Consider the following 55920-nt stretch of genomic DNA (forward strand, 5'->3'; position numbering starts at 1 on the left):
GGCGGGCCCCCGCCGCCCCCCCCCCGCGGCTGAGGGCACAACCCCCCCCGGGGGGGCGCGGGGGGGGTGGGGGGGGGGCCCGCCCCCCCCCACCCCGCCCCCCCCCCCACCGGCGGAGGCACGCGAGAAAACGCGATGCGGATGTGCGGATGTGCGGATGTGCGGATACACCGATGAGTTTTCCCGGCCCGCACGGTCCACCCCCCAAGGACTCGAACCGCACCCAGAGGAGCCACCCCATGACCGTGGATCTGCACTCGCCTGCCGCGACCGTCGCCCGTCTCGCGGCCGACCTGCCGGACGACCGGCTGGACGATCCGACCCCGTGTGCGAACTACGCGGTCCGGGATCTGCTCTCCCATCTGGTCGGCCTGACCATCGCGTTCCGCGACGCGGGCCGCAAGGACCTGGGCCCGACCACCGCCACCGCCCCGCCCGCGAAGATGCCCGACCTCGACCCGGACTGGCGCACGATCCTGCCGCGCGAGCTGGACGAACTCGTCGCCGTCTGGCGGCGCACGCACGCCTGGGAGGGGATGACCCAGGCCGGCGGGGTGACCCTGCCCGCCGAGGTCATGGGGCTCGTCGCGCACAACGAACTCCTGCTGCACGGCTGGGACTTGGCCCGCGCGCTGGGCCGCGAGTACACCGTGGACACGGCGAACCTGGAGGCCTCGCTGGCCTTCCTCACCCCGGCCCAGGAGGCGGTCGACCCGGATCTGCCCGACCCGGACGCCATCTTCGCGCCGCCGGTGGCCGTCCCCGCCGACGCGCCGCTGCTCGACCGGGTGGTCGCCATGGCCGGCCGCAGCCCGTCGTGGCGGGCGGCGTAGGCGCGATGGGGACCAGGGGGCGGGACCGGTTCGCTCAGGAGCCCGTCGCCGCCGCGTCCGCCATCCGCTCGCGCGCCTCGGCCAGGTCCGCCTCGGTCGGCGCGTCGTCCTGGGTCAGCCGCAGGCGCCAGTAGCCCGCGAACTCGACCGCCCCCTTGGCCAGTCCGCGCTCGTCGACCAGGTGCCGGCGCAGCGCCCGGACCGTGCCCGCCTCACCCGCCAACCAGGCCCGCGTCGACCCCTCCGGCAATCGGGCGGCCCGAAGCGCCGCCGGCAGCAGGTCACCGTGCCCGGCCGGCACCGTGCCGCGATGCAGCCAGTGGATGGTGAGCCGGGCCCGGGAGCGGAAACGTTGCTCCTCGGCCGCGTCCACCACCTCCGCGTACACGATCGCGTGCGTGTCCTCGGGCAACGCCGCCAGGATCGAGCCGATGGCGGGCAGCGCGGTCTCGTCGCCGACCAGGAGGTGCGTGTCGGCGGCGCCGAGCGGCCGGGCGTAGGCGGCCGAGGGGCCGTAGCGGGCGAGGATGTCGCCGGGGCGCGCCGACCGGGCCCACCGGGTGGCCGGGCCGGCGTCCGGGTGCAGCACGAAGTCGACGTCGATCGCGGCGCGTTCGCGATGGTGGGCGCGGACCGTGTAGCTGCGCATCCAGGGGCGTTCGGCCTCGGGGATGGCCAGGAACGCCCCGTACCACCGCTGGAGATCGTCCGGATCCTCCTGCGGCAGCAGCGGCGCGCGTTGTCCGGCGCGCGGGAAACACAGCTTGAGCTGCTGGTCGGGCCAGGTCGCGAAGTCGTCGCCCAGCCCCTCCCCGGTGAAGCTCACGCGCGTCATGCGCGGGGTGATCCGGGTGACCTCGGCGACGTGGAGAAGAGAAACGAGCGGTGATCCGCCCATGGCGCAAACCCCCATGAATGCGTTGATTGACGACGGTTGGGTGAACCGGCTTGGGTAGGTCTAGCAAGAAATCCTGCGACTTTGTCAAGGCGATTCCGCGCAGGGATTTCGGCGCCGGGCAAGCGGCCCGGAAGACCGCACACGTGCGTGCCTGCGGGGCGTCGAGGGCCGGGCGATACGGTGCCGAGAGAGATCGTCGGGGTGTACGGACGCCGGGGAGCCGCGAACGGGGCGGGTCGCCGGGGCCGCCGCCGATCGGCTCTTTCCGGACCCCGAAGGGAACGACGCACCATGACGCCGCACGCGCAGCCCCCGCAGCCCGCCCCCGAGGACACCGTGCTGGTCGATCGCATCGGACCGGCGGGCCGGCTCGGTCGGATCACCCTGAACCGGCCGCGCGCGATCAACGCACTGGACCACCCGATGGTGCGCCGGATCACCGCCGCGCTCGCCGAGTGGGCGCGGGACGACTCCGTCGCGGCCGTACTGATCACCGGCGCGGGCGAGCGCGGGCTGTGTGCGGGCGGGGACATCCGGGCGATCCGCGCGGACGCGCTCGAAGGCGGACACGCGGCGCGCGAGTTCTGGCGCGACGAATACCTGCTCAACGCGCGGATCGCGGCGTATCCGAAGCCCTACGTCGCGATCATGGACGGCGTGGTGATGGGCGGCGGCGTCGGCGTCTCGGCACACGGCGACGTACGCATCGTCACCGAGCGCTCGACGGTGGCCATGCCGGAGACCGGGATCGGCTTCGTACCGGATGTCGGCGGCACGTACCTGCTCTCCCGCGCCCCCGGCGAGCTCGGCACCCATCTGGCGCTCACGGCCGGTGCGATCGGCGCCGCCGACACGATCCTGTGCGGGCTCGCCGACCACTTCGTCCCCTCGGACCGGCTGCCCGCCCTGCTCGACGCCCTGGCCGCCGGCGACCCGACCGAGGCGGCGGCCCGCCACGCCGAGCCCGCGCCCGCCGGCGTACTGGCCGAACGGCGCGCCTGGATCGACGCGTGCTACGCGGCGGACACCGTCGAGGAGATCCTGGACCGGCTGCTCGACAGCGGCGAACCGGCGGCCAAGGAGGCGGCCGAGCTGATCGCGGCCAAGTCGCCCACGGCGCTGAAGGTGACGCTGGCGGCGCTGCGTCGGGCCCGGCGGGCCGGGTCGCTGGGGGCGGTGCTGGACCAGGAGTACCGGGTCTCGTGCGCGGCGGTGAGCACGCCCGATCTGGTCGAGGGTGTACGGGCGCAGGTGGTGGACAAGGATCGCCGGCCGCGCTGGTCACCGGCGACGCTCGCGGAGGTCGGGGCGGCCGACGTGGAGGCGTTCTTCGCGCCGCTCGGGGAGCGGGAGTTGGGACTGGGCTGAGCGGGCGGGCGCCGGGCCGGGGGTTCCGGGTCGGCGGGTGGGGATCCCTAGGACGCCTTAGGGGTCTCGGGGCTTGTCCGGCGCGTAGGGATGAGGCATCCGCCCGATGTCCGGGGCCCACCTGGGCCGCGAAGCTGTTACCACGAACCGGGGAGGCCGGGTCGGGGGAAACAGGAGACGGTCGTGATCGAGTACGAGATGTTCAAGGCGCGCGAGCGGGAGATCCTGGCGGACGCGGACCGCGCGGCGCTGCGGCGCACGGCGTGGCGGGAGCGGCGGGCCCAGGCCGGGATGCGCCGGGCCGAGCGGGCGGGAGCGGTGGCGCTCACCACGCTCGCCGTGCTCGAACCGGCCCACGACATGCACCGCGGGCTGCACCTGTTGGCGCGGTGAATCATGCTTCCGATGAGTGGCGCTCGTCCGCCGGGCACAGGGGACTCGGCGGGCGGCGCGGCATCGGGGACACGGGGCCGGCGGGGCGGCTCGGATCGGGGCGGGGCGGGGCGCACGGGGGTCGCCGTTGGTGCGGCGACGCGCCCCGCCCCGACTAGGACGCGGGTTCGGGGGCCCTGGGGTCGCGTCGGTGTCGGGTGACCACGACGTGCGCGGGGGTCGCGGTGGGCGGGGCCGGGGGCCGCTCGGGGGTCTTCGGACGGGGTGCGGCCACACGGTCCGGGCCGAATTCCAGGGCGACCACGTGTTCGCGCAGGGTGCGGTCGAGCAGTACGACGGAGGCGGCCTCGGGGACGACCGCGGCGCCCTGTACGGACAGCGCCAGCAACAACCGGGTCAGGCCGCGCCGATGCCGGTCGAAGACCCGCCCGGGTACCCAGCGTCCGCGTTTCTCCTGCCCGGCCAGCGCGTCGGCGGCGTCCACCGCGAGCAGGACCAGGTGCAGTTCGCGTCGTTGCCGATCGGCGGACCTGGCCAACCATCGACGCATCCACGATCGACTGCCGCAGTCGTGCACGAGGACCGGCCTCCCGCTCCGCACGTGTGCGCGCAGCCGCCTGACGTGTTGCAGCCGCACCCACGGGCGATACACCGCGTACGGCAACCACGAGGGCATCCGGTCCTGATACTCGACATGCGCCGTACGCGGGTCGACCACGACGGCCGATCCGGACCAGCGGTTCAGCAGCGTGCTCTTGCCGCTCCCCGGCAGCCCGGAGACCACCACGACGGCGCCGGCGGGATACCCGAGCACGGCGGGCCCGTGCTCTCGCCCGCGCAGATCGACGAGTCCGCACGGTCGCATCACTCCTCCGGATCCCCCGGCCGACTCCTCCCTCGCACCCATCCGGTCCGCCCCCTGCATCTCGCCCACCGCCGCCTCCCACGCCCGTGCCGCACCCGGCGACATCCGCCTCCGCCGCGTCCCTCGACGCATCGGCACAACTCCCCCGGCGCGACAGGACCCGCGGTCGGGCGCGACACCAGCGGACATCCTCACAGGTCGCGCCGCTCGCCGCCCGCCCGGGCTCGCCAACGATAATCATCGTCACCCGAAATCCCGCTCCCCACGCGAGCGTGTCCGGGCGATCGGCGTACGCCGGGCTCGTTCGGGAACGTCGATGATCCCGTTCGCTTCCGGTGCACACGGCGGAAGCAAACGGGATCGTTCGGTGTCGCGAACGTGTTCAGCCCGCCTCGGGTGTCGGGGCGTCGTGGCGGTCGGATTCGCGGATGAGCACCGTGCACAGGATCGCGGCCACGAAGCCGATGACGGCCATCAGCAGGCATACCTGGGCCAGGCCGGAGGTGAAGGCGTCCCGGGCGTCGGCCAGCGCCGCCGGGTGGTCCTTCAGCGGGGCGAACCGGCCGGAGGCGACGCCGTCGCGAACCCGGTCGGCCGCGCCCGGGGGCACGCCACCGCCGGTGAGCACGTCGTCGCCCAGGTCGTCGGCGATCCGCGCGGTCAGCAGCGCGCCGCCGGCGGCCACGCCGATCGAAGTGCCCAGCGGGAAGAACATGTTGGTGGCGCCGGAGGCCATCCCGGCCCGCTCGGCCGGTACCACGCCCACCGCCACGCCCATCAGCGGCGGGAAGCTCAATCCGCCCGCGATGCCCAGCAGGACGAAGCCCGGCAGCATGACCGTCCACGAACTGCCCGCGTCCACCCGGGCCATGGTCAGCGACCCGACCCCGGCCACCGCGAAGCCCACCCCGATCGCCTGACCCGGCGTCAACACCCGCTGTACCAGCCCGCTCAGCGGTGCGATCAGCAGGAGCGGAACGGTCAGCACCAGCATCTTGACGCCGGTCTGGAACGGCGAGTTGCCGAGCATGCCCTGCAACCACAGGATCAGGAACGGCAACAGCCCGAACGAGGTGATCCGGCCGAACAGACTGGCCAGGATCGCCCCGGTAAAGGACGGGATCCGGAACAGCCGGACATCGAGCAACGCGATCGAGGGCCGGACCACCTCGACCACCACGAAGGCGACGATCAGTATCGTCCCGACGATCAGCGTGGCCAACACGATCGTCGCGGTCCACCCCTCCTCCGGGCCCTTGATCACCGCGTAGTTGAGCGCGAACAGGCCGCCGATCGCGAGCAGTACGCCGGCCAGGTCGAGGCGCCCGCGCCCTGCCGTGTCGGTGGTGTCGTCGGGCAGCTTCAGCCAGGTGCCGACCACGACCAGGACACCCACGGGGAGGTTGATCAGGAAGATCCACCGCCAACCGAGCCCGTCCACCAGGGCACCGCCGACCAGTGGCCCGAGCGCGGCGGCGGCACCGCTGAGGCCGGAGTAGACGCCGATCGCGGTCTGTCGGGTGCGCCCGGAGTAGGCGGACGCGAGCAGTGCCAACGAGGTGGCCATCACCATCGCCGCGCCGACGCCCTGGATGCCGCGAAAGATGATCAGCGTGCCCACGTTCGGCGCGAACGCGCAGGCCGCCGAGGCGACGGTGAACAGGGCCACGCCCGCGCCGAACACCCGCCGCCGGCCGATCCGGTCGGAGACCGAACCGGCCGCGAGCAGCAGCGCGGCGAAGGCGAGCGTGTAGGCGCTGACCACCCACTGCAGGCCGCCGAGCTTGGCGCCGAGATCGTCGGCGATGTCGGGCAGCGCGACGTTGACGATGGTCACGTCGAGGGTCATCAGGATGCCGGCGCCGCTGACCAGTATGGCCGGCCAACGGCCGACCGGTGCCGCCGCGGCCGAGGGTGGTGATGCGTCTGAGGTTGACGGGGTGGGGGATGCGGGCTGAGCCATGGTTGCGGACGACCTCACGCGTCGGGAATGGAACGGCCTACTCACCCAGTGTGCCCGAGTGATTGCGCTGTGGTCCGTGAACCTCGCACCCGTTCACGCTCGGCGCGGAAATCGGGGCGGCGACGGGCCGGCCGGCCAACTCCCCGCGTGCGCCTACCGGTCCTTGACGATCAGGCCCAGGACCTGGGCGAGCGCCGGGGCCAGGTCGAGGAGTTGGGCGCTGTCGACGGTCGCGCCGCGCAGTGCGTCGACGCCGGAGGCGAAGCCGAGCGCGCCCGCCTCACGCAGGTCGACCCTGGTCAGCACGGCGTTGTCCAGGCGGACCCGCTCCAGGGTCGAGCCGGGAAAGCGCAGATCGGTCAGCGTCGCGCCGGCGAAGTCCACGTCGCGCAGCAGGCAGTCCACGAAGGAGACCTCGCGCAGCTTGGCCCCCCGCAGGTTGACCGAGTCGAACTTGCAGTTGTGGAAGACGACTCGGCGCAGCCCGGCGCCGAACACCTCGAGGCCGGCCAGGACGCACGCGGTGAACTCGGCGTCCATCCACGTCGTTTCCGCGAGGTCGGTGCCGACGATGCGGGCGGCGTGCAGCCACACGTCGTCGAACCGGGCACGGCGGTAACGGCCGCCGTTGAAGCTCACCGAGGAGAAGGCCGACGAGGTGAACGCGGTGCCGCCGCCCTCCACGTCCGTGAACACGCCTCCGTCGAAGTGTGCGAACTCGTGGTCGCCTTCCCGGTCGAGTTCGCCGTCGAACGCCACGAGCCGGTGGGCGTACGGCAGTTGGTCGAAGTCACGAGGGGCACGGGCGCGCATCAGGAATCCTCCACGAACGCATCATCGGGACCGGGTCCCGCGGCTTGCCCGCCCACGACCGTCGCCGAACGGGGCGCGGTGGGCGGAGGTCCATGCCTATCGCGCGACGCCGCGATCCACCGAATCGACGCGGCCCCGCGGGCGACGCACGGCGGCATGCGCGACTCCGGGCGAGGCCCCCGCAGAATACGGCGATATTATCCCAAAGCGCTTGCGTGACGCAGGTCACATCGCTTCTGATACGGCCGCGTCGCCCGCTCTCCCGCTCGGCGCCCGGCACCAACTCCGCTGCGTGGCAAGCCTATTGCCGACGGGTGACGACGCTCGGCGACGCGGGCGGCCGACCGAAGCCGAGTTCCGTGAGAACGATCGTGCGACGGAGGACGACTTACGCACCACCTCCCGGCCGACCTCGCCGAACCCCGCCAGGGACACTCCGACCCGTGTCGCGCTCGTGGACCTCGGCCGCGGTGCCCACCAGGACCCGCGCCGGCAGGTGCTGGGCCCGAGGTCCGATCGGCAGCATCCGCAGAAGATCACGCACGAGAGCCGGCGCGACGGGTACCCCGGTTACTCGGACACCTCGACGTATCGCCATACCTCGGACCCGTCCGAGTCGTCCTCCTCCTCGACGTCCTCGAGGCCGAGGACGATGCCGGGCAGTGCCTCCGCCAGTCGGTCGCACATCCGCTTGGTCATGAAGTGGTGGCTCACGATGAGCCGTTCGAGGTGGGTGAGCGGCTGCCCGGTGAGCAGCGCCTCGGCGCCCTCGTCGCCCAGCGTGCCCATGGACAGGTCGAGCGTGCGCAGGAGCGAGACGATCGGGGCCGACGCGACGGCGGCGCAGATCTCGTCCTGGATCTCGCTGTTCATCAGGCCGAGTGTCGTGAGCGCGGGCAGGCCGCGGCCGTCGAGGATGCCGGTCAGGTCGTCGACGGTGGCGTCACCGCCGTACTCCTCGACGCCGAGCCACAGTTCGAGGGACTCCAGGGCGGGGAACGCCGACGCGCCGACGGCGCGCACGACGTCGTCCGGGAGGCCGCCGCTCTGGAACTCCAGGGTCCGCAGCGCCGCGTGCTCGACGGGTTCGAGGGTGAGCATCGAACCGCCCTTGATGATCAGGGACTCCAGGTCGGGGAACACCCGCAGCAGCGGCGTGACGTTGCTCTGCCGGATCCAGGAGATCTCGTTCTCCTCGCTCCAGATGTCGCCGAGGAACAGGTGGCGCAGCGCGGGCAACCGATCGGCGTGGGCGACCAGTTCGTCGACGGCGATGCCGGAGCTGTCGTCGCTCTCCCCCCAACAGCCGATGATCAGCGCGCTCACCTTTGTCGTGTCGACCGTGGCGACGAAGCGCGCGAAGTGCTCGGGGAAGGTCTCGGCCGCCCGGTACGGCGGGATCCGCAGCGACCACGCGGCCTCGTCCGCGGCCGGCAGCGGCTGGGGGCCGCCTGCGCGAGCGTTCTCGAGCCAGGTGGCCCTCGGGTTCGGGATGTCGTTCAGGCGGGCGACGGGCAGGCCGCCGAACGTGTTCGCGTTCCCGTACGTGTCCATGGCGGAGCGACTCCTTTGAGGCGGCGTGGCCCGGGGGTGTGGGGACTTGCATACCAGAGCGGGGCGACGCCTGTTCGCGGGCCTGACGCCCCGGGACCACCCGCACCGTGGGGCAGGATTGCGGGATGGGTGACGTCGGTGGGGATCAGGGTTATCTGTTGGACAACCGGCAGGCCGAGGCCGGGGTTCGGTTCGGGGCGCTCGCGGAGTTGTTCGACCCCGTGACGTTCGGGCACGTGGATCGGCTCGGGGTCGGGTCCGGGATGCGGTGTTGGGAGGTGGGGGCCGGCGGGACCTCGGTGCCGTTGGGGCTGGCCGAGCGGGTCGGGCCGACGGGGACGGTGGTCGCCACCGACATCGACGTGTCCTGGGCGCGGGACGTCGCCGGCGGTGTGATCGAGGTGTTCACGCACGATGTCGCGGTCGATCCGCCGCCGGCCGGTGGCTTCGACCTGGTGCACGCCCGGCTGGTCCTGATCCACGTCGCCGACCGCGCGGAGGCGCTGCGTCGGATGGTCGAGGCGCTGCGCCCCGGCGGCGTACTGCTCGTCGAGGACGCCGACCCGATGTTGCAACCGTTGCCGTGCCCGGACGAGTCGGGCCCGGAGCAGCGGCTCGCCAACCGACTCCGGTCCGACGTCCGCGCCCTGATGGCGGCGCGCGGCGCCGACCTCGCCTACGGCCGGACCCTGCCGCGTCTGCTGCGCGCGGCGGGGCTGGACGACGTACGGGCCGACGCATACTTCCCGATCACCTCGCCGGCGTGTGCCGTACTGGAGGCGGCCACGGTGCGGCAGGTCCGGCACCACCTGGTCGAACAGGGCCTGGCGAGCGACGAGGAGATCGACCGCCACCTGGCCGCCATCGCCGCCGGCCGGCTCGACCTGGCCCTGGCGCCACTGATCTCGGCGTGGGGGCGCCGGAGATAGGCCGACCGCGTGCGGTGCGGGCGGGCGTTGTCGTACTGTGTCGTCGGAGCATAGTGAGTCTCTTATGGAAACCAAGGGGGCGGCATGGACGTGTACGGCAATGTGGTGGCGGTGTCGCGGAGCGACGCACACACGTTCCGCAAAGGAAATGTCGAGACCATCCGCCTCCTCGCCGGCCTCGGCGTGGAGGGCGACGCCCACCTCGGCGTCACCGTAAAGCACCGATCGCGGGTCGCGGTCGACCCCACGCAGCCCAATCTGCGCCAGGTACACCTCATCCACGCCGAGTTGCACCAGGAGCTGGCCGCCGCCGGATTCGCCGTCGCTCCCGGGGAGTTGGGCGAGAACGTCACCACGCGCGGGATCGACCTGCTCGGCCTGCCCACCGGCACGCTGCTGCACCTGGGCGCCGAGGCGGTGGTCGAGGTGACCGGACTGCGCAACCCGTGTCAGCAGATCAACACGTTCCGCGCCGGCCTGCTCAAGGAGGTCGTCGGTCGGGACGAAGCGGGCAACCCGGTGCGCAAGGCGGGCATCATGGGCGTGGTCCGCGCCGGCGGCGAGATCCGACCCGGCGATCCCATCCGGGTCGAGGTGCCCGCGCCGCCGCATCGCGCCCTGGAACGGGTCTGAACCCGCGCCGCCGGCGCGCACTGCTCACTGCTCAGTACACGTCCCGCACATAGCGCCGCTCCCCGACCATCTGCCGTACGTACGCGTCCGCTTCGTCCTCGGACCGCCCACCGTGGGCGATCACGATCTCGCGCAGCGCGCGGTCGACGTCCTTCGCCATGCGACCCGCGTCGCCGCAGACGTACACGTGCGCCCCGCGCGACACCCAGTCCCACAGGCGCGGGCCGTGTTCACGCATGCGGTCCTGGACGTAGATCTTGGCCCGCTGGTCGCGGGAGAACGCCAGGTCGAGCCGATCCAGCAGCCCGACGCGGCGGAACTCGGCGAGTTCGTCCCGGTAGTAGAAGTCGGTGGCCCGCCGCTGCTCGCCGAAGAACAGCCAGTTCGGCCCGGTGTGACCGCGCGCCTGCCGATCGGCCAGAAAACCCGGGAACGGCGCGACGCCCGTACCGGGGCCGATCATCACCGCGGGTGTCGTGGGATCCGTCGGCGGCCGGAAGTGCGGGGAACGGCGCACGAATACCGGCACCGGCCCGTCGGCGCCCAGCGTCGCGAGGTGCCCGGAGCACACCCCCTGCCGCTCGACACCGGCCTCGTTGCGATAGCGCACCACGGAAACGGTGATCCGCACCTCGCCGGGGTGCGCGAGCGGGCTGGAGGAGATCGAGTACAGCCGCGGCTCGAGCCGCTTGAGCACGCCGGCCCACTCGACCGGATCCGCCCGCACCCCGAACCCGCCGATCACGTCCACCGCCTGGCGGCCCCAACTCCACCGCGCGAGTTCGTCCCGACCGCCGGCCCGGAGCAGCCGCTCCAGGTCCCGGTCGTGGGTGCGCTTCGCGACGAACCGGAGCAGTTCGGGGGTGATCCGGGCGATTTCGAACCGGCTCCGCAGCGCCTCGCCGAGCGCGAGTTCGCCCAGGTCCGGCACGGGTATCGGGGTCGCCGGGTCCAGGCCGGTGGCGGCCAGCCATTCGGCCACCGCCTCCGGGCGATTGACCGGCCATACCCCGAGCGCGTCGCCGGGCTCGTAGTCCAGGTCGCCGTGTGCACCGCCGCGTGTATCGAAGGTGAACTGCCGTACCTCCTTGGCGGATTCGGGCAGGCCGAGCAGTCGATCGCCGATCAGCAGGGCGGGGAAGGGCGCCGTCTTCGAGTAGCCGACGGCGGCCGTCGGCGACTGTGCGCCGGACGCCGGTACGGGTTTGCGGGTCGCGGCAACGGCTTTCGGCGTAGCGGTCGTTGCGGTCGTCGTGCGCGCGCCGGGCGTCGGCCCGGTGCCGCCGAGCGCGGCCAGTACCCCGTCCAGCCAGCTCGCGGCGGTTCGGTCGTAGTCGGGTTCGCAGTCGGCGCGTGGGGCGATCCGGGTGCCGCCGAGTTCGGCCAACCGCTCGTCGAGGCGGCGACCGTGCCCGCAGAAGTCGGCATAGCCCGAGTCGCCCAGGGCCAACACGGCGTAGCGCAGCCCGTGCACCTCCGGCCACCCGGCCCCGGTCAGCGCCGCCCAGAACCCGGCCCCGTTGTCGGGTGCCTCGCCGTCGCCGAAGGTGCTGGTGATCAGGAGCACGGGTACGCCGCTGGGCAGCGTGTCCGGACTGTACTCGGTCATCTCGCACACGACGGGCCGCCGCCCGGCCGCGGCCAGTCGGCCGGCGATCGAGCCGGCCAACTCGGCGGCGTTGCCGGTCTGCGAGGCCCACAACACCAACACGTCGCCCTCGTCCGGTGGTTCGGCCGCGGGGTCGGCGACCGCGACGGCTCCGGTGGTGGCGGCGGGCGTCTCGACGGCCCGGGAGAACAGGCCCGCCAGGAGTCCGTTGACCCACGGCACCCGGGCCGGGGCGATCGGGGCCCGGTCGGGCAGCACCGGGACGCCGAGCGCCCGGCTCGTCCCGGATCCGGCCACGCCCGCGAGGAACCCGGCCAGGTAGCGCCGTTCCTCGTCCGTGTACACCGGAGGCGCGAGGTCGCCGAGGCCGAGCAGCGTGGCCGCGGCGCGGATGTCGGGGTCGGTCGGGGCCGACGGCGCTGCGACGGGGTCCGACGCGGGGTCCGACGCGGGGGTCGAGGGCGCGGGCGGGTCGGCGCGGACCGGACCCGCGACCTTGGTCAACGCCACCGCGCACGCCTTGAATTCGGGTTGGAAGGAGATCGGGTCGACCGCGTCGTTCGTGACCGCGTTGATCCCCAGGAACGCGCCGAACCGGTCGTTCCAGTGGAACGGCACGAAGCAGTTGCCCGGCCGGACCCGGTCGGTGGGCCGGGCGGGCAACACCACGCGCCCGCGTCGGGAGGCCACTTCGACCACGTCGCCCGCCTCGATGCCCAACTCCAGTGCGTCCTCGGGGTGGATCTCCACGAACGGCGCCGGGTCGAGGCGGTTGAGCGTGTCGATCCGCCCGGTCTTGGTCATGGTGTGCCACTGGTGCTGCACGCGGCCGGTGTTGAGCACCATCGGGTAGTCCCGATCGGGTGGTTCGGCGGGTGGCAGATGCGGCCGGGCGAAGAACACCGCCCGCCCGCTCGCGGTCGGGAAGCGCGGCCGGCGGCGGGTGTCGCCCGCGTCGCCCGGCTCCACGGCATCGGCCGGCAGGTATCGGATCGGGTTGCGGTCCGGCCCGTCCGGCGCCGAACTCGGCCACTGCACCGGTCCCTCGCGCAGCCGCTCATGGCTCACCCCGCTCAGGTCGTAGCCGGTCGCCGGGTTCCGGGCCCGCGCGAGTTCGTCGAACACCTCCTCGACACCGGCGTAGTCGAAGGCGTCGGCGAAGCCCATCTCGCGCGCGACCCGGGCGATGATCAGCCAGTCGGGCAGCGCCTCGCCGACCGGGTCGACGGCCTGCCGGGACAGCGTGAGATTACGTTCGGAGTTGACCATGACGCCCTCGGTCTCGGCCCACATCGCGGCCGGCAGCACCACATCGGCGTACACGTTGGTCTCGGTGTCCGCGAACACGTCCTGGGTGACCACGAATTCGGCCGCCCGCAGTCCCGCGATCACCGCGTCCCGGTTGGCCACCGAGGCGACCGGGTTGGTGCAGATGATCCAGCACGCCTTGACGTCACCTGCGGCCATCCGGGCGAACAGGTCCACCGTGCCGCCGCCCGCCTCCGCACGCAGCGTCCCGGCGGGCACCTCCCACAGCCGCTCGACGAACTCCCGGTCCTCGGCCACCAGTACCGAACGCTGCCCGGGCAACCCCGGTCCCATGTAGCCCATTTCCCGGCCGCCCATCGCGTTCGGCTGCCCGGTCAGCGAGAACGGGCCGCTGCCCGGTCGGCAGATCGCGCCGGTGGCGAGATGCAGGTTGATCAACGCGTTGGTGTTCCAGGTGCCGTGGGTACTCTGGTTGAGCCCCATCGTCCAGCAGCTGGTCCACTCCCCCGCCGCGCCGATCCACCGCGCGGCCTGCCCGATGTCCTGCTCGGCCAGGCCGGTCAGCTCGGCGACCCGCGCCGGCGGGTAGTCCCGCAGGAACTCCGGCATCTCGTCCCAGCCCTCGGTGCACTCGGCGATGAACGCGGGATCGGTGTCACCGTTCTCCACGAGCAGGTGCAACAGGCCGTTCAGCAGGGCCGGATCGGTGCCGGGACGGATCTGCAGGAACAGGTCGGCCTTGTCGGCGGTGGCGGTGCGGCGCGGGTCGACCACGATCAGCTTGGCGCCCGCCCGGACCCGGTCCATCATGCGCAGGAACAGGATCGGATGGCAGTCGGCCATGTTGGCGCCGATCACCAGGAAGACGTCGGCGTGGTCGAAGTCCTGGTACGAGCCGGGCGGTCCGTCCGCGCCGAGCGAGAGTTTGTAGCCGCTTCCGGCGCTTGCCATGCACAACCGCGAGTTCGACTCGATCCGGTTGGTGCCGACGAAGCCCTTGGCCAGCTTGGTGACCAGATACTGGGCCTCCAGGGTGAGTTGGCCGGAGACGTAGAAGGCCAGCGCATCCGGGCCGTGCGCGTCCAGGATCTCGCGCAACCGCCGGGCGGTCGTGGTGATCGCCGCATCCACTGCGGTCGGCGTCGGCGCCGCGTCGCGCTCGGCGCGGACCAGTGCGGTGGTCGACCGGCCCGGGGCGGTGAGCAGTTCGGCGCTGGTGGCGCCCTTCGTACACAGCCGGCCCCGGTTCGTCGGGTGCGCCCGGTCGCCGCGCGCCTTGAGCACGGTGCGCCGGCCGGTCGCGGAGTCGACGGCGATGTCGAGGAGCATGCCGCAGCCGACCCCGCAGTACGAGCAGACGGTCCGCACGGTGTCGTCGGCCACCTTCGGATCCGATCCCGACACGGGCGACACCCCTTTCCCGGTATTCTCCGGAACTTCCGGCACACACCTGTATATGCCGGTACGCGCCCGGCAGGGCGCCGCGGGTGCGGTCGCCGCCGCCCGAGCCCCATGTCCGGGACGCTAAGGAGCGGCGGTTTCGCGCACATCACGCGCCCCCGCGTCGGGGGTTACGTCGACCGCACAAACGCCCGGTCACCACGGTGAGGCGAGCCGCGTCCGCGGATCGACGCGAGGATGACACCGGAAACGACGGTGCCGGGCGAGTCGGACGCGAACGCCGAAGCGGCGTCGTCCCCGGCGGTGGGCCGGCGACGACGCCGCTCGGGCGGCCGTGGTGTGGACGACACCACCGATCGCGGCGTAGCTCAGTCCTGCGATCCGTCGGCGGCGCCCGCGATGGCCGCCAGCGCCTCGGCCAGATACGCCTCGACGGCCGCCTTGTCGATGCCCAGGCCGCCGAGGACGCCGTCCGAGTCGCCCTCGAACTCCAGGAGGGCGAGCAGGACATGCTCGGTGCCGACGTAGTTGTGGCCCAGCCGCAATGCCTCGCGCAGGGTGAGTTCCAGGACCTTGCGCGCCGCCGCGTCGTAGGGAACGAGGTCGGGCACCGTCTCGGCGGTCGGCGGCAGTTCGGCGCGAGCCGCCTCCCGGAGCGTGTCCAGCGTGACCCCCTGGGCGACCACGGCCGCGGCGGCGAGCGAGGCGGGGTCGGCGATCAGGCCCAGGATCAGGTGTACCGGCCCGATCTCGACGTTGCCCGCCGCATGCGCCTCGTTCTGCGCCGCCACCACCAGGTTGCGGGCCCGGGCGGTGAACCGGCCGAAGCCCTGCCGCGGATCGAGCTCGGACTCGCCGGCCGTCTTCGGGACGAAGCGCTTCTGCGCCGCCTGCTTGGTGACGCCCATGCTCGCGCCGATGTCCTTCCAGGACGCGCCGGAGCGGCGGGCCTGGTCCACGAAGTGACCGATGAGGTGGTCGGCCACCTCGCCGAGGTGATCGGACACGATCACCGCGCCGGACAGTTGTTCCAGGATGTCGGAGTGGGTCTGCTTGATGGTTTCGATGAGATCGTCGAGCCGGACCGGGTTGGTCATGCGCGTGGGATTCTCCATGCGTCAACCGTAGGTTGACCATCATGATTGGTCAACCCTTGGTTGACGCTCGTGTCGGCGCCGACTCTCAGAGTTTCCTCGGCTGCTCCGATGCCTCCGACGGCCCGTCCAGCGTCGAGCGCACCGAACGCACCTCCCTCCGCACGTCGGAGAACACGTCCCGCGGCTCCTCCACCGCCGCCGGTACGACCCCCACCGCGCCCGCGCCCTCGGAGCGCATCGACGCCGCCAACGCCCGCAGTTCGGCCGCGATGTGCGCCGCCGCCTCCGGCGAGGGCGGCGGCGCGCCGTGCGCGGTGTGCACCGCCGCGGCCGTACCCGTGTCGATCACCCGCTCCACCGCCACGATCAGCGGCCACCACGCCGCCGCCCGGGCACCCGCCGGCGGCGGTTCGCCGAGCGCGCGCTGGAACTCGGTCCGTACATCGGACAGATCGCGATAGATCCGCCGCCGGGTCCGGGCCCGGGCAGCCTGGTCGGCGTTCTCGTCGAACGCGCACTCGATGTAGCGCGCGGTGTCCTCGATCGCGGTGGCCAACCGCGCGCCGACCCGGGTGTGCCAGCTCTCCGGCCACAGCGCATAACCCACGACCAGCACGATCGCGCAGCCGATCAGACTGTCCACCAGGCGCGGCGCGAGCAACCCGACGCCCTGGTGCCCCAGCAGATCGGACAGGATCAGGATCAGCGGCGTGATCACCGCGGTCTGATAGCCGTAGCCGCGCCGGGAGAGAATCGGCAGCGCCGCCGCGAGCACGAGCACGACCGGCACCTCCCAACCCCCGCGCGGCACGAACTCCAGGATCACGCCCGCCACCACCAGCCCGGCCGCCGTACCCAGCGCGCGCAGCAGGGCCCGGGAGAACACCGAGCCGAAGTCCGGTTTGAGAACGAAGGTGACGGTCAGCGGCACCCAGTACGAGCGCGGTACGTCCACCACGGACACCAGCGCCTGAGCCACCCCGATGCACAACATCAGCCGCAGCCCGTACCGCCACGACTTTGCCGACACCAGCAGAGCACGCGCGCCGGCCGCCACCCGCTCGGGCAGCGCACCCGGACGGCCGACCCGATCGGGTACCCGGTAGGCACCGGACAACGTCTCCCGGGCATGGGTGATCGCGGCGGCCACCGCACGATCGGCCGGAGCGCAGACGCCCGAACGGTCGGCGGAGCCGACGGGGACCGTGCCGCCGCGCACCGCAGCCGCAATCTCGCGCACGGTGGCCACGTCGACCTCGGCCACGGAGCGCTCCTCGGCGTGCGTCGCGGTGCCCGCCTCGACCAGCGGGCCGACCGCGTTCAGCAGCGCGACCAGCCGCGACATGCCGCGACTGCGGCCCGGTGCCACCGCCCGTCGGCCGAGCAGCAGGTCGTACGCGTGGTTGAGGGTCAGCGTCACCTCGGCCCGGGCCGGCTCCCACTCCTCGGTGCCGGCCGCCGCCAGCAGGTTCGCGGTCGCGTCGTACGCGTCGGCGACCGCGTCCCGTTCGGGGATGCGCGAGCGCGCGGGCCAGGCGAGCAGCGCCATCAGCAGCACCAGCCCGGCCCCGGCCAGGGTCAACATCGGCGCGCGCCACCACGGCGAGGGCATCGGCAGGCCGGCCCCGATCACCGCCATCAGCAGCAGGTTCAGGCCGGACGCCGAGGCCACCGCGCCGATCGTGCTGATCATCCCGGCGACCAGCGCGAGCACGGTGAGCATCGCGACGGCGGACCAGCCGTGTCCGAACTGCGCGCTGCCGAGCGCGAGTCCGATCGCGCCGACGATCTGCGGGACGGCGATGTTGAGGACGCGCAGCCGGTAGGCGTCGGCGGTGTCCCCGAAGACCGCGCCCAGCGCGCCGATGGCCACGAGCGCGCCGGAGGCGGTGTCGTCGACGAGCACGCCCACCGCGAGCGGCGCGCCGATGCCGATCGCGGCACGCACCGCGGCGGCCTTCGGCATCGGGCCCGGGGTGGCACGCAGGGTCAGCGCCAGCCACTCCGGCGGCGCGAGGCGGCCGGACCGGGCGGCGGCGCCGGCGGACCGCCCGTCGTCGCTCGGGTCCGCACGTTCGGTCATCGTCATCACAGGATCCCGAACGAGGCGAGGCGGACGGACAAGGCGCGCGGAGCCGGATGAGTGCGGCATTCCGCTGCGGGGTCAACGGTACCGGCCGGCTGCCGCCGGCCGGCCGGCGCCCCGGCCACGACCGCTCAGCCCGCGACGGACTTGCGCGCGTGTACGAAGAGTTGTTCCTCCGGTCCGGCGGCGTGGTGGTGGGGATGGAACACGCTGACCCGCTGGTGCAGGATCTCCAGCCCGGCGGCACGCAGGCGCACGAGCAGTTCCTCCCGCGCGTGGCTGGTCACCCGGGCCCGGTGGCCCAGCCAGTCGATCTCCACGCCGTCCGCCTCGGCCGGCACCGTCGCGAACGCGAGCAGCCCGCCGGGCACGAGCCGGGCGCCCAGGCGTTCGAGTTGGTGGTCCAGGTCGGCGCGCGGCAGTTGCAGGAACGGGAAGAACGCGCAGACCGCGTCCCAGGCCGCGTCGTCGTCGACCAGGTCGCGGGCGTCGACCTGTTCGAAGACGGCGCCCGGGACCCGGGCCCGGGCCAGTTCGACCATGGTCGCCGAGACGTCGATTCCGGTCACCCGGTGGCCGGCCGCGGTCAGCCGCTCGGCGGTTGGCCGGCCCGTACCGGATCCGATGTCCAGCACCTTCGAGCCGGGCGGGAGTTCGGCGATCAGCCAGTCCAGTGCGGCCAGTTGTTCGGGCAGATCGGCGAACGCGCTCTCGTAGCCCGCCCCGATGGCGTCGAACAACGCGGCGGCGGGAGAGCGTGCGCCGTGTGCCGACGGGGAGGGCGAAACGGGATCGGGGGCCATGGGGACGGCGTCCTTTCCTCCGTGGGAAGGGCGGGGAGCGAGGGCGGGAAGGGCGGTCCTAACGCCGCAGCAGGATGCCCCGGACGAACGCCGCCTGCCCCGCGTGCTGGAGGTCGTCGCCGATCACGCTGACCAGCCGTACACCCAGGGTGACCGCCGGCGTCCATGCCTCGTCCACGACCCGATCCAGGTCGGCGGGCGTCAGATCGCGGACGTACCCGACGGTCTGCTCGTGTACCGCGTCGTAGTAGCCGGTGAGCAGGTCCGCCGAGTCCACCCGCACCGCGGCCACCGCCTTCGTGTCCTGCCCGTAGCCGATCGCCCGGACCGGGAAGGGCAGTTCGAAACGTTTGTGCCAGTCCTGCGCGGTCCACACCTGCTCCAGGCCCGCGACGTCGGCGACGTGGTCGTCCTGGACCCGGGCCAGATGCCAGATCAGCCACGCGATCGAATTCGCGTCGTCGTCCAGTCGCTCGGCCAGTTGGTCGGGCGTCAGATCGGCGACCGCCTGGTGCACGACCTCCTGCACTCGGCCGAATGCGTCGACCAGTAGCTCCGCGCTGTTCATCGAACCCCTCGCTCCACTCGTTCCGCCGATGTGGCGACTGTCTCGCCCGTGTCGTCCGCGTCGTCCCGCTCGTCTGCTACTCCTGCCCCGTCCGCTCCCGGTCGTACACCTGCCGCGCGGCCTCGACGGCGGCGATCGCGGCGCGGGCGGCCCGCTACAGGTCGCGCAGGGTCGGGCCGAGGCGGGCCCACTGCGCGTGCGGCAGGCCGGTGTGACCCGGATCGGTCGGCAGGACCTGGATGCTCACGTGGTCCGCGCCCGCGTCGAAGTGTTCGCGGACCCGGGCCGCGATGGCCTCCTCGTCGCCCCATACGACCAGGGTGTCGATCAGCCGGTCGCTGCCGCCGTCGGCCAGGTCGGCGTCGGTGAAGCCGAGCCGACGCAGGTTGCGGACGTAGTTGTCGAGCCCGAGGTACAGCGCCGCCTCCTTGCGGATCACCGCGCGGGCGACATCCGGGTCACCCGACAGGACCACCTTCTGATGGGGGGCCAAAAGCACCCCCTCACCCAGTGCCTCGCGGGCCTCGCGGGTGTGCGCGGGCGTGGTGAAGTAGGGGTGCGCGCCGTGCGCACGATCGCGCGCCAGGCGCACCATGCGCGGGCCGAGCGCGGCCAGCACGCGCGGCACCCCCGAGTCGCCGGCGGCGTCCAGGGCGTCCAGGTAGGTGTTCATGGTGGCCAGTGGCGGGGTGTACTCGACGCCGAGCCGCTCGGCGAACTCGACGTGGCTCACGCCCAGTCCGAGGACGAAGCGGCCGGGATGGGCCCGCTCCAGCGCGGCCACGCGGGCGGTGGTCTCGGCGGCGGGGAAGACGCGGACGTTGAGGATCCCGGACGCGACCCCGAGCCGGTCGGAGCCGGCGAGCAGTTGCTCGGCGAGCCCGAACAGGCCGTCGGCGGGGGCGCCGCCGAACCAGGCGGCGGTGAAGCCGAGTTCGGCCAGTTCGGCCGCAGCGGCTCCCGGGTCCGGGTCGGCCGCGTAGGTGCCGTAGCGCTCCCAGACGCCGATGCGCCCCAGTCGTGCGGTGACCTGCTGCGCGTGCATGTGGTCGGTCCTCTCGTCTCGTCGCCGTGCCTCGTGGGCGTCCCCGCGTCGTCGGGGCGAGGATCCCTCAGGGGAAAGGCGCCGGTGGGGCCGTGTCTTCCCGGGTGGGGGCGGCAATCGCAATTCGTCGGCTCACTCGGGGTTTCCGTTCGGGTGTTGCGACTGCTGCGATGGGGTGAAGTCGGCGACGAGGGAGCGGAAGGCCGCGCGGTAGACGCTCGGCGTGGTGCCGGTCGCGCGCAGGAAGTGGGCGCGCAGATTCGCGGGGGTGCCCAGGCCGGTCTGCGCCGCGATGCGTTCGACCGGGTCCTCGGTGCGCTCCAGCAGCCACTGGGCGCGCTGGATCCGGATGCGGAGCAGGTATTGGAGCGGGGAGAGCCCGGTCTCGGCGCGAAATCGCCGAGTGAGGCTGCGTACGCCCAATCCCGCGCGGCCGGCGATGTCGGCGAGCGCGATCGGGTGGTGCAGGTTGGCCGCCAGCCACGCGGTGGTCGGTTCGAGGCTGCTGCCGGGTGGTGTGTACGCGCTGTGCGCGGCGTCGTCCGGGCCGTCGGCGTCGACGTCCTCGGCGGGGGCGTGCAGTTGCAGGAACAGTTGCCGCTCGGTCTCGATGGCCACACCCAGGCCGTAGTCGAGCGTGATCAGGTCGAGGTACAGATCGACGCCGCCGAGCACCCCGGCGGCGGAGTGGAAACCGCCGTCGGCGACCACCTCGCCCTCGGGGTCGACCTCGATCCGGGGGTGACGCCGGGCCAGTTCCCGGGTGTACCGCCGGGCGGTGGCGGCGCGCCGGCCGTCCAGGAGGCCGGTGGCCGCGAGGGTGAACGTCCCGGTGCCGACGGCGCCGATCCGGCCGCCGCGCGCGGCCACGCCTCGAAGCGCGGCTACGATCTCCGGCGCGGGTTCGTCGCGAAAGGCCGCGTGCCCCGGGATCAGGACCGTGTCGGCCTCTTCCGGAACGGCCGGGTCCCAGGGCGCCTCCACCCGAAAGCACCCGGGTTCACCGGTCGCCGTGAAGCCCGGGGCGGTACAGATCCGTAGGTCGTAGGCGACCGGTGGGTGATGCCGGGCGGCGGTGCCGAAGACCAGTCCGGGGGCGGTGAGCTGATGCCCGGGGATTCCGTCGAGCGCGAGCACGGCGATCACTGGCATGTCCGGAATCTAACCGAGGACGACATCGAGACGCCTGTTTCGAGCCGGTTGCCGCGCCGAGGATGAACAGCACGAGGTCGGATGCGGGAGACATCCGGCCCCGGGTACGGCCGCCGCACCCCTGTGCGGCCGATACTCCCTCCACGAAAGGTCACCACATGCGCGCAACCACCTCGCGTTCCACCGCCGACGCCGGCGCCGCCCCGCGCCGTAGGCGCGGCCTGGTCGCCAAGGCGCTCACGGCCACGGGAGCGGCACTGGTGCTCGGCACCACGGCCTTCGCCGGCAGCGCCGGGGCGATCGTCAACGGTCAGGACTCGACCGAGAAGTACCAGTTCATGGCCTACGTCCCGATGAAGGCGGCGGGCGTGGACGCCGGATGCGGGGCCACCTTGATCGACAAGCAGTGGGTGCTCACCGCGGCGCACTGTGTCGACCGTGACCTGCCGATCGAACTGGCCGGTACGGTGCGGATCGGCAGCGAGAACCGCACGCAGGGCGGCACTGTTCGCAAGATCGACAAGATCGTGATGCACCCCGGCTACTCGCAGCCCGCCGAAGAGGGTGGCTACAACGTGAACGACCTCGCGTTGATCCGCCTGGACCGGCCGGTCAAGGAGAAGCCGATCAAGCTCGCCAAGCAGGCCGGGCCGGTGGGCACGCCGACTCGACTCCTCGGCTTCGGCACGATCGTCGACCCGGACAGCCTGGACAACGCCGTCTTCCCGAACCGGCTCCAGGAGTTGGACACCCGCCTGGGCACCAGCGCCGAGTGCAACGGCCGCACCGACGGCACGCGCCTGTGCACGGTCAGCCGAAAGCTCAACGCCATGGCCTGCTTCGGCGACTCCGGCGGCCCGCAGATCCAAAAGAACCGCGCCGGCCGGTGGGAGCTGATCGGCACCACGTCCGGCGACGGCGACGGCAAGCCGGGCTGCGCGACGGGCCCGGGCCTGTACACGAACGACACCGCGTACAAGAGCTGGATCCACACCACGCTCCGCAACAACAAGTAGGCCGACCCGCTGCCCCGAGCCCCCGGCTCGCCCGACGTGGACACCTCCGCGTCGGGCGGGCCGGGGGTCGGGTGGCTGGCGAGTCGATGTGGGGTGCGGCTTCGAGGGGCCGCGGGTGGTTGGATTCGGTCATGTCCGTTATTGCCGTGCTCGCCCTCGACGGGGTTCCCGGGCACCAGCTCACCACCCCCGGGCTGGTGTTCGGGGTCGCCGGGCGCGAACATCGCGGCGTCGCATACGAGATCAGGATCTGTTCCGGGCCCGGTCCGCGGGTGACCGGCGGGCCGGCCGGGTTGCGGATCGGCGCGCCGTACGGACTCGATGCCCTCGCGGACGCGGACGTCGTGCTGGTCCCGGGCCACGACGGCTTCCGCGACGCGCCGCCGGCCGGTGTCCTCGCGGCACTGCGCGCCGCGGCGTCGCGCGGCGGCCGGATCGCCGCCGTCGACACCGGGACCTTCACCCTCGCCGCCACCGGACTCCTGAGCGGACGCCGAGCCACCACCAACCGACGCCACACCGACGAACTGGCCGAACTGCACCCCGACATCGACGTCGACCCCCTCGGCGTCGCGATCGAGGACGGCCCCTTCCTCACCGCCGCGGGCGTCTTCGGTGGCATGGACGTATGCCTGCGGCTCCTGGCGCACGACCACGGCCGGCGGGTGGCCGAGGCGACGAGCCGGGAACTCATCACCCCGCTGCACGTGTACGCCGACGACGTCCAGGAGACGATCGCCCGGGAGGTCGCCGAAAGCGTCGGCCTGGACCCGACGCTGCGCTGGATGCGGGAGCACCTCCACGAGCCGCTCACCGTCGCCGGCCTCGCCGCCCACGCCCGGACCAGCGTCAGCAGCCTCACCCGCCGCTTCCACGCGCACACGGGTCTGAGCCCGCTCCAATACCTGCTCCGCATCCGTCTGGAAGAGGCCCAACGCCTGCTCCGGGAAACCGACTTCCCCGTCGAACTGATCGCGGACCGCACGGGCTTCGGCACACCGGCCGCCATGCGCCGACACTTTCGCGCCCTCACCGACACCACCCCGAGCGCCTACCGCCGGGCCCACCGGGCCGCCGAGCACCGATCCCGCCCCCGACCCGACTCCGGCTGAGGCCGACGCGCGTGGGCATCGTGCGCGGCCGGGTGCGCTACTTGGCCTCGGCGTAGGTCCGGGTCGCCGTCGGGACCAGGGGCAGCAGGACGGGCGTGTCGCCGAAGACCAGGGTCCGGGCCTCCTCCGCCGCCTCGGTGATCGCGGCGGATACCGCCTCGGTCAGGTCGGCGGGGCTGTGCACGATGAACTCGTCGTGTTGGAAGAAGACCAGATGCGGGCGACCCGACGGGGACGCGTCGTAGCGGGCGAGCCGGCGGCGCAGCGCGGCGAGCAGGGCCAGCGCCCAGTCGGCGGCACTGGCCTGGATGACGAAGTTGCGGGTGAAGCGGCCCCGGGCACGCGTGGATCGGGCGCCCGCATCGTCGGTGCGGTCGGCGCCCGGCTCGCCGCTCGCGCCGCCCTCGGCGAGGTCGAGCCACGCGGAGGAGGGCGGCGGGCAGGTACGCCCGAGGCGCGACCGGACGATGCCGCCCTCCTCGCCGGTGCGCGCGGCGGCCTCGACGTAGCCCATCGCGTCGGGATATCGCCGCCGCAGCGTGGTCAACAGCGGGCCGATGTCGCCGCTGGTCTGCCCGTACATCGCGCCGAGCAGGCCGAGTTTGGCCTTGGCCCGATCGCCCTGGAAGGCGGCCTTGGCCAACGCCTCGTACAGGTCGCCGGCGGCGGCGGACCGGGCCAGCCCGGCGTCGCCCGACATCGCGGCCAGCACGCGCGGCTCCAACTGCGCCGCGTCGGCGACCACCAGCCGCCACCCGGGGTCGGCCACGACCGCGCCGCGCAGGACGCGCGGGATCTGCAGCGCGCCGCCGCCGCGACCGGCCCAGCGGCCGGTGACGACGCCGCCGACGACGTACTCGGGGCGGAATCGGCCGCCGCGTACCCAGGTGTCCTGCCACGCCCACCCGTGCGCGGCGTGCAGGCGGGCGAGTTCCTTGTACTTGATCAACAGGGCGGCGGCCGGGTGGGCCACGTCGCGCAGGTACCAGGTGCGGGTCGAGGTGAGCCGTACGCCCTGCTCGGCGAACGCCCTCAGCACCTGCGGATGCGAATCGGGGTTGAACGCCCGTCCGCCGAGCGCCGCGCGCAGTTGTTCGGCCAGTTCGGCCAGGTGTTGCGGCGGCGCGCCCGCGACCCGGGGCCGGGCGCCGAGCAGTTCGGTGAGCAGCGCGTCGTGTACGTCGACCCGCCAGGGCAGCCCGTCGGCGGCCATCTCGGCCGCGGCCAGCCCGCCGGCCGACTCGGCGGCGACCAGGAGCCGAAAGCGGGAGCGGCGGGCGGCGTCCTCGATCGCGTCGATGCGGCGCACCTGGTCGGCGTGCACCGCCACCACGGCCTCCAGCGCGTCGACGCCGGCGGGCAGCCGCAGCCGATCGGGGACGAACAGGCTGTCCTGCGCGTCGGCGGCACCGATCGGCAGGTCCTCGGGCACCGGCAGGCCCTTCAGCCGGGCCCAGGCCGCGCCCAGCGAGCGGGGTTCGCCGACCCGCTCCTCGTGCGCGAGCAGCAGCGACTCGACCAGCGCGAGGTCGTGGCAGCGACTCACCCGGGAGGGCAACAACGGCGCGTACGCACTCTCCGCCGACGCCCACACCCACCGCGGCGGTACCGGCGCGGCCTCGAAGTCGGTCACCGCCGCGACCAGATCGGCCACGTGGACGGCCGCCCCGAGCGGCACTCCGTCGTCCCCCAGCGGGCGCAGCCATCCCCCGTGCCCATAGGCGTCGGCCGCCACGGCCACACGAGGCGCTCTCACCCGCGCCACACCCCCGGCCGGACCCGGTCGACCGAGGCACGGCGCACCCCGCACCGAGTCGCATCCACGGCCCACCTCCTCCCGCCGCACCGAATGCGCACGAACCACTCACAACCGACAACATCACCGACCGACGAACACTACCCGCCGCCCCCGACAGAGGCGGCGGCGACGCGAGACGATCAGGGGGAGGTCGTGTAGCGGGTCGCGGCCGCCATGGCGCGCTCGTGCAGGGACGTGCGCAACGACCGGGGCGCCAGCGCCTCGGCGTCCGGGTCGAGTTGCCACAGGGCCCATTCGGCGTGACGGGCGTCCTGGAAGGTCACTTCGAGGCGCAGTCGACCGTCCGCCTCGGGCTCTTCCGCGCGCACGGCCAACGCGGCAGCCAACAGCTCCTCCCGCCGTGCCGGGTTCACCCGTACCAGTACGGCGAATTGTTCGTCGGCCAGGAACTGCGCGCAGCGTTCGCGCCAGACCCGGTCCAGGTCGACCCGGTTCGGCCGCCGGGCCGGTTCGGGAAGTTCCTCGGCGGCCAGCACCCGGGACAGCCGGTAGGTGCGGTCCTCGCCGGACCGGGTGGCCAGCAGATAGCCCCGATCGCGCACGGTGACCAGGCCGATCGGGTCCACCGTGCGCCACTGCGGTTCCCGGCCGACGGCGGCGTAGTGGATCCGGAGCCGGTGTCCGGCCAGCACCGCGCGCCGGACCTCGACCATCGCCGTACGGGGCACCTCCTCGGCCGGCGACCGGCGCGAGAGCAGGTCGGTCTCCGGCTCGACGAGAAACCGCTGCGCGGCGTCGTTCGCGGTGGCCCGATGGCTTTCGGGCAGCGCGTCGACCACCTTGCGCATCGCGGAGGCAAGCGCCGACCCGAGGCCGAAGACCTGCTCGCCGCGCCCCGATCCGGCGGCGAGGAGGGCAAGGGCCTCCTCGTGGTTCAGCCCGGTCAGCTCGGTCCGGAAACCGGGCGACAACACGAACCCGCCGTGCCGGCCGCGCTCGGCGTAGACCGGGACACCGGCCGCGGACAGCGCCTCGATGTCGCGCAGCACGGTGCGCGTGGACACCTCCAGCTCGTCGGCCAGCGTGGCGGCGGTCAGCCGACCGCGCTGACGCAGCAACAACACCAGCGAAACCAACCGATCGGCGCGCACCTCGAGAATTTTATCGGAATACCTGACCAAGGATGTCGTGATTCATTGCGAGGCTCTTCCCACGACGTCAGGGGCGGCCGTCGGGCCGCCGGACGTACGTACTTCCGACACCTGCGAATGGAGCCGACGTGGCGATGGAACGAACGGCAGTCAACCCGGTGACGTGGTCGACGGAGCTGGGGTTCAACCAGGGAGAGGTCGTCTCCGGGCACACCCGGACCCTGTACTGCTCCGGGCAGACCGCGATGAGCGCCGAGGGCAAGCCCGAGCACGACGGCGACATGGCGGCGCAGTTGGCGCTGACCCTCGACAACCTGGAGGCCGTTCTCGGCGAGGCCGGCATGTCCCTGGCGAACCTGATCCGGCTCAACGTCTACACGACCGACGTCGACCTGCTCTTTCGGCACTACGGCGTGCTGGCGTCACGATTGGGCGCCGCGGGGGTGGCGCCGACCACCACGATGCTCGGGGTGACCCGGCTGGCGATCCCGACCCTGATGGTCGAGCTGGAGGGGACCGCGGTCGCCTGACGCGACCTCGGCGCCGGGCGGGGGGCGGCGGCGAATCGCGGGGGGTTAGGTTCGTGGGCGAAGCGGTCGATCGGTCGCCGCCGTGCCTCGGTGGTACCGATCGACCGCGGTTTCGTCGTCGTTGTGAGGAGTACGTTCCATGGCTCGTGTGCCTTCCGCCGCCGTTGCCGCCGCCGGATTGATCGGCGGGTACGCGGTTGCCCGCCATACCAAGCGGCGACCGCTCGGCGGCGTGGTGTTGGCCGCGGCGGGTGCGGTGGCGGCCAAGGGGTGGCGGGAGCGGGCCGGTACGCCGACCGCCGCCGCGCTGACCGGTCTGTACACGGTCGCGTTCGGCGCCTCGCACCCGCTCGCGAAGAAGATCGGCGCCTGGCCCTCGGTATTCGCGGTGGCCGCGACGGTGGCCGCCGCGTCGTACGCACTCGCGGACCGCTAGCGGCAGCCACCCCCGGGCCGCGAGGTCGGCGCCGACCGGGCCGGGACCGGCGCCGGTCCCGGCCGCCTGCGGACGGCCTCACTCGGTGGCGGCCCTCGCGACCAGTTCGCCGATCTCCTCGACCGCGGCGGAGGGGCCGGGGAAGAACCGGTTCTTGGTCAGCGCGAAGGAGATGCCGGTCTCGGTGTCGGCGTACGCCGCGCTGCCTCCCATGCCGGGCATGCCGAAAACGCCGGGCGTCTGCTCCGGGGCGGCGCCCGGCCGGCCGAGGTTGTAGCCCAGCGCGCGCGGCACGGGGAAGCCGACCATCCGGTCGACGTCGGCCGTGGCCAGGGCCGAGATCTCGCGCAGTCGCGCGGCCGAGACCAGCCGCACACCGTCCACTTCGCCGAGCAGCGCGGCGTACATCCTGGCCACCGCGCGGGCGGACATCGTGCCGCCCGAGGGAATCTCCGACGTAAGCACGACGGGGTTGTTGCCGTATTCGGCGCTGGGGGTCACCGCGAGCGGCGTGGCCTTGAACATCGGCATGTCGGCGGGCAGCGCCGCCATCATCGCGGCGGAGCCGGGCGCGTCCTCGAGTCGGGCGAGCCGGCCCAGCTCGGACTCCGGGACGCCGAAGAACAGTTCGTCGGCGATGCCCAGCGGAGCCGCCACCTCCTGCCGCAGCACCTGCGAAATCGGCGCGCCGGCGGCCCGGCGCACGATCTCGCCCATCACGAAACCCCAGGTCATCGCGTGGTAGCCGGTTTTGGTCCCGGGCTCCCACCAGGGCTTTGAGCCGGCGATCAGGGCACACATCCCCTCCCAGTCGGCCAAGTCCCGCACGGTGAGATCGGCCGGCACCGCCGGGACGCCGACGGAGTGGGTCAGCGCATGGCGGATGGTCGCCTCGTCCTTGCCGTGGGCGCCGAACTCCGGCCAGAACTCGACGATCGGCGTGTCGTAGTCGAGGGCACCTCGATCCGCAAGGACGTGCACCACCGTCGCGGTCACCCCCTTGCCCGTGGAGGCGCTGTAGAACGGCATGTCCGAGGTGACCGGACGATCGCCGTCCGGATCGGCGACGCCCGCCACCGCGTCCACGACCAGTTCGCCGTGCCGGTAGACCGCGACCTGGATGCCCAGCTCGGCGCCCGACTCCACCAACCGGTCGATGGCCTGTTGCACAACCTTCTGCATGCTGTTCCCGCCCTCTCGATCCTTGCCAACGGTGTTTGGGGCCACCGTTCGCCCCGAGGTCGGAACCGACGACGCGGTCTCGACATCCGCACGGCGCGAATCCGCGCCGGGGGCGGTGGACCGTCGCGCGCACGGGGCCGGGAAGTGCCGTCCGCCGGGTGAGGGCACGCCACGATCACACGGCGTGCCCTCGGGTGGTGGGTCGGGTCAGCCGGCTTTGCGGTGTGGGGCGGGATGGGGTTCCGGGGAGTCGTAGCCGGCTTCGTCGGCCTCGCGCAGGAGCGCGATCAGGTCGCTTCGGGCTCTGGCGACGCGCGAGCGTACGGTGCCGATCGGGCAGCCGGCGATGACGGCCGCCTCGGCGTAGCCGAAGTCGAGCACCTGGGTCAGTACGAATGCCTCGCGTCGGGCCGGATGCAGCGCGCCGAAAAGGTCGTCGAGGGCCAGGCCCTCGTCGAAGCCGGGACGGGTGATGTCCTGGCGGTGTTCGGCGACTTCCACCCAGTCGTCGACGGCGGCGGTACGGGGCCGCGCGGCCGCCGCACGATACCGGTCGACGACGGTGCGTCGGGCGATGGACAACAACCAGGTCCGGACCGAGGACGCCCCCGTGAAACGCGGCAGCGCCGTCCAGGCTCGCAGGTACGTCTCCTGGGTGAGGTCGTCCGCGCTCTGCACATCGGTCAGGTAGGCGACGAAGCGCCACACGTCGCGATGCGTGCCGCGGACGAAGTCGTCCACGGCCTCCGGGTCACCGGCCGCACCGGCGAGGGCCCGCGCGGTCAGGTCGAGGTCGGGCGTGCAATCCCCCGAGCGACGGGAGTCGAGCGGGGTCACCGAGGCGGTGTGGTCGCCGCGGGAGGCTTCGCACGCGCGGGACGGGTCGGGCGTGGGGTGTGCGGTACGGCGCGCCGGGGGGCGGAGCAGCACGGTGGTCGCGAGGCCCGGCAGTGGGTGCTCGGGCCGGTGCTCGGGCCGGTGTTCCGGTCGGGTGACAGGGTGGAGAGCAGACATGGTCCACGTCCTCGTCATGCGGGCGGCGATCGATCGGCGCCGGGCGGATCGATGCCGAGCGGGTGCAGGGGCGCGCACCGGGAGCCGAGTGCGGCGGTGCCTGCGACTCGGACTCGACGACGGTGCGGTGGAACACCCGAGGACACACCGGGCCGGACGCGAACATTTCGGCGATGGCGTGAAGTACCGCACCGTGGCCGCGAGAACCGGGGAACGTTTCCCGGTCACGACACCGGTGTCACTCGGGTGATCGGTACGCCTGAATCCACCGACCGCGATGCGACGACGACCGGAGGCGCCGCCGCGCCCGGGGCATGCCCGGATCGGGCGAGGTCACCGCGCCGCAGGCACGACGGACCCGGCCGTCCCGCGCGGGCGTGCGTGGGCCGGAGCGGCACATCGGTGGACGTCAGGCGTACAGCGCCGCCGGCGGCCCTCGACCCGGTAGTGGCCGGGCGACCCACTTGGGGACGGCCCGTACCCGACGCCGGCTCGCCCTCGGCATCGCGGGGCGGCCGGTGGTGATCGGCGACGTCCAGGCGCCGACCAGCGCGAGCACCACGGTGCCCGCCATCGTGGCGAGCAGGCGCAGCAGTCGAAAGACCGCCTTCTCGCCGTGCCGCAACCACAGGCCGCATCCGAGCGCGGCGAGCACGTGTGCGGCGAACATCCCGGTACCGCCGTGTCCCAGAAGGGACATCAGCGCACCGTCGTGGTTCATCCCGCCCATCGCGGAACCGGATCCGGATCCCGAACCGGCACCGGCCATGTGGTGCCCACCGGAGCCGGTCGCGGGTCCGCCGAAGCCGGCCGCCGCCGGGGATTGTCGGGCCAGGTCCGGGTCGAGCCGCATCCGGGTCAGCAGTTCGGCCACCGAGTGGGTCGGCGCGTCACCGGGGCGGTCGTCGTTGCACAGCAGCACCTGGAGCCACTGGGATCGAAAGCGGGCCGCGCCGGTCGGCTCGGCGACCGGTTGTCGGGCCAGCGTGAACAATGTGTGCAAACCGGCCTGGGCGGCCAGTACGGCGGCCGTGATCGCGCCCAGTCCACGTTCGCGATCGGCCACGGCCCAGGCCAGTACACCGATCCCGACCCCGGCCCCGACCGGGGCGACCCAGTGCACCGGGGCGTCGGACATCAGTGTGTGCCCGAACAGCGCGAGCAACACACAGACCACCGCGAACATCGCGGCGCGAACGGCTCGAAGCACGGACCGGGCAGGCATGGTGAGCCTCATGTTCCCATCCGTGGGCGCCGATCGGACCCGGGGGTGGCCGCCCACTTCCCGAACTTCTCCCGAACCCCGCCGAAACCCGGACCGAACTCGACCCCGAATCCCGAGCGTCCACCGCAGTTCGCGCGAATCGTGTCGTCCGGGAACCAGGCATGATCGCCGGCCGACTACCGGGATGCCCTCGCCCGCCGACCGATCCCTGGAGCCCGATTCATGCCCGTGTTCGCCGGTGGACCCGACCCCCGGGATCGCCCCTGGCACCTGCGCCTGCGCCCGCCGTTCCGGCTGCGGACCGGCGGGGTCGCCGGAGATGCCGGAAATGCCGAAGTCGCCGGAATCACCCCGGATTCGTTGCCGCGCCCCACGGCGACGTCGCGTCGGGCCGGTTCGGCGCCCGGAACGGTGTTCGCCTTCCTCGGTCTGCTCCTGGTGTTGTTCGTCGTCGCGTTCACGATCGGCCGTCAGGCCGGCCCGGTGGCGCCCGACCTGCGCGAGCCGGGTCCGCCCGGGGCGCCGGTCAAGATGGGCGACGAGGGTGGCGGCCACGGCCGGATGGGCCTGGGCGAACCCGACGGCCGCCTCCGCACCTCGGGCGTTGCCCTGTGACCACCTCCACCCGACCGATCACCACCGACGTGGCCGTCTCCGGCATGACCTGCGGCGCCTGCGTGAATCGGGTCGAGCGTCGGCTGGCCCGGCTCGACGGCGTCACCGCCACGGTCAACCTCGCCACCGGCCGGGCCCGCGTCGTACACCCCGCGTCCCTGCCGGTGATCGACCTCCTCGCGGCCATCACCGCCGCCGGCTACGAGGCGACCGTGGCCGGCCCGAACCCCGCCGGTGCCGCCGCGACCGGCCCGGCCGCCGAGGCGATCGACCCGGGTCGGCGCAACCTCCTGATCGTGGCCGCGCTGGCGCTGCCCGTACTGGCCTTGTCGATGGTGCCCGCGTGGCAGTTCACCAACTGGCAGTGGTTGTGCCTGACGCTGGCCGCGCCGGTGGCCACGTGGGGTGCCTGGCCGTTCCATCGTCGAGCCCTGCACGGACTGCGCTACGCGGGCGCGACCATGGACACGCTGGTCAGCCTCGGCGTGCTCGCCGCGTTCGGCTGGTCGCTGTGGGCCCTGTTCGGCGGCGGCGCCGGCGAGCCGGGGATGCGAATGCCGTTCACCCTGCTGCCGCCCGCCGCCGGCGACGAGGCGCACATGTACCTCGAAGTCGCCGTCGCCGTGCCGCTGTTCGTCCTGCTCGGCCGCCGGTTGGAGGACCGGGCCCGGACCCGGACCGGCTCCGCGCTGCGCGAGTTGGCCGCGCTCGTCCCGGACCGGGTGGCCGTCCTGCACCCGGGACCCGGCGGGAAGACGGTCGAGGTGACCGTGCCGACCGCGTCCCTGACGGTCGGTCAGGTGTTCGTGGTCCGGCCCGGCGACCGGGTGCCCGCCGACGGCGTCGTGGTCGACGGCCGCTCCGCGCTCGACGTGTCCCACCTGACCGGGGAAAGCCGCCCGATGGAGGTCGGCCCCGAGGACCAGGTGCCCGGCGGCAGCGTCAACGAGGGCGGCCGGATCACCGCGCGGGCGACCGCCGTCGGTGCGGACACCCGCCTCGCCCGGATCACCGCCGCGGTGGAGGAGGCCCAGGCCGGCAAGACCGGCGCGCAGCGACTCGCCGACCGCATCGCGGGCGTGTTCGTCCCGTCCGTACTGGCCACCGCCGTGACCGTGCTCGGCTTCTGGCTCGGCGCCGGCGGCGACCCGCAGGCCGCGGCCGGCGCGACCATGGCCGTCCTGGTGGTGGCCTGCCCGTGCGCCCTCGGCCTGGCCACACCCACCGCGATCCTGGCCGCCACCGGGCGCGGCGCGCGGCTCGGCGTACTGATCCGCGAACCCGCCGCACTGGAACGCCTGCGCCGTGTGGGCACCGTCGTGGTCGACAAGACCGGCACGCTGACCACCGGCGGCATGAGTCTGCTGCGCTGCATGGCCGCGCCCGACGTCGACCCGGGCGAACTGCTGGCCCGGGTGGGCGCGGTCGAGTCCGCGTCCGGGCACCCGATCGGCCGGGCCCTCACCCGCGCCGCCACCGAGCGCGCGGGCGCCCTGTCGCCGGTCGCCGATTTCGCCTCGGAGCCCGGAATCGGCGTCCGCGGCCTGGTGGACGGCTCGCGGGTGGCCGTCCTGCGCCCGGGCGTCGAGGACGTCACGGCGCTGCCCGCGGGCCTGCGCGCGGCGCTGTCCGAGGCGGACGCCGCCGGGGACACCGCAGTCGTCGCGACGGTCAACGGCGTGCCGGCGGGGGTGCTGGTGCTGGGCGACTCGGTACGCCCGGAGGCCGCCGCCGCGATCCGGGCGCTCGATCGGCTCGGCGTGACGGTGATCCTGGCCACGGGCGATCGTGCGGGGCCGGCCCGGGCGGTGGCCGACGCGGTCGGGATCGACGAGGTGCTGAGCGAGTTGGACCCGCACGACAAGGCCGAACTCGTCCGCGGCCTGCGGCAGGACCATCCCGGACGGGCCGTCGCGGTGGTCGGCGACGGCATCAACGACACGATCGCGCTCGGCGAGGCGGACCTGGGCATCGGCATGGGCGGCGGCACGGCGGCGGCGATCGGCGTCGCCGACGTGACGCTGGTGCGTGACGACCTGGGCGCGCTGGCCGACGCGATCCGGCTCTCCCGGCGTACGACCGGGACGATCCGGGCCAACCTCGGCTGGGCGTTCGGCTACAACGTGGTGCTGATCCCGATCGCGGTGACCGGGCTGCTCAATCCCATGCTCGCCGCCGCCGCGATGTCGGTCAGTTCGCTCGCGGTGGTCACCAACAGCCTCCGGCTGACCCGATTCCGGGCCGGCCACCCCGACGACGCGAAGCGGGACCGGACATGAAACCCCCGACTGCACCGAAGCCCCCGGCCGTACCGAAGCCCCCGATCGCACCGAGGGCCCTGGCCGCGTCGAAGTCCGTCGCCGGCCCCGTCCTGGCCGCCGCCCTCGCGCTGACCCTGCTCACCGTCTGGACCGCGACCGGCCGCGCCGGTACCGCACCCAGGCTCTCCATCAGCGACGGTCGGGTACACCTGGCCACCAACGCCGACGCCACCTCCGCCTACTTCACCATCCGCAACACCGGCGACGCCAACGACGAACTCGTCTCCGTCAGCACCCCCATCACCACCGACGTCGGCTTCAGCTTCCACACCTACACGGGCTACGCCGGCCGCATGTGGATGACCAAGGCCCTGCCGATCCCGGCCAACGGCCTGCTCGGCATGACCGCGAGCGGCGCGAACATCATGCTCGGCACACCCCCGAAACTCACCCCCGGCCAAACCATCCCCTTCACCCTCCACTTCCGCCACAGCCCCCCGATCCACACCACAGCCGTAGTGATCCGCCCAGGCACCTGGACCCCCGCCCGCACCTCCTGACCCGAGAAAATCGGTCGGTCATCCCCGATGAGATGGTCCAAACTCGCCCAATGACCGACGAAGCCGAAGCCGAAGCCGAAGCCACAACCGCGACCCAAGCCCGAGCCGACCACGAATCCGCGATCCGAGCCGCCGTCACCGGCGAGCTGCGACTGCTCGATCCCGCCGTACGACGCTCCCGAAAAGCCGTGTCCGCACTGCTCGACCCCGACTTCGTGGAGTTCGGACGCTCCGGACGCCGCTGGGACCGCGACAGCACCCTCGACGCCCTGACCACCGAGGAGCCGATCCGAACGACCGTGTCCGCGGTGTCCGGTACCCTCCTGGCCCCGAACCTGGTCCACCTGACCTTCCGAACCGAGTCCACCGACCGGCACACCCTCCGCAGTTCCCTGTGGCGCCACTCCCCGGAGGGGTGGCGAATGTACTTCCACCAGGCCACGCCCACCTCCGCCGACACCCACCACTAGCGCGTGCCGTCAGTCCCCCGTTTCCGGCCCCGAATTCCCCTACTCCACAGCCGAGTTCCACCATCGAGCCGGATTGGCATGGACGTGCGACGTGATTCGCGAGCGGCCCGCCCGAAAGCCGTCGCCGCCCGGGAGCGCAGCGGGGGACGGGTGCGATGCGGGCTGTGGAGGCGGGTGGGTCGCCGGCCCGGCCGGCGCGCGATGCGCGGGCGCGGTGGCGGCGATCGCGGAGCGGCCGGCGCGGGTGTTCCCGGCGTACGAGGACACCGCCCGGGCACCCGTCGACCCGGTACCGCCCGGGCCGCGCGACGGGGCGTTCGATCCGCGCGAGTTCGCCGCCGCCACGCTGCGCGCCGCCCGGCTCGGGTCGATCGAATGACCTACCTCGACCCCGGCCGGTGCGACCTGGTCCGCGCCGACTGGCCCGGGCCCGCGCGGATCACCGGCCCGGCCGGGACCGGCAAGACCGTGGTCGGCCTGCATCGGGCCGCCTACCTGGCCCAACACGGCGCGGGTCGGGTCCTGTACGTGGCCTTCACCGCGAACCTGCCCCGCGTACAACGCACGTTCCCGGCCGACCCGGCGCCGGTCGCGGTGGACCGGGTGGACTTCCACACCATCCACTCCTGGGCTTTGCGCTTCCTCGACGAACACGACGCCCGACCCCCGGCCTCGACGCCGCCCGCGCCGCGGCCGCCTTCGACCGTGCCTGGTCCGAAACCCGAACCGAGACGTCGGCTGTTCATCGCCATGGTCCGCGCCCGGGACACGCTGTGGCTGGGCCACGTCACCCCCGCCTCGAGCCCGAACCCGCCCACTCCACCGAGTCACCCCACCCGCCCCATCCGCTGAACGTCGCCCCCACACGGTCACCGAGGCCGATCGGGGACAATGGACGGATCGCCCCGAGCCGACCGCGCCCCCTCGCCCGCCTCCCCCACCCCGTCAGGAGTCCCCGCACCGTGCCCGAGCAGCGCGAACCCGCAGCACCCGGCCCCGACCCGGTCCTCGTCGACGCGCGTGCCCGGGCCCTGCGCGCCGACTGCGCGAACTGCTTCGCGCTGTGCTGCGTCGCGCCCGCCTTCGCCAAGTCCGCCGACTTCGCCATCGACAAGCCCGCCGGCCGCCCCTGCCCCAACCTGCGCACCGACGACTTCGGCTGCGGCGTACACACCCGCCTGCGCACGATCGGCTTCACGGGCTGCACCGTCTACGACTGCTTCGGCGCGGGCCAGAAGGTCGCCCAGGTCACCTACGCCGGCCAGGACTGGCGCCGGGCGCCGCACACCGCGCAGCAGATGTTCCGGGTCTTCCCGGTCATGCGTGACCTGCACGAACTGCTCCGCTACCTGAACGAGGCGCTGTCCCTGCCGGCCGCACACCCGGTACACGCCGACCTCGGCGCCGCCTACGACGAGACCGAGCAGCTGACCCTGGGCAGCCCCGCCGACCTGCTGCGGGTCGACATCATGGCGCTGCGGCAGCGGTACAACCCGCTGCTCCTGCGCGCGAGCGAACTGGCCCGCGCGGCCGTCCCGGGCCGCAGGAAGGACCGCCGGGGCGCGGACCTGATCGGGGCCCGCCTGGGGGGCGCCGACCTGCGCGGCGCGAACCTGCGCGGGGCGTACCTGATCGGCGCGGACCTGCGCGGAGCCGACCTGCGCCTGGCCGACGTGATCGGCGCCGACTTCCGCGACGCGGACCTGCGCGACGCCGACCTGCGCGACGCCCTCTACCTGACCCAGTCCCAACTCGACGCCGCCAAGGGCAACCCCCGAACCAAACTGCCCGCCGCCTACACCCACCCCGCCCACTGGATGCAGACCCGGTGAAAAACCCTCACCCGCCGGCGTGTGCTCAGAGGTAGGTCCTGCGGATCCGGTAGACGCCCGGCGCCACCCGGTTGGAGTGGGAGCGGGTCAGCGGGGCCAGGGTCTCCGGCCAGACGGTGGTGCGGGACCAGATGACGCCCGCCAGCAGGGGGAGGTCCAGGTGGTCGACGTGGGACAGGTCGGTGTCGGAGGCGTCGATGGGCTCGGCGCGGACCTCCTCCTCCAGGCACGTGGCGAGGCGAGCCGCGGAGCCCGCCGCCGCAAGGGCCGCCGCGGCCGGGATCGTTCGGCCCGGCGCGGCCGATTCGCAAAGGCGTTGCCGGGCGGCGTCCAGGGCTCGGGCGCTGTCGGCCAGTGCGGTGCCCAGGGCCTCGGCGAGTGCGCCCGGCCGCGAGGGGACGAGGGTCGGCAGCCGGGTGAGGCGGCTGCCCAGGCAGCGGGCCTGACCGGCGACCAGCGACAGGGCGATCAACGCCTCCGTCCGGCGATGCCGGCCGTCGCCCCGGCACGACGACTCCAGCACCCGCAACGCCCGGCCCACGGCCGCCCGATGCCCGAGGACCCGCTCGCGGATGTCCCGGGTCCGCGCCCGCAGCACGATCGCGTTTCGCACCGGGCAGCGGTCCGGCGGTACAAGGGACTCCGCGTGCGCGCTCGGCCCGTGCTCGTACCGGTCGCACAGGGCCCGGCCCAACTCGTCGCCCAGGTGCGCCCAGGCCAGGCGTTCGGCGGCCGGGTCGGCATCCGGGTCCGCGGTCGACAACACGCGCAGATCGTGCTCGGTGAAGGCACGTCGTTGCTCGTCGGAAATGTTCATCGAGCCGCCTCCCGCTGTCGCAAGTCGAACCGCCACGCCGAACCGCACGTCGAGCCAGAGGGCCGAACAGAAAGGGGCAGGAGGAAACGAACCGAAGCACGAGCCGGCGGAATCTCGGGGACGAGAAAGGCGCTTTATTAATAAAGCTGCACCTTGTCCGCGTGCTTCAAGGTATCAGCCGACCCCCGGTTTACTCCATGGATGCGACACCCTCGGTTACCCCATGGATCTTCCGCGTCACCGTTTCCCGCCGGGCGCACGCATGGCGCGCGTCGAGCGCACGTCGCGCACGCCCCCGGGTCACGGCGCCCGCAACACCTCCGCCAGCGCGTCCAGCGTGCCCGGCCAGGCGTGTCCGGGCGAGGCCGCGAACCCGACGAGGATGCCCTCCTCGGGAGCCGGTCCGTGCCACAACTCCCGTACGCCGCGCAGCGCCATCCCGCACGCCGCGGCACGCGCGAGCACCAGGTCCTCGTCCGGGCCGCCCGGCGGCAGCGTCATCAGTACATGCAGCCCGGCCGGCACACCGCGGAACTTGGGCCCGGAAGCCGCCCATTCCGTGCCGAAGCGGCGCACGAGCAGCTCCCGTCGACGGCGATAGCTCAGCCGGGCCGCGCGCACGTGCCGCTCGTAGTCGTGCCGGTTCAGCAGATCCGCCAGCACCGACTGGCCCAGCCCCTGGGTGTGCCAGTCGGCCCGGTGCTTGGCCCGCACCACCGGTTCGACCAGGTGTCCGGGCAGGGCCAGCCAGGCCAGCCGCAGCCCCGGCCCCAACGTCTTGGACACCGACCCGCAATAGGCCACATGCTCCGGCGCCATGCCCTGCAACGCGCCGACGGGCTGCCGGTCGTAGCGGAACTCGCCGTCGTAGTCGTCCTCGACGATCAACGCACCGTTCGCCCGCGCCCACGCGCACACCCGGTGTCGGCGTCCGGGGCGCAGCGGCACACCCGTCGGATACTGGTGCGCCGGCGTCAACACCACCGCGCCCAGCGCCGGATCGGCCAGCCGCTCGAAGCGCGCGCCCTCGGCGTCCACGGGCAGTGGCACCACCGCCGGCCCGGCGCGGCGGATCACGTCCCGATACACGTTGTGCCCGGGGTCCTCCATCCCCACCGCACGCACCCCGGCCTCGGCCAGGACGCTCGCGAGGAGCCCGATCGACTGGTAGAAGCCCGTGGTGATCACGATGCGATCGGGCGTGGTGAGCACGCCTCGGGTACGGCCGAGGTGTTCGGCCAGCGCGGTGCGCAGTTCGAGGCGGCCCTGCGGATCGCCGACGCCGTGCACCGCGAGCGGCGCGGCGGTGGTGAGCACCCGGCGGGTGGCGCGCAACCACGCGACGGTCGGGAAGGCCGATACGTCCGGCAGGCCGGGGCGCAGGTCGAACCGGGGCGCGCCGGCCTCCGGCGCGCCGTGTGGGGTCTCCGGTCCGGCCGGCCCGGGCAGGTCGGCGACGCGGGTGGCGGCTCCCTGACGGGCGATCAGGAACCCTTCGGCGACCAGCTGGTCGTAGGCCGCGGTGACCGTCCCGCGCGCGAAGCCCAGGTCGGCGGCGAGCCCGCGCGTGGACGGCAGCGCGGCACCGGGCGCCAGCCGCCCGCCGCGGATCGCCGCCCGCAGGGCCCGCTCCAGACCGACTCGGCGGCCCTCGGCGGTGTCCACGTCGACGTGCAGGTCGATCGCGGCGGCCACACCGCCCGTGCCGGGCCCACCGGCCGCCGCGCCCGCGCCGGCCGCCTCACCCACAGCGTCGCCCGCGCCCACCGCACCCACGAAACTGGACCAATCCTTCGGCATTTCACTGGATCTTAACCCTGGTCCGGTGGCCCGCGTAGCGTCTACGTCATCACGACCGGTTACACCGGAACAACGTTTCCCCTCGCTCTCAAGGACCCGCCCGATGATCGTGTTCGCGCATCTCAGTGACACTCACCTCGACGGCAGCCGGCGGGCCGCCAAGCGCACCCGCGCAACGATGGAGCACCTGAACACGCTCCCCTTCGACCTGGACGCGGTCCTGGTCACCGGCGACATCGTGGACCACGGCCTGCCCGCCGAATACGACGAGGCCCGCGCGGTGTTGGCGTCCCGACACCCGCTGCTGATCCTGCCCGGCAACCACGACGTACGCGGACCCTTCCGGAAGGGGCTGCTCGACGAGCCCGCCGACGACGCCCCGATCAACCGGGTGCATCGCACGGAGCGCGCGGTGTACGCGCTGTGCGACTCGTCGATCCCGGGCCGCGACGACGGCCTGATCGCCGACGAGACGCTGACCTGGTTGACCGGGGTGCTGGACGAAACCCCGTCCTCCGTACCGGTGTTCGTGGCCTTCCACCACCCGCCGGTGGAGTTGGGCATCCCGACCCTCGACGCGATCCGCCAGTTCGGTGCGGATCGCCTCGCCGCCGTGGTCGCCGACCGGCCCAACGTGGCCGGGCTGCTGTGCGGGCATGCGCACACGCCCGCGGCCACCACGTTCGCCGGCAAGCCGTTGATCGTCGCCCCGGGCGTGGTCTCCACCGTCAACCTGCCGTGGGAGCGCGTCGACGAGGACGCGCCGTTCGTCGACGTGGACATCCCGCCCGCGCTCGCGTTCCACGTCCTGGACGACGCCGGCCGGCTCACCACACATTTCCGCACCGTGGTCTGATCGCCCGATAGCGTGCCACGGTACGCCAATCGGAGCGAAGGGGGCCGCTCATGTTCGAACGACGCCGGCAGGACCCGGGGGCCGCGGGCGGGGTCGGTTTCACGGCGGGCCCGGTGCGGGTGCTCGCGGCGGCGGGCAGCGTGGTCGGCACCCGGTATCGGGCCAACTTCGACGTGTTCGGCCTGGACCCGGACCTGCGCCTGGCCGCCGTGGTCGACGGCATGGGCGACGGCCCCGGGAGCACGGCGGCCGGACGGATCACGATGACGGGGTTCACCGAGGCGGTCCGCCGCGCCGTGCACGGGGGCGGCGCGGCGGACCCGGCGGCGTTGCGAGCGGGCGTGGCCGCCGTCCAGGACCGGGTGCTGGCCGCGGCCCGCGACCTGGAGGGGGTCACCGGCTGCACGCTCGCCGCGCTGGTCGCCGACGCGGGCGCGGCGAGCGACCCCGAGGGCGCCGCGTGGCTGGTCCAGATCGGCGATTCGCGCGTGTATCGCCTGCGGGCCGGATACCTCGAGTTGCTGACGGTGGATCACACCGAGGCGTGGTTGGGCGCCGTCTACGGCTGGTACCCGGCCGACTCGCCGCAGGCCGCCGCCGCGCGCTATCGGCTGGGCCGCTATCTCGGGCACCCGGGTCGGCCCGAACCGGACGTGCTGAACGTGACGTTGCGGCCGGGCGACGTATACCTGCTGTGCACCGACGGCGTCGCCGAACAGGTGGACTACCGCACGCTCGGCCGACTGCTCGCCGCGTCGGGGGCGCCCGCGGGCATCGTCGACCGCCTGCTCACCGCGACCCTGGACGCGGGCGGCCACGACAATGCGACCGCGATCGTGCTCCGCGTGGAGGAGTCGGCGGCGGGGTCGACGCACTGACCGCGCGAGGGTCGCCGTCGGCACCGAACACGGCCCACATTCGTGCGAGGATTCCCGGACATGCGGTAGTCGCCCCCCGAGCAAAGGACGAACTCCCATGCGGGACGAGAAGATCGGCGAATACCTGGCCCGGCTCGCCGACCGGGTGCCGGCCCCCGGCGGCGGCGCGGCGGCCGCGCTGCACGTCGCGCAGGCCACCGCGCTGCTCGGGATGGTGGCCCGTTACACCACGGGCGAGCAGTACACCGAGCACGCCACGTCGATCGCCGAGGTGATCTCGCTGACCGACGAACTGCGGGCCATGGCACTGCGGTTGGCCGAGGCGGACGCGGCCGCGTTCACCGCGGTGACGGAGGCGTACAAGCTGCCCCGGGAGACCGCCAGGGAAGTCTCCGACCGGTCGGCGACCGTGGCCGTCGCGCTGGTCGGCGCGGCCAAGCCGCCGGCCGAGGTGATCGTCCTGGCCTCGGCGTGTGTCGAACTGGCCGAGAAACTGCTGCCGATCGCCAATCAGACGGTGATCACCGACGTGGCCGCGGCGGTCGAGGCGGCGCGGGCGGCGGCGACCACGTCCAGGGTGAACATCGAGGTCAACCTCAACAGCATCAGGGACGAGCAGGTCCGCGCCGAACTCGCCGCACAGACCGCCCGCGTGGACGACATCACCACCCGCGCCGACGAGGTCACCAAGGCGGTGCGGGCGGTGGTAACCGGCTGAGCCGGCGCGCGGGGCGGGGCCGGTTCCGGCGCCGCCCCGCGCACCTCACCACCTCGCGACGCGGCGTCCCTCGTGCTCGTGCCAGCGGCCCGGGAGGTCGATGATCTGGGCGCCGGCGGTGATGAACCGGTCCGCGATGGCACGGGCGCGCTCGGGGTCGAGCGAGAAGACCCACAGGCCGGGGATCAGGACGATCCGGACCGCGCCGGCCAGTACATGGGCCAGCAGTTGTTCGAGGGCGGGTCGTTCCTCGCGCGAGGAGACGCCGTTGTCCAGACACACCACCGGCCGACTCAGCCCGATGCCCTGCGCGTACGCCGTCAGCGCGTTGCGGTGGGCGGCCATCTCCCACGGGTCACGCGGGTAGCACCGCAGGTAGGCGACCGGCGCGCCGACGTGCGGAGGGGAGACGGTCGTCATGGCGACTGATTCCTTTCCGGCGATCGGCACGGACCCGCGGTCCCGCCTGAACGCAAGTGAACACCTTCCCCACCCCAGAGGTCTATACCAATATTGTCATTCGTGGGTAACTCCCGGACATCGGCCCACCATGGCGGCCGTCACGGCGTCCCCGTCGTCTTGCCGCGACAAGTCGTACCGTGAAGGCATGAGCACCAACGACCCGGACGGCCCGGGTCCCGGGGGTGCCACCCCCAACGGGCCGGTCCCGTCCCAGCGCCGCCGCCGCAAGCGCTACTTCGTGATGATGGGCGTGTGCCTGGTGCTGTTCCTGCTCGCCGGCACCGTGGTCTACCGCTGGTCGTTCCCGGCCGCCGCCGGCATGACGATCGTCGCGATGGCGATCCCCCCGTTCGCCGTCATCGTGGCCAATCGCCGCGAGCGGGGCGACCGCTGGTGGGACGAGTGACACGCCCCGTCGGTCACGGATCGGTTCCGACGCGGTGACAACCCGGAAGGCGACGAACCATCACCCCCTCCCGGTCCGTCCCTCCCGACGACCCGCGAACGCGCGGGGTGTGGGGGGAAGGGCGGACATGGCCGGCAACGCGGGCATACAGGCGGCACGACGGGGCGCGACGACGCTCCGGGACGACCCGCTCGACCGAACGATCCCCGGCGACCACACGATCCCGGGTGAGCGCATCGACCCGGGCGAGGTGCGCCGAGTCGGCCGGGCCGCCCGGCAGGGGCTGCTCCTGCTGCTCCTCGTCGTGGTCGCGGCGTGCCTCGCCGCCGTGTACCCGGACCAGGCGCAGCAGGCGTTCGACCGATCCCGCCCGGTCCTGGACCTGATGCTCGGCCCGCTCGGCGACGTGCGCTGAACCGGGCGCGCCCGATGGGCGTGGTTCGGCGGGAGAGCGGCAACCGCGCAGTAGGGTCGGTGGCCGAGCGGCCGGGCCGGGCCCGATCGCGCGAGTCGGAAAGGGACGCAGTCATGGCACCAGTCATCGCGGTCACCGGAGCGAGCGGGCAGATCGGCGGCCGGGTCGCCCGGCGGCTCGCCGAGGCCGGCGCGACGCAACGATTGGTGGGACGTGATCCGTCCCGACTGCCCGAACTGAGCGGCGCGACCCCGGCGCCGCCGGCGACCTACGCCGACGGCGAGGCGATGCGCCGGGCGCTGGACGGCGCGAGCGTACTGTTCCTGGTCTCCGCCCGGGAGAGCGCCGATCGGGTCCGCGAGCACATCTCGGTCGTGGACGCCGCGGTCGCGGCCGGGCTCCACCGCATCGTCTACGTGTCCTTCCTGAGCGCCGCCCCCGACGCCACCTTCACCTTCGCCCGCGACCACTGGCACACCGAGCAGCACATCCGCGACTCGGGACTGCGGCACACCTTCCTGCGCGACAGCCTGTACCTGGCCGGGCTGCCCGCCATGGTCGGCCCCGACGGGATCATCCGCGGCCCGGCCGGCGACGGTCGGGTCTCGGCGGTGGCGCACGCGGACATCGCGGACGCCGCGGCGGCGGTCCTGCTCGGCGGCGACGCGCACGACGACCTCACCTACGACCTCACCGGCCCCGAGGCGATCACCCTGACCGAGGCCGCGGCGGTGCTCACCCGCTTCGCCGGCCGACCGATCGGCTACGTGGCCGAAACCCGCGACGAGGCGTACGCCTCACGCGCCCGCTACAACGCGCCGGCGTGGGAGATGGCCGGCTGGGTGAGCTCCTACGAGGCGATCGCGACCGGCGAGATGAGCAAGGTCTCCAACGCGGTACCGATGCTCACCGGCCGCCCGGCGCAGAACCTGGCCGGCTGGCTGACCACCCACCCGCAGTCCTGGAGCCACCTCAAGCCCTGAGCCCGCCCCGGCCGGCGCGTCGGGTCGCTCCCCCGACCGGCCGCGCCCGGGTGCGGGGCGCCGACAGGACGGGTCTGCTGGGGCTATGCACCCCAAACACCCGATCATCGAGCTGACCGAGCTACTGATGCGCGAGACCGATCTGCCCCAGGATCGCGCGAACGCTCTCGTACGCCGCATCTGGGACGCGGGCGTGGCCGAGGGCACCCGGCGGATGATGGACGATCTCGCCGCCGCCAACCGCGAGAGCGAGGAACTGCGCCGCGCCCTGGACGACGAGTGAGCCCGCCGCGTCCGAGGGCGTGGTGTCCCCGCTCGGGGCCGGACCGGGACACCACGCCCGCCCGTGACGCGGACGACGCGCCTACAACGGCAGCGCGCCCGCGAGCTGGTTGACGTGGTTCAGGTTGTTGAGGCCGTCGGGATAGACCGAACTGGGCACCCCGGCGACCTGGCCGGTGTTCGGAGTGGGCTCCTGCGCCGAGGCGGCGGACGCGCCGAAGGTCACGACGAGGGCGGTGCCGGCCAGAGCGGCGGCGGTGATGCGCTTGATCATGTCCCACCCAACGAGGGCCCGCCCGCTTGGTCACCGCGCCGCGCACCGGCAGCCCCCGGTTCACCTGATCGGCGTCGGTAGCCCGTTCCCGAGGGGGAACCGGAGCACCGACACGGAGGAGGAGGGCCGATGCCGGCCACGCACACCACCCACCCGCAACTGGCCGGATGGTGGCAGGACACCATGATCCGCGAGGGCCGGCTGCCGATGGCGCTGGCGTTCGCGTCGCTGCTGCTCACCTTCCTGATCACGCGCACCATCACCCGGCTGATCCGGGCCGGGCGCGGCCCGTTCCACAACCTCGACAGCGGCGGGGTGCACATCCACCACGTGGTCCCGGGCATCGTGCTCGCCCTGATCGGCGGGTTCGTCGGCGTCGGGACCGGCGAATACCTGGTCGGCCGCGCGGTCGCGGGGGTGCTGCTCGGGATCGGCGCGGGGCTGGTCCTGGACGAGTTCGGGATGATCGTGCACCTGGCCGACGTGTACTGGTCCGAGCAGGGCCGGATCTCGATCGAGGCCACCGTGCTGACGATCGCCGCGATCGGCCTGGCGGCGAGCGGATTCGTGCCCTTCGACGCGAAGCCCGAGGGCGGCAGCGTCGGCGATCGGGTGGCGTGGCTGATCGTGCTGCTCCTGGACATCGCCATGGCCGCGATCACCTTCGCCAAGGGCAAGGTCGGTACCGGCGTGATCGGCGTGTTCATCCCGATCGTCAACATCGTCGCGGCGATCCGGCTGGCCCGCCCCGGCTCGCCGTGGGCAACGCGGCGCTACCGCGACCGCCCGCGAAAGTTGCGCCGCGCCCAGGCCCGGGCCGCGCGCCACGAGGCGCGCTGGGGCCCGATCCGCCGCCGCTTCGAGGACACCATCGCGGGCAGCCTGATCCCGACCCCGCCCGCCCCGACGCCGCCCCGAAAAGCCCGCCGGCGGGTCACGGTGACCGGCACCCGGCACACCTGGACCCGCCCGGCCGCCGACCCGAACTGACGCCCGGAGCGCACCGGTTGCGGCGGGCCGGGTCAGCCGCGCCAGGCCGATCCGCCCGGGGCCGCCGGGCGTCGTCGGGCGGCCAGGACCGCGATGTCGTCCTCCGGCTTGTCGGTGATCATCCGGGCGATCACCGTGTCCACCAGCCGCACCAGCGGGGTCTCCGCGGTCAGTCCCACCCGGGTCAGCCGTTGCAACGACTCGCCGATGTCCTCGCCCCGGCGCTCGACCAGACCGTCGGTGTACATCACCAGGACCCGGTCCGGATCGCTGCGGCGCCGTACCGAGCCGTAGCCGCCGAAGCCGGTGCCCAGCGGCGGTCCGACCGGCACGTCGACCAGTTCGGCCGCGTCGCCCGGGCCGACCAGGAGCGGCGGCAGGTGGCCGGCGCTGGCGAAGGTGACCGTGTCCGTCGCCGGGTCGACCAGGACCAGCAGGCAGCTGGCCACCCGTTCGATGCCCGCCTTGGTGCTGGTGCGGTCCACCGCGGCCAGGATCTCGTGCGGTTCCAGGTCGGAGCGGGCCTGTACCCGCAGCAGCGCCCGGAACTGGCTCATCTCCACGGCGGCCTGCACGCCGTGTCCCATCACGTCGCCGACCGCGAGCAGTGTGCGGCCCCCGCTCAGCGCGACCGCGTCGTACCAGTCGCCGCCCACCTCCACGCTGCTGCCCGCGGGCCGATAGCGCGAGGCCAGCTCGATGTCGGGGTGCGGCGCGTCGGGCGCGGCGAGCAGCGCGTGTTGCAGGGCCAGCGCGATGTCGTGCTCGTGCGCGTAGCGGCGGGCGTTGTCCACGCTGATCGCCCCGCGCCGGGCCAGGTCGCGGGCCAGGATCACGTCCTCGGGGGAGAACTCGTCGGCGGCGCCGTGCCGGGACATGGTGACCATGCCGATCGCACTGCCCCGGGCGACCAGCGGCAGCGCCACCACCGAGTGCAGGCCCACCGAGCGGAACACGGCGAGCCGGTCGGGGCTGGACACCTGCCGGGCCATCTCCTCGTCGGCCGCCCGGTTGACCACCACGGGGCTGCGTTCGCTGAGCGCGCGCGGCACCATCGAGCCCTGCTGGTAGTCCACGTTCTCGCCGGGTTGGCGCAGGATCGCGGCCTGTTCGGCCATGCCGGGCCGGTGCGAGAGCGCGGCGCGCCACATCCGGACCAGGTCCAGCGGCTGGTGCGGGGTGCCGTTGGCGCCCTCGACGGCGAACACGTCCACCGTGGCCACGTCGCTCAGCTCGGCGACGAACAGCTCGGCCAACTCCTCGCAGGTCTCGACCAGATCGAGGGTGGTCCCGACCCGGGTGGCGGCGGCGTCCAGGACCGCGAGCCGGCGCCGGGCCGCGTCCAGCTCCAGCTGGGTGCGCCGGGACTCGGACACCTCCAGGAGCACGGCCGCCAGACCGACCACCTCGCCCTCGTGCTCCAGGCGGTGGTAGGCGCCGTGCCACCAGCGGCGGCCGGGCGGGCCCGCGTGCGTGGTCCCGGAGGAGGTGGCCTCGCGGGGCACGCCGTCGCGCAGCACCGCCCGAAGCACGTCCTCCTTCGCGTCCATGTCGGGCAGCACCTCGCCGATGGTGCGGCCCAGGTGCGCCTCGGCTGGCAGGCCGTTCATCCGGGCCAGCGCCGGATTGACATAGAGGTAGCGCATGGTCGGGCTCATCACCCCCACCGCCGCCGGCGTGCCGTCGAGCAGGCCCTGCAACACCGCGTAGGCGCCGACATCGCGCACATCCCCCGCGCGTGTACCCACCAGTCGTGCCACCGCGCCGGTCACGGCGTCGACCTCCGGCACCATCATCGGCGGGTCCGCGTACTCGTCCAGCGCCACGCCTGTCCTCTCCGGCCCCGAGGCCGATCGGGCGCCCGGCCCCCGAAGCCGTCCCATCGGCTTCCAGTCTGGGCCACGGCGACCCGAACGCGCGAGCGGCAGGCCGCACTGCGTTACCTCATCGTGGCCAGGATCTCCTCGACCATCGCCATCGTGGTGCCCGGGTGCAGGAACGCGAAGCGGGCCACGGTCTCCCCCTCCCAACCGGTCGGGGTGACGAAACCGACCTGGCCGGCCAGCAGGCGGCGGGACCAGTCGAGGTAGTCGGCCGGGCCCCAACCGGTGCGCCGGAACAACACCGCGGACAGTTCTGGGTCGCGGATCAGCTCCAGACCGGGGGTGGCCCGGATCAGCTGGGCGGTGTCCCGGGCCAGGGTCAGCGCGGTCTCGATGGCCTCGGTGTACGCGTCGGTGCCATGCACGGCGAGGGAGAACCACAGCGGCAGGCCGCGGGCGCGCCGGGTGAGGTGGTACGCGTAGTCGGTCGGGTTCCACTCCTCGGGCGCGTCGGTGTGCAGGACATCGAGGTAGGACGCGTCCTGGGTGTGCACGCCGCGGGCCGGGCCCGGGTTGCGGTAGATCAGCGCCGCGCAGTCGAACGGCGCGAACAGCCACTTGTGCGGGTCGACGACGAACGAGTCGGCAAGTTCGATCCCGTCGTAGCGGGCCCGCACGCTCGGCGCGAGCAGCCCGGCGCCGCCGTACGCGCCGTCCACGTGGAACCACAGGTCGCGCTCGCGGGCCACCGCGCCGATCCCGGCCAGGTCGTCGATGATGCCCGCGTTGGTGGTGCCGGCGGTGGCCACCACGCCGACCACGTCGTGCGCCTCGGGGTCGGCGGCCAGCGCGGCGCGCAACGCCTCGCCGGTGAGGCGGTGGTCGGTGGTCTGCACCACGAGCGCGTCCATGCCGATGATGCGCAGTGTGTTGCCGATCGAGGAGTGCGCCTGGTCGCTGACCGCGATCCGCAGCCGGTCCCGCGCGCCGGTCCCGGTCCGGCGCCGACCCATGTCCCGGGCCACCACGAGCGCGGACAGGTTGCCCGCCGAGCCGCCGCTGACGAAGCAGCCGCCGGCGCTCGCGGGCAGCCCGGCCAGGTCGGCGATCAGCCGCAACACCTGGTTCTCCGCGGCCACCGCGCCGGCCGCCTCCAGCCACGAGATGCCCTGGAGCGACGCGCACGAGACGACCATGTCGAACAGCAGCGCGGCCTTGGTCGGCGCGGCCGGGATGAAGGAGAGGAAGCGCGGGCTGTCGCAGGAGATGACCGCCGGGGCGAGCTGGTCGGCGTAGATCGCCAGCACCTCGCCGGGGTCGTTGCCCCGCGCGCCGATCAGGCCGTCGAGCGCGTGGTCGAGCTTGTCCTTGCGGCCGGGGTGGTCGAGCGGGACCGGGTCCAGGGCGAGCCGTTCGCGCATGTAGTCGAAGACCAGGTCGGCGAGCGCGGGGTCGTACCGGTGCATGGACATGGGCGTGGGGGTGCTCGGTGTCGGCATGGCGGTGCTCGGCATTCTCTCGGCGCGGTCGCGCGGCGTCCCCGCCCGGGGGCGGCGGGGTCGTGACGACGGAATTCGGGGCGCCGGGGGTCCACACCGGCAGCTCAAACCCTACGTACGGGTGTGCGATCCGGCCAAGAGCGTGATCATGCGTGTTCGTGGCGATCTATTGCGTCTCCACTCCCTGCCACGTCGTTCCATTGCGCCTGACCAGCCGGGAAAGCACGACACAGCTTTTCGAGCGCACCACGAAGGGCTCCGCGGCGATCCGCTCCAGGACCTGCTCGAAGTGTTGTACGTCGGCCGCGAGCAGGTGGATCACCGCATCCGCGTCGCCGGTGACGGTGCTGGCCGAGACCACCTCGGGGAACTTGGCCAGCGCGCGCCCGATCTCGCTGGGCGAGGTACGCCCCACGCAGTACAGCTCGACGAACGCCTCGGTGGTCCAGCCGAGCGCGGCGGGTTCGACCGACGCGGAGAAGCCGGTGATCACGCCGGTGGCGAGGAGGCGGTCCACCCGGCGCTTGACCGCGGACGCGGACAGGCCGACCCGGGTGCCGATCTCGGCATAGGTCGAACGCGCGTCCTCGATCAGCGCGGTGATGATCCGGCTGTCCAGCGGGTCCAACGCCATCGGTGGCTCTCCTCGGTGCGGTCGGCGGGCGGGGTCGGGGTCCGGTGGGCCGGGCACAGTGACGGTAGCCCACGCGGGTGCCCGGATCCGATTCGTTCGGCTGCCCGCCCCCTCGGCGGTCGGCGGACACAAAAGCCCGGGGGTGGCGTGGGGAGTCCGCTTCGTGGCGTGAACGGCCATCAGCACGACGGTGTGCCCGCGCCTAGCGTGAAGTGGCCGGCACGACGTACGGATGCCGGTTGATCATGAACCGGCCGGCAGATCGGGAAGGCACCGGCTTTTCCGGACATCCGCTACGGGGAGACGACATGAGCATCAAGGTCACCGTGATCTATCACGACACCGACACGTGCGTACGCGCGATGGCCGACGCGGTCGCCGCGGTCGCCTGGAACACCGGTGCCGACATCCGGCTGCGCAGACTGCCCGAGGCCGAACCGGCCGCACCACGGGACGGGACCAAGGCCGACCCACTCGCCACGGTGGGCGACCTGACCTGGCCCGACGTGGTGATCCTGGGCGCACCGGCACGCGACGGCGACGTCGTCGCCCTGCTGCACCGCCTCACCCGCTCGGCGACCGCGTCGGCGAGCGACGCGGCCGCCCGGGACATGCGCGACTCCTGGCAGCGGCGCTCCTGCGAGCAGGTCTTCGGCGTCTTCGTCACCTCGCCGGCCCCCGACACCCGCCACGGCGGCCTGATGCGCAGCTTCGCGATCATCCGCCCCCGGTTCCCGACGGACGACGACCCCCACCCGCGCCGGTCGATCGCCACCCTCGCCGAACCGACCACCCGCGCCTCCACCACGGACGACCCGACCCTGCTGTCCCTCGACCTGGCCCGCATCCAAACCCGCCGCTGCGTCGAACTGGCCGCCCTGCTCCGAGCCGACCGCGTCCTGGTGGCCTGAGGAGCGAACGGGTGGCCCCCGGCGCTCGGTTCGACCCGCGCGCGACCGCCGGACGGCCCGGTCTTCGGTGTGGGACCGGGCCGCCTGCCCGCCTCCCTGCGGCGGGCTCGACCGGTCGCAGACTACGGCCGCCTCACATGATGGCCGATCGCTCCGACATCCGCGTCGGCGGGCCCGCGAAGCGGGGTCAGGCGCCGAAGAGCGAGGGCAGGTTGTCCGGTGGTTGCGGGGAAGTGACGTGGTATCGGCCGCAGTTCATGGACCAGTCGAGGTTGCCGCGGATCCACGCGCCCATGCCGCGCACGTATCGCGCCAGGCGGGCGTCGCCCGACTCCAGGAGGGGGCGGGCCAGTCGCTCGAAGCGGCGCATCTGGTCCTCGTACATGTACACCGCCCTGCGCAGTGCCTCGTCGAGGGGGCAGTGGAAGTGGTGGGCGAGCACGGTGATCAGGTTGGTGTGGCCGGGCCAGTACAACTCGCGCATCCCGGAGAGGATGTCGTGGGTGTACGCGATGGCCCGGGCGGCGGCCTGTTCGCAGCGCCGGACCTCGCGGCCGGCCCAGATCGGGCCCGGCAGGTAGCAGTCGTCGGCCAGTTCGATGACGACGAAGCACATGCCGCGCATCAGGATCGTGGACTCGCGCAGTCGCACGTACTGCCCCAGGCTGGGGGTGATGCCGCGGGCCCGATAGATCGCCTCCGCCGCCACCGCGCCCAGGTAGCGGTTGAAGCCGTCGGCGAAGCGCTCCACCTGTTCCGCGTCCACGGCCATGCGGGCGACCCTGGTGCGCAGGTCGATCAGGGCTTCCAGATACGGCTCGGGCACCGCCCTGGTCCGGCCGTGCAGGACGCGCTGGGACCACAGGATGTGCTCGGCCAGGTCCTCGATCCGGCCCTGTGCGGGCGCCAGTTCGGAGAAGCGGTCGTCCTGGAGGAAGAGCCACACCATCAACTGTGCGGCCAGCACCGCCCCTTCCGGGTCGCCGTGGGGATAGGTCAGCGCCCCCAGTTCGCCGAACTGCGCGGCGCGCGCCGCGACTTCCTCGCCACGTGTGGTGATGTAGCCGAACCGGCGCATCCACGCCACCGTACGCTCGGTCACCTCGCGCTCGTCGGGGTGGCGGGCGGGCTCGATCGGGCACCACAGGTGCGGCGCGGTGAGCCGGGCCGCCGGGTGCGCCGGGTCAGTCGCCGTCGGGGGATGTGGCGTCGGCGCCGGCGGCGGGGTGGACGGGGCAGCGGAGCGTCGCGGATTCGTCGGTCGGTGCATCGGCCGCCTCCTCGGGTGCCTGGGTCCACGTACCGCGTGGCTCCACCGTCAACTCCAGGGGAACCGGGGAGAGCGTCATGCGCAGCAGGGGCCTCGGCGTCGGGGCGCCGGGTATCCGGGCCAGCGAGACCCGGGACATGATGCCCGCGGCGGCCAGGGTGGCCTCGGTGATGCCGTAGGAGTCGCCGATGCACTTGCGGGTGCCGGATCCGAACGGGATGAACGCCTCGCGCTGGGCCTGGGTCACCGCGCCCGGCAACCAGCGGTCCGGGTCGAAGCGTTCGGGGTCGGGGAACACGCTCGCGTCCCGGTGCAGGCAGTAGGGACTGAACATCACCTCGTCGCCCGGGACCAGTTGCGTGCCGTCGAGGGTGATGTAGTCGGTGACCCGGCGGCTGAGCACCGACACCGACGGGTACAGACGCAGCGTTTCGGTCAGCACCCGGCCCAGCAGGGGCAGGCGCGGGATGTCGGCGTAGCCGGGCGTGCGGCCGGCCAGTACGGAGTCCACCTCCTCGTGCAGGCTCTGCTCCAAGGGGCCGTTGTGCGCCAGGACGCCGAAGGTCCAGGCCAACAGGTCGGCGGTGGCCGGGATTCCGCCGATCATCAAGGTGGCGATCTGGTCGCACACCTCGTCGTCGGTGAACGCGCGACCGCGTTCGTCCTCGGCGGCCATGATCGTGGACAGGCCGTCGGCCGGGTCGGCGCCGCGCACGCGGTACACCTCGACCATACGCTTGATCAGCGAACGGGCCTGGATCCGGGCGTTTTCGAAGCGGCGGTTGGCCGGGATCGGCGCCTTGTGGACGAGGGCGACGGGGATCACCATCTGCCACCACATGCCGGGCATCAGGACGGTGTACGCCGCTTCGATCCGGGTGGTCAGATGCGCCTGGGCCGGATCGGAGAACAGCGTGCGGGTCAGCGCCCGGCACGCGAGCAGGCGCATCTCCCGGCATACGTCGACGACTTGGCCCGGTTGCCACCCGTCGAGCACGTCCTGCACACATTCGGTCATGGCGTGGGTGTAGGAGACGATGCTCGGTTGGCGAAACGCCTGGTTCATCAGCGGCCGCTGGTAGCGGTGGTCGGCGGCGGAGCACGTGCCGAGGCCGTCGCCGATCAGGGTGCGGGCGGTGTCGACGAAGGGGCCGCCCTTGTCGAACCGGTGCTGCTCGGTGACCAGCGCCTTGCGGACCAGGTCGGGCCGGGTGACGAGGTAGGCGACCTTCGGGCCGAGCCGCACCCGTACGACCGGGGCGACGGCGTGCTGCTCCAGCAGGAACGCCATCGGGTCGCGCCACATGGGCAGGGTGTGTCCGAGGATCGGGAGCACTCCGCCGGCCATGGGCGGGACGCCGGGTGGGGTGAGGGTGGTCATGTGGCCCTCCTTGGTGATTGCCGGGTGTCGGGGCAGGCGAGGGCGGCGGTGTGCGCGGGGGTTCGGGAGCGATCCGCGTACTCGCCGGTTCATGCTTAGCGTTCACCCGGCACGGCCGGTAAGGGCGTGCGAGGTAGCGAATGCACGGCGCGAGAAGGCCGGTCGGGTGCACCCTGCCGAACCGGCGATCACCTCGGCACAGTGGTGGGGGTCACCGGCAGCCTGGCCCGACGTGAAGGGATGGCGTGTGCATTCCATCGAGGACGTACCCACCGCACCGGGCGCCCTGCCCGGCGTAGGACACCTCCACCGCCTGGCCGGTCAGCGGCTGCGCTTCCTCGAATCCCTGCCCCGGGTGGGGCCGTTGGTGCGGATCAGACTGGGCACCGCGCCGGTGTACGTGGCCACCGACCCGGTTCTGGTCCATCAGGTGCAGTCGTCCAAGGGCCGCAGTTTCGGCCGCGGCAAACAGTTCGAACGGATGATCCCGCTCCTGGGGCACGGCGTGATCACCTCCGATGGGGAGCTGTACCACCGCCAACGCCGGGTCATCCAGAAGGCGTTCACCCCGGCGCACATCGAGCGCCACCTGGTCTCGATCCATCGGCGCACGCGGGAGTTGTGCGCCCACTGGCAGCCGGGTCGGCCGGTGGACGTCCTGGAGGCGATGAAGGGCCTCTCGGTGGCCGTGACGGCCGAGACCCTGTTCTCCAACCGTATGCCCGACGGCGTCCTGGCCCAGTTGCACCGGGTGTTGCCGGTGATCGAACGGGCGGCGGTGGAGCGGCCGATGTTGCCGAAGGTGGTGGATCGGCTGCCGCTGCCGTATGTCCGGCGCGGCGACGAGGCCATGGCCCGGATGCGCGCGTCGGTGGGCGAGGCCGTCGCGGCGTGCCGTGCGCGGTCCCCGGAGGCCGCCGGCGACGTGGTGGCGTGCCTGCTCGCCGCCCGCGACCCGGACACGGGACGGCCGTTGGCCGACGACCTGATCTGCGACGAGGTCATCGCCATGCTGATCGGCGGGGTGGCGAACGTCCCGACCACGCTGTCCTGGGCGTGGTATCACCTGGCCCTGCGCCCGGGAGCGGAGCGGCGGATGCTCGCCGAGATCGCCGGGATCACCAAAAACGCCGAGTCCGCCGCGGCGGGCGACGCCGTGGCGACGGCGGCCGATCCGCAGGCGCTGCCGTACACGCGGGCGGTGATGTACGAGACGATGCGCCTGCACTCGGTGCAGCTGGTGACCCAACGCACCACGGCGGCGGTGGAGTTGGGCGACGTCATGCTGCCGAGCGGCACCGATACCGCGTACAGCCAGCACTCCCTGCACACCGATCCGCGCTTCTGCCGCCGCCCGGAGGCCTTCTCCCCGGAGCGCTGGCTCCCCGACAGCGGCTGGAAGCCGCCGCGGCACTCCTTCGTGCCGTTCGGCGGCGGCCGGTTCAAGTGCGTCGGCGACAACTTCGCCATCGCCGAGATGATGGCCACGCTGGTGGCGGTGGGCAGTTCGTGGCGCCTGACCCGGCAACCGGACGCACGGGTGCGCACGTCCGTGCGCGAACCCATCCCCGGCCCGAGGGGACTAATGTTGATTCCGCAACCCGTCTGACCCGCCCGACGCCCGGCCGGCATCGGGCGACCCCGGAGCGCCACCGGGGTCGTACCATTCCCGAGCGGAGAGTCCGGGTCGGCTTCGGGCTTGGCGGCGGCGGGGGTTGCGGGTGCGGGTGTTGGCGGGTCGGTACGAGCTGGTCCGGTTCGTTGGGCGAGGCGGCATGGGGGAGGTGTGGGAGGGGCGGGACCGGCTGATCGAGCGGCGGGTCGCGGTCAAGCTGCTCCCGCACGCGAAGTCCGACGCCGCCGGTGCCGCGTTGTTCTTCCGCGAGGCGCGTACGGCGGGGGCACTGAACCACCCGGGTGTGGTCACCGTGTACGACCTCGGCCAAGACGAGGGCGACGGTTCGCTGTTCCTGGTGATGGAGTTCGTGGAAGGCCGTGACCTGGCCGCGGTGCTCGACAAGGAGGGGCCTCCGCCGGTGGGCACCGCCGTGGAGTGGGCGGCGCAGACCGCCGCGGCGCTGGCCCGGGCGCACACCGCGGGGATCGTGCACCGGGACCTGAAGCCGGCGAACCTGATGCTCACCGTCGAGGACCGGATCAAGATCCTGGACTTCGGGATCGCCCGGTTCGTGACGTCCACGAACCGGTCCAGCCAAGTGATGGGCACGCTCGCCTACATGCCGCCCGAGCGCTTCCACGAGCAGCCCGGGGACGCCCGCTCGGACCTGTACTCGCTCGGCTGCGTCCTGTACGAACTCCTCACCGGTGACGTGCCGTTCCCCGCAACCGGCCCGGTCTCGACGATGAACGCCCACCTGCGGACCACGCCCACGAGACCGGGCGAACGGCGCCGCGGCATCCCCACCGCGCTCGACGACCTCGTCCTCGCGTTGCTCGCCAAGGACCCCCGGGACCGACCCGCCACGGCCGACGAGGTACACCGGCTCCTGCGCGCCACCGTCGACCCCGCCCCGGCTGCCGAGACCCGACGGATGGTCCGGGACGTGCATGCGATCGACCCCGTGCCGACCATCGCCCTCGAACGCAAGCCCGCCGCAGCCGGCACACCGCGAAGGAGTGCCGACAGCGCCCCGCCCGAGACCCCGACCCCCACGCGCCGCCGGCTTCTGCAACTCGTCGGCGGCGGCGCGACCGCCGCTCTGGGCATCATCGTGTTTCTCGATCTGGTCGACCGGCCCGACGACCGGCAAAAGCCGCAGTACGCCGCCGGCAACAAGGTCTCGTCGTCCCCGCCCGCGCCGGCCCGCACCGACACCACGGTGCGCTGGTCCTACTCCACCGGGGCCGAGGTCGACTCCACGCCGGCGGTGGTGGACGGGGTCGTGTACATCGGCAGCCACGACAAGAACGTGTACGCGCTCGACGCCGCCACCGGTACCAAGATGTGGGCCTACACCACGGGCCATGTGGTCGCCTCCTCCCCGGCGGTGGTGAAGGGAGTGGTGTACGTCGGCAGCCGCGACAAGAACGTGTACGCGCTCGACGCCGCCACGGGTAC

At 73.0% G+C, this 55920-nt stretch carries 53 protein-coding genes (1 of these 53 running past the window's edge); 27 read left to right on the forward strand and 26 right to left on the reverse strand.

Translation table 11 applies throughout. From position 1 onward, the window contains the following. Positions 1-239 precede the first annotated feature (239 nt). Complete coding sequence (locus ACWGR4_RS20520) at positions 240-833, forward strand: TIGR03086 family metal-binding protein (protein ID WP_452128625.1); 594 nt, start codon at positions 240-242, stop codon at positions 831-833. Between the two features lie 34 nt (positions 834-867). On the opposite strand, the gene ACWGR4_RS20525 is transcribed toward ACWGR4_RS20520, so the two are convergent. Then, on the reverse strand, positions 868-1731 hold the full coding sequence (locus tag ACWGR4_RS20525; protein WP_452128626.1) for a siderophore-interacting protein: 864 nt from the start codon (positions 1729-1731) through the stop codon (positions 868-870). A 291-nt stretch (positions 1732-2022) separates the two neighbouring features. Between ACWGR4_RS20525 and ACWGR4_RS20530 the strand changes: the two genes are divergently transcribed. Next, positions 2023-3099 carry an enoyl-CoA hydratase/isomerase family protein gene (locus tag ACWGR4_RS20530; protein WP_452128627.1) on the forward strand — a complete coding sequence of 359 codons (1077 nt, stop codon included), beginning with the start codon at positions 2023-2025 and terminating at the stop codon, positions 3097-3099. A gap of 183 nt (positions 3100-3282) precedes the next feature. Next, entirely contained in the window at positions 3283-3492 is a 210-nt protein-coding gene (locus ACWGR4_RS20535; RefSeq protein ID WP_452128628.1) for a hypothetical protein, read from the forward strand. 154 nt (positions 3493-3646) lie between these two features. Here the strand turns inward: ACWGR4_RS20535 and ACWGR4_RS20540 are convergent, their stop codons facing one another. The 4 genes from ACWGR4_RS20540 to ACWGR4_RS20555 form a co-directional block, all read right to left on the reverse strand. After that, entirely contained in the window at positions 3647-4357 is a 711-nt protein-coding gene (locus tag ACWGR4_RS20540; protein ID WP_452134224.1) for an AAA family ATPase, read from the reverse strand. Positions 4358-4739: 382 nt separating this feature from the next. Beyond that, positions 4740-6320, reverse strand: a complete 1581-nt coding sequence (locus ACWGR4_RS20545) for an MFS transporter (RefSeq protein ID WP_452128630.1) — start codon at positions 6318-6320, stop codon at positions 4740-4742. A 153-nt stretch (positions 6321-6473) separates the two neighbouring features. After that, a complete protein-coding gene (locus tag ACWGR4_RS20550) occupies positions 6474-7133 on the reverse strand; it encodes a pentapeptide repeat-containing protein (RefSeq protein ID WP_452128631.1) in 660 nt (219 codons plus the stop codon). A 570-nt stretch (positions 7134-7703) separates the two neighbouring features. Further along, a complete protein-coding gene (locus ACWGR4_RS20555) occupies positions 7704-8687 on the reverse strand; it encodes an STM4015 family protein (RefSeq protein ID WP_452128632.1) in 984 nt (327 codons plus the stop codon). Positions 8688-8812: 125 nt separating this feature from the next. On the opposite strand from ACWGR4_RS20555, the gene ACWGR4_RS20560 reads away from it, so the two are divergent. Together ACWGR4_RS20560 and ACWGR4_RS20565 are read left to right on the forward strand one after the other, a co-directional pair. After that, positions 8813-9616, forward strand: a complete 804-nt coding sequence (locus ACWGR4_RS20560; RefSeq protein WP_452128633.1) for a methyltransferase domain-containing protein — start codon at positions 8813-8815, stop codon at positions 9614-9616. Positions 9617-9700: 84 nt separating this feature from the next. After that, positions 9701-10249, forward strand: a complete 549-nt coding sequence (locus ACWGR4_RS20565; RefSeq protein WP_452128634.1) for an MOSC domain-containing protein — start codon at positions 9701-9703, stop codon at positions 10247-10249. Between the two features lie 31 nt (positions 10250-10280). Here ACWGR4_RS20565 and ACWGR4_RS20570 read toward each other — a convergent pair whose 3' ends face one another. The 7 genes from ACWGR4_RS20570 to ACWGR4_RS20600 form a co-directional block, all read right to left on the reverse strand. Continuing rightward, positions 10281-14531 (reverse strand): molybdopterin-dependent oxidoreductase, encoded by a 4251-nt coding sequence (locus ACWGR4_RS20570; protein ID WP_452128635.1) that lies wholly within the window; start codon positions 14529-14531, stop codon positions 10281-10283. Between the two features lie 365 nt (positions 14532-14896). Then, positions 14897-15643 (reverse strand): Clp protease N-terminal domain-containing protein, encoded by a 747-nt coding sequence (locus tag ACWGR4_RS20575; RefSeq protein ID WP_380004358.1) that lies wholly within the window; start codon positions 15641-15643, stop codon positions 14897-14899. A 67-nt stretch (positions 15644-15710) separates the two neighbouring features. Further along, complete coding sequence (locus ACWGR4_RS20580; RefSeq protein WP_452128636.1) at positions 15711-17714, reverse strand: FUSC family protein; 2004 nt, start codon at positions 17712-17714, stop codon at positions 15711-15713. Positions 17715-17842: 128 nt separating this feature from the next. Further along, positions 17843-18514 (reverse strand): class I SAM-dependent DNA methyltransferase, encoded by a 672-nt coding sequence (locus ACWGR4_RS20585; protein ID WP_452128637.1) that lies wholly within the window; start codon positions 18512-18514, stop codon positions 17843-17845. A gap of 58 nt (positions 18515-18572) precedes the next feature. Beyond that, positions 18573-19082: a mycothiol transferase gene (locus tag ACWGR4_RS20590; protein ID WP_380004117.1), complete on the reverse strand. Its 510-nt coding sequence runs from the start codon at positions 19080-19082 to the stop codon at positions 18573-18575. A 154-nt stretch (positions 19083-19236) separates the two neighbouring features. Beyond that, positions 19237-20127 (reverse strand): TIGR03620 family F420-dependent LLM class oxidoreductase, encoded by an 891-nt coding sequence (locus ACWGR4_RS20595; protein WP_452128638.1) that lies wholly within the window; start codon positions 20125-20127, stop codon positions 19237-19239. A gap of 132 nt (positions 20128-20259) precedes the next feature. Continuing rightward, positions 20260-21279, reverse strand: coding sequence for a GlxA family transcriptional regulator (locus tag ACWGR4_RS20600; protein WP_452128639.1), 1020 nt, complete (start codon positions 21277-21279; stop codon positions 20260-20262). Between the two features lie 158 nt (positions 21280-21437). Between ACWGR4_RS20600 and ACWGR4_RS20605 the strand changes: the two genes are divergently transcribed. Both ACWGR4_RS20605 and ACWGR4_RS20610 read left to right on the forward strand, forming a co-directional pair. Further along, a complete protein-coding gene (locus ACWGR4_RS20605; RefSeq protein WP_380004114.1) occupies positions 21438-22295 on the forward strand; it encodes a S1 family peptidase in 858 nt (285 codons plus the stop codon). A 131-nt stretch (positions 22296-22426) separates the two neighbouring features. Further along, a complete protein-coding gene (locus ACWGR4_RS20610) occupies positions 22427-23407 on the forward strand; it encodes a GlxA family transcriptional regulator (RefSeq protein ID WP_380004113.1) in 981 nt (326 codons plus the stop codon). Between the two features lie 37 nt (positions 23408-23444). Here the strand turns inward: ACWGR4_RS20610 and ACWGR4_RS20615 are convergent, their stop codons facing one another. Together ACWGR4_RS20615 and ACWGR4_RS20620 are read right to left on the reverse strand one after the other, a co-directional pair. Further along, on the reverse strand, positions 23445-25163 hold the full coding sequence (locus ACWGR4_RS20615) for a bifunctional 3'-5' exonuclease/DNA polymerase (RefSeq protein WP_452128640.1): 1719 nt from the start codon (positions 25161-25163) through the stop codon (positions 23445-23447). A gap of 182 nt (positions 25164-25345) precedes the next feature. After that, the gene (locus tag ACWGR4_RS20620; RefSeq protein WP_452128641.1) at positions 25346-26317 is read right to left on the reverse strand and encodes a helix-turn-helix transcriptional regulator; all 972 of its coding nucleotides are present in this window, start codon (positions 26315-26317) and stop codon (positions 25346-25348) included. Between the two features lie 134 nt (positions 26318-26451). Between ACWGR4_RS20620 and ACWGR4_RS20625 the strand changes: the two genes are divergently transcribed. Continuing rightward, positions 26452-26847 (forward strand): Rid family hydrolase, encoded by a 396-nt coding sequence (locus ACWGR4_RS20625; protein ID WP_395793069.1) that lies wholly within the window; start codon positions 26452-26454, stop codon positions 26845-26847. A gap of 139 nt (positions 26848-26986) precedes the next feature. After that, on the forward strand, positions 26987-27283 hold the full coding sequence (locus ACWGR4_RS20630; protein ID WP_452128642.1) for a hypothetical protein: 297 nt from the start codon (positions 26987-26989) through the stop codon (positions 27281-27283). Between the two features lie 78 nt (positions 27284-27361). On the opposite strand, the gene ACWGR4_RS20635 is transcribed toward ACWGR4_RS20630, so the two are convergent. From ACWGR4_RS20635 to ACWGR4_RS20645, 3 genes are all read right to left on the reverse strand, one after another. After that, the gene (locus ACWGR4_RS20635) at positions 27362-28465 is read right to left on the reverse strand and encodes a serine hydrolase domain-containing protein (protein ID WP_452128643.1); all 1104 of its coding nucleotides are present in this window, start codon (positions 28463-28465) and stop codon (positions 27362-27364) included. Positions 28466-28672: 207 nt separating this feature from the next. Next, complete coding sequence (locus tag ACWGR4_RS20640) at positions 28673-29302, reverse strand: sigma-70 family RNA polymerase sigma factor (protein WP_452128699.1); 630 nt, start codon at positions 29300-29302, stop codon at positions 28673-28675. A gap of 586 nt (positions 29303-29888) precedes the next feature. Then, positions 29889-30716 (reverse strand): hypothetical protein, encoded by an 828-nt coding sequence (locus tag ACWGR4_RS20645; RefSeq protein WP_452128644.1) that lies wholly within the window; start codon positions 30714-30716, stop codon positions 29889-29891. Positions 30717-30926: 210 nt separating this feature from the next. Between ACWGR4_RS20645 and ACWGR4_RS20650 the strand changes: the two genes are divergently transcribed. The 7 genes from ACWGR4_RS20650 (at position 30927) to ACWGR4_RS20680 (ending at position 36442) form a co-directional block, all read left to right on the forward strand. Further along, the gene (locus ACWGR4_RS20650; RefSeq protein WP_452128645.1) at positions 30927-31319 is read left to right on the forward strand and encodes a hypothetical protein; all 393 of its coding nucleotides are present in this window, start codon (positions 30927-30929) and stop codon (positions 31317-31319) included. Then, positions 31316-33598, forward strand: coding sequence for a heavy metal translocating P-type ATPase (locus ACWGR4_RS20655; protein WP_452128646.1), 2283 nt, complete (start codon positions 31316-31318; stop codon positions 33596-33598). The genes ACWGR4_RS20650 and ACWGR4_RS20655 overlap by 4 nt, the downstream gene beginning before the upstream one ends. Then, a complete protein-coding gene (locus ACWGR4_RS20660; RefSeq protein WP_452128647.1) occupies positions 33595-34140 on the forward strand; it encodes a copper chaperone PCu(A)C in 546 nt (181 codons plus the stop codon). Before ACWGR4_RS20655 ends, ACWGR4_RS20660 begins: the two co-directional genes overlap by 4 nt. A gap of 50 nt (positions 34141-34190) precedes the next feature. Continuing rightward, the gene (locus tag ACWGR4_RS20665; protein WP_452128648.1) at positions 34191-34610 is read left to right on the forward strand and encodes a nuclear transport factor 2 family protein; all 420 of its coding nucleotides are present in this window, start codon (positions 34191-34193) and stop codon (positions 34608-34610) included. Between the two features lie 214 nt (positions 34611-34824). Beyond that, positions 34825-34989, forward strand: a complete 165-nt coding sequence (locus ACWGR4_RS20670) for a hypothetical protein (protein WP_452128649.1) — start codon at positions 34825-34827, stop codon at positions 34987-34989. Continuing rightward, positions 34986-35462: a hypothetical protein gene (locus ACWGR4_RS20675; RefSeq protein ID WP_452128650.1), complete on the forward strand. Its 477-nt coding sequence runs from the start codon at positions 34986-34988 to the stop codon at positions 35460-35462. The genes ACWGR4_RS20670 and ACWGR4_RS20675 overlap by 4 nt, the downstream gene beginning before the upstream one ends. A 110-nt stretch (positions 35463-35572) precedes the next feature. Further along, positions 35573-36442: a pentapeptide repeat-containing protein gene (locus ACWGR4_RS20680; protein WP_452128651.1), complete on the forward strand. Its 870-nt coding sequence runs from the start codon at positions 35573-35575 to the stop codon at positions 36440-36442. Positions 36443-36467: 25 nt separating this feature from the next. Here the strand turns inward: ACWGR4_RS20680 and ACWGR4_RS20685 are convergent, their stop codons facing one another. Both ACWGR4_RS20685 and pdxR read right to left on the reverse strand, forming a co-directional pair. Continuing rightward, complete coding sequence (locus tag ACWGR4_RS20685; protein ID WP_452128652.1) at positions 36468-37259, reverse strand: hypothetical protein; 792 nt, start codon at positions 37257-37259, stop codon at positions 36468-36470. 300 nt (positions 37260-37559) lie between these two features. Next, the gene (pdxR, locus tag ACWGR4_RS20690) at positions 37560-39059 is read right to left on the reverse strand and encodes a MocR-like pyridoxine biosynthesis transcription factor PdxR (protein WP_452128653.1); all 1500 of its coding nucleotides are present in this window, start codon (positions 39057-39059) and stop codon (positions 37560-37562) included. 103 nt (positions 39060-39162) lie between these two features. On the opposite strand from pdxR, the gene ACWGR4_RS20695 reads away from it, so the two are divergent. The 3 genes from ACWGR4_RS20695 to ACWGR4_RS20705 all read left to right on the forward strand — a co-directional run bounded on the left by ACWGR4_RS20695 (position 39163) and on the right by ACWGR4_RS20705 (position 41511). Then, positions 39163-39915 carry a metallophosphoesterase gene (locus ACWGR4_RS20695; protein WP_380004100.1) on the forward strand — a complete coding sequence of 251 codons (753 nt, stop codon included), beginning with the start codon at positions 39163-39165 and terminating at the stop codon, positions 39913-39915. 50 nt (positions 39916-39965) lie between these two features. Next, a complete protein-coding gene (locus tag ACWGR4_RS20700) occupies positions 39966-40793 on the forward strand; it encodes a PP2C family protein-serine/threonine phosphatase (RefSeq protein WP_452128654.1) in 828 nt (275 codons plus the stop codon). 97 nt (positions 40794-40890) lie between these two features. Further along, complete coding sequence (locus tag ACWGR4_RS20705; protein WP_452128655.1) at positions 40891-41511, forward strand: cyclodeaminase/cyclohydrolase family protein; 621 nt, start codon at positions 40891-40893, stop codon at positions 41509-41511. Between the two features lie 45 nt (positions 41512-41556). On the opposite strand, the gene ACWGR4_RS20710 is transcribed toward ACWGR4_RS20705, so the two are convergent. Continuing rightward, the gene (locus tag ACWGR4_RS20710; RefSeq protein ID WP_380004097.1) at positions 41557-41931 is read right to left on the reverse strand and encodes a hypothetical protein; all 375 of its coding nucleotides are present in this window, start codon (positions 41929-41931) and stop codon (positions 41557-41559) included. 187 nt (positions 41932-42118) lie between these two features. Between ACWGR4_RS20710 and ACWGR4_RS20715 the strand changes: the two genes are divergently transcribed. The 4 genes from ACWGR4_RS20715 to ACWGR4_RS20730 all read left to right on the forward strand — a co-directional run bounded on the left by ACWGR4_RS20715 (position 42119) and on the right by ACWGR4_RS20730 (position 44060). Then, entirely contained in the window at positions 42119-42379 is a 261-nt protein-coding gene (locus ACWGR4_RS20715) for a DUF3099 domain-containing protein (protein ID WP_380004096.1), read from the forward strand. Positions 42380-42506: 127 nt separating this feature from the next. Next, positions 42507-42794, forward strand: coding sequence for a hypothetical protein (locus ACWGR4_RS20720; RefSeq protein WP_452128656.1), 288 nt, complete (start codon positions 42507-42509; stop codon positions 42792-42794). A 113-nt stretch (positions 42795-42907) separates the two neighbouring features. Beyond that, positions 42908-43777, forward strand: a complete 870-nt coding sequence (locus ACWGR4_RS20725; protein ID WP_452128657.1) for an NAD(P)H-binding protein — start codon at positions 42908-42910, stop codon at positions 43775-43777. A gap of 85 nt (positions 43778-43862) precedes the next feature. Next, positions 43863-44060 carry a hypothetical protein gene (locus ACWGR4_RS20730; RefSeq protein ID WP_380004093.1) on the forward strand — a complete coding sequence of 66 codons (198 nt, stop codon included), beginning with the start codon at positions 43863-43865 and terminating at the stop codon, positions 44058-44060. An 81-nt stretch (positions 44061-44141) separates the two neighbouring features. On the opposite strand, the gene ACWGR4_RS20735 is transcribed toward ACWGR4_RS20730, so the two are convergent. After that, entirely contained in the window at positions 44142-44333 is a 192-nt protein-coding gene (locus ACWGR4_RS20735; protein ID WP_380004092.1) for a hypothetical protein, read from the reverse strand. 129 nt (positions 44334-44462) lie between these two features. Here ACWGR4_RS20735 and ACWGR4_RS20740 point away from each other — a divergent pair, with 129 nt between their 5' ends. Beyond that, the gene (locus ACWGR4_RS20740; RefSeq protein WP_452128658.1) at positions 44463-45323 is read left to right on the forward strand and encodes a hypothetical protein; all 861 of its coding nucleotides are present in this window, start codon (positions 44463-44465) and stop codon (positions 45321-45323) included. A gap of 32 nt (positions 45324-45355) precedes the next feature. On the opposite strand, the gene ACWGR4_RS20745 is transcribed toward ACWGR4_RS20740, so the two are convergent. The 3 genes from ACWGR4_RS20745 to ACWGR4_RS20755 all read right to left on the reverse strand — a co-directional run bounded on the left by ACWGR4_RS20745 (position 45356) and on the right by ACWGR4_RS20755 (position 49279). Further along, entirely contained in the window at positions 45356-47149 is a 1794-nt protein-coding gene (locus tag ACWGR4_RS20745) for a SpoIIE family protein phosphatase (protein ID WP_452128659.1), read from the reverse strand. A 113-nt stretch (positions 47150-47262) separates the two neighbouring features. Beyond that, positions 47263-48618 (reverse strand): pyridoxal phosphate-dependent decarboxylase family protein, encoded by a 1356-nt coding sequence (locus tag ACWGR4_RS20750; protein ID WP_452128660.1) that lies wholly within the window; start codon positions 48616-48618, stop codon positions 47263-47265. A 193-nt stretch (positions 48619-48811) separates the two neighbouring features. Continuing rightward, complete coding sequence (locus ACWGR4_RS20755) at positions 48812-49279, reverse strand: Lrp/AsnC family transcriptional regulator (RefSeq protein WP_380004088.1); 468 nt, start codon at positions 49277-49279, stop codon at positions 48812-48814. Between the two features lie 308 nt (positions 49280-49587). On the opposite strand from ACWGR4_RS20755, the gene ACWGR4_RS20760 reads away from it, so the two are divergent. Continuing rightward, positions 49588-50190 (forward strand): hypothetical protein, encoded by a 603-nt coding sequence (locus tag ACWGR4_RS20760; protein WP_452128661.1) that lies wholly within the window; start codon positions 49588-49590, stop codon positions 50188-50190. Positions 50191-50377: 187 nt separating this feature from the next. On the opposite strand, the gene ACWGR4_RS20765 is transcribed toward ACWGR4_RS20760, so the two are convergent. Both ACWGR4_RS20765 and ACWGR4_RS20770 read right to left on the reverse strand, forming a co-directional pair. Continuing rightward, entirely contained in the window at positions 50378-51292 is a 915-nt protein-coding gene (locus ACWGR4_RS20765; RefSeq protein WP_380004086.1) for a terpene synthase family protein, read from the reverse strand. An 82-nt stretch (positions 51293-51374) separates the two neighbouring features. Next, the gene (locus tag ACWGR4_RS20770) at positions 51375-52841 is read right to left on the reverse strand and encodes a cytochrome P450 (protein WP_452128662.1); all 1467 of its coding nucleotides are present in this window, start codon (positions 52839-52841) and stop codon (positions 51375-51377) included. A gap of 247 nt (positions 52842-53088) precedes the next feature. Here ACWGR4_RS20770 and ACWGR4_RS20775 point away from each other — a divergent pair, with 247 nt between their 5' ends. Next, positions 53089-54450, forward strand: a complete 1362-nt coding sequence (locus ACWGR4_RS20775; RefSeq protein WP_380004084.1) for a cytochrome P450 — start codon at positions 53089-53091, stop codon at positions 54448-54450. Positions 54451-54568: 118 nt separating this feature from the next. Beyond that, positions 54569-55920: the 5' portion of a serine/threonine-protein kinase gene (locus ACWGR4_RS20780; RefSeq protein WP_452128700.1), read on the forward strand. The gene runs 742 nt beyond the window's last position; only the first 1352 of its 2094 coding nucleotides appear in the window; its start codon is at positions 54569-54571; its stop codon lies beyond the right edge, outside the window.

Source organism: Embleya sp. NPDC055664 (genome assembly GCF_053618075.1).

Excerpts from the sequence above, each read along its gene's own strand:
- ACWGR4_RS20605 (WP_380004114.1), top strand. The coding sequence starts at position 21,438 with ATGCGCGCAACCACCTCGCGTTCCACCGCCGACGCCGGCGCCGCCCCG.
- ACWGR4_RS20710 (WP_380004097.1), bottom strand. The coding sequence starts at position 41,931 with ATGACGACCGTCTCCCCTCCGCACGTCGGCGCGCCGGTCGCCTACCTG.
- ACWGR4_RS20770 (WP_452128662.1), bottom strand. The coding sequence starts at position 52,841 with ATGACCACCCTCACCCCACCCGGCGTCCCGCCCATGGCCGGCGGAGTG.
- ACWGR4_RS20560 (WP_452128633.1), top strand. The coding sequence starts at position 8,813 with ATGGGTGACGTCGGTGGGGATCAGGGTTATCTGTTGGACAACCGGCAG.
- ACWGR4_RS20760 (WP_452128661.1), top strand. The coding sequence starts at position 49,588 with ATGAGCATCAAGGTCACCGTGATCTATCACGACACCGACACGTGCGTA.
- ACWGR4_RS20730 (WP_380004093.1), top strand. The coding sequence starts at position 43,863 with ATGCACCCCAAACACCCGATCATCGAGCTGACCGAGCTACTGATGCGC.
- ACWGR4_RS20520 (WP_452128625.1), top strand. The coding sequence starts at position 240 with ATGACCGTGGATCTGCACTCGCCTGCCGCGACCGTCGCCCGTCTCGCG.
- ACWGR4_RS20525 (WP_452128626.1), bottom strand. The coding sequence starts at position 1,731 with ATGGGCGGATCACCGCTCGTTTCTCTTCTCCACGTCGCCGAGGTCACC.
- ACWGR4_RS20650 (WP_452128645.1), top strand. The coding sequence starts at position 30,927 with ATGCCCGTGTTCGCCGGTGGACCCGACCCCCGGGATCGCCCCTGGCAC.
- ACWGR4_RS20725 (WP_452128657.1), top strand. The coding sequence starts at position 42,908 with ATGGCACCAGTCATCGCGGTCACCGGAGCGAGCGGGCAGATCGGCGGC.
- ACWGR4_RS20700 (WP_452128654.1), top strand. The coding sequence starts at position 39,966 with ATGTTCGAACGACGCCGGCAGGACCCGGGGGCCGCGGGCGGGGTCGGT.
- pdxR (WP_452128653.1), bottom strand. The coding sequence starts at position 39,059 with ATGCCGAAGGATTGGTCCAGTTTCGTGGGTGCGGTGGGCGCGGGCGAC.
- ACWGR4_RS20550 (WP_452128631.1), bottom strand. The coding sequence starts at position 7,133 with ATGCGCGCCCGTGCCCCTCGTGACTTCGACCAACTGCCGTACGCCCAC.
- ACWGR4_RS20720 (WP_452128656.1), top strand. The coding sequence starts at position 42,507 with ATGGCCGGCAACGCGGGCATACAGGCGGCACGACGGGGCGCGACGACG.
- ACWGR4_RS20735 (WP_380004092.1), bottom strand. The coding sequence starts at position 44,333 with ATGATCAAGCGCATCACCGCCGCCGCTCTGGCCGGCACCGCCCTCGTC.
- ACWGR4_RS20555 (WP_452128632.1), bottom strand. The coding sequence starts at position 8,687 with ATGGACACGTACGGGAACGCGAACACGTTCGGCGGCCTGCCCGTCGCC.
- ACWGR4_RS20635 (WP_452128643.1), bottom strand. The coding sequence starts at position 28,465 with ATGCAGAAGGTTGTGCAACAGGCCATCGACCGGTTGGTGGAGTCGGGC.
- ACWGR4_RS20755 (WP_380004088.1), bottom strand. The coding sequence starts at position 49,279 with ATGGCGTTGGACCCGCTGGACAGCCGGATCATCACCGCGCTGATCGAG.
- ACWGR4_RS20580 (WP_452128636.1), bottom strand. The coding sequence starts at position 17,714 with ATGACGATGACCGAACGTGCGGACCCGAGCGACGACGGGCGGTCCGCC.
- ACWGR4_RS20675 (WP_452128650.1), top strand. The coding sequence starts at position 34,986 with ATGACCTACCTCGACCCCGGCCGGTGCGACCTGGTCCGCGCCGACTGG.
- ACWGR4_RS20575 (WP_380004358.1), bottom strand. The coding sequence starts at position 15,643 with ATGGAGAATCCCACGCGCATGACCAACCCGGTCCGGCTCGACGATCTC.
- ACWGR4_RS20695 (WP_380004100.1), top strand. The coding sequence starts at position 39,163 with ATGATCGTGTTCGCGCATCTCAGTGACACTCACCTCGACGGCAGCCGG.
- ACWGR4_RS20600 (WP_452128639.1), bottom strand. The coding sequence starts at position 21,279 with ATGCCAGTGATCGCCGTGCTCGCGCTCGACGGAATCCCCGGGCATCAG.
- ACWGR4_RS20590 (WP_380004117.1), bottom strand. The coding sequence starts at position 19,082 with ATGAACAGCGCGGAGCTACTGGTCGACGCATTCGGCCGAGTGCAGGAG.
- ACWGR4_RS20740 (WP_452128658.1), top strand. The coding sequence starts at position 44,463 with ATGCCGGCCACGCACACCACCCACCCGCAACTGGCCGGATGGTGGCAG.
- ACWGR4_RS20565 (WP_452128634.1), top strand. The coding sequence starts at position 9,701 with ATGGACGTGTACGGCAATGTGGTGGCGGTGTCGCGGAGCGACGCACAC.
- ACWGR4_RS20630 (WP_452128642.1), top strand. The coding sequence starts at position 26,987 with ATGGCTCGTGTGCCTTCCGCCGCCGTTGCCGCCGCCGGATTGATCGGC.
- ACWGR4_RS20610 (WP_380004113.1), top strand. The coding sequence starts at position 22,427 with ATGTCCGTTATTGCCGTGCTCGCCCTCGACGGGGTTCCCGGGCACCAG.
- ACWGR4_RS20585 (WP_452128637.1), bottom strand. The coding sequence starts at position 18,514 with ATGGCCCCCGATCCCGTTTCGCCCTCCCCGTCGGCACACGGCGCACGC.
- ACWGR4_RS20705 (WP_452128655.1), top strand. The coding sequence starts at position 40,891 with ATGCGGGACGAGAAGATCGGCGAATACCTGGCCCGGCTCGCCGACCGG.
- ACWGR4_RS20530 (WP_452128627.1), top strand. The coding sequence starts at position 2,023 with ATGACGCCGCACGCGCAGCCCCCGCAGCCCGCCCCCGAGGACACCGTG.
- ACWGR4_RS20645 (WP_452128644.1), bottom strand. The coding sequence starts at position 30,716 with ATGAGGCTCACCATGCCTGCCCGGTCCGTGCTTCGAGCCGTTCGCGCC.
- ACWGR4_RS20595 (WP_452128638.1), bottom strand. The coding sequence starts at position 20,127 with ATGCACGCGCAGCAGGTCACCGCACGACTGGGGCGCATCGGCGTCTGG.
- ACWGR4_RS20750 (WP_452128660.1), bottom strand. The coding sequence starts at position 48,618 with ATGTCCATGCACCGGTACGACCCCGCGCTCGCCGACCTGGTCTTCGAC.
- ACWGR4_RS20685 (WP_452128652.1), bottom strand. The coding sequence starts at position 37,259 with ATGAACATTTCCGACGAGCAACGACGTGCCTTCACCGAGCACGATCTG.
- ACWGR4_RS20660 (WP_452128647.1), top strand. The coding sequence starts at position 33,595 with ATGAAACCCCCGACTGCACCGAAGCCCCCGGCCGTACCGAAGCCCCCG.
- ACWGR4_RS20665 (WP_452128648.1), top strand. The coding sequence starts at position 34,191 with ATGACCGACGAAGCCGAAGCCGAAGCCGAAGCCACAACCGCGACCCAA.
- ACWGR4_RS20715 (WP_380004096.1), top strand. The coding sequence starts at position 42,119 with ATGAGCACCAACGACCCGGACGGCCCGGGTCCCGGGGGTGCCACCCCC.
- ACWGR4_RS20545 (WP_452128630.1), bottom strand. The coding sequence starts at position 6,320 with ATGGCTCAGCCCGCATCCCCCACCCCGTCAACCTCAGACGCATCACCA.
- ACWGR4_RS20540 (WP_452134224.1), bottom strand. The coding sequence starts at position 4,357 with ATGCGACCGTGCGGACTCGTCGATCTGCGCGGGCGAGAGCACGGGCCC.
- ACWGR4_RS20625 (WP_395793069.1), top strand. The coding sequence starts at position 26,452 with ATGGAACGAACGGCAGTCAACCCGGTGACGTGGTCGACGGAGCTGGGG.